42 protein-coding genes and 1 tRNA gene are annotated in these 48,959 nt (G+C 69.4%); 37 read left to right on the forward strand and 6 right to left on the reverse strand.

Translation table 11 applies throughout. The features are described 5' to 3' along the window. The first annotated feature begins 225 nt into the window (after nucleotides 1–225). Nucleotides 226–1,815, forward strand: coding sequence for a MauE/DoxX family redox-associated membrane protein (locus ACFWPQ_RS46925; RefSeq protein WP_384050006.1), 1,590 nt, complete (start codon nucleotides 226–228; stop codon nucleotides 1,813–1,815). Between the two features lie 1,309 nt (nucleotides 1,816–3,124). Here ACFWPQ_RS46925 and ACFWPQ_RS46930 read toward each other — a convergent pair. After that, the gene (locus tag ACFWPQ_RS46930; RefSeq protein WP_384049920.1) at nucleotides 3,125–4,327 is read right to left on the reverse strand and encodes an IS110 family transposase; all 1,203 of its coding nucleotides are present in this window, start codon (nucleotides 4,325–4,327) and stop codon (nucleotides 3,125–3,127) included. Nucleotides 4,328–4,881: 554 nt separating this feature from the next. Next, complete coding sequence (locus tag ACFWPQ_RS46935; RefSeq protein ID WP_384049923.1) at nucleotides 4,882–5,622, reverse strand: GntR family transcriptional regulator; 741 nt, start codon at nucleotides 5,620–5,622, stop codon at nucleotides 4,882–4,884. Nucleotides 5,623–5,825: 203 nt separating this feature from the next. Between ACFWPQ_RS46935 and ACFWPQ_RS46940 the strand changes: the two genes are divergently transcribed. From ACFWPQ_RS46940 to ACFWPQ_RS46970, 7 genes are all read left to right on the forward strand, one after another. Continuing rightward, nucleotides 5,826–6,173: a hypothetical protein gene (locus tag ACFWPQ_RS46940; protein WP_362334287.1), complete on the forward strand. Its 348-nt coding sequence runs from the start codon at nucleotides 5,826–5,828 to the stop codon at nucleotides 6,171–6,173. Beyond that, complete coding sequence (locus tag ACFWPQ_RS46945; protein WP_384049926.1) at nucleotides 6,173–7,495, forward strand: FtsK/SpoIIIE domain-containing protein; 1,323 nt, start codon at nucleotides 6,173–6,175, stop codon at nucleotides 7,493–7,495. Before ACFWPQ_RS46940 ends, ACFWPQ_RS46945 begins: the two co-directional genes overlap by 1 nt. 12 nt (nucleotides 7,496–7,507) lie before the next feature. Continuing rightward, nucleotides 7,508–7,702: a hypothetical protein gene (locus tag ACFWPQ_RS46950; RefSeq protein ID WP_384049928.1), complete on the forward strand. Its 195-nt coding sequence runs from the start codon at nucleotides 7,508–7,510 to the stop codon at nucleotides 7,700–7,702. A 32-nt stretch (nucleotides 7,703–7,734) separates the two neighbouring features. Beyond that, entirely contained in the window at nucleotides 7,735–8,025 is a 291-nt protein-coding gene (locus ACFWPQ_RS46955; RefSeq protein WP_384049930.1) for a hypothetical protein, read from the forward strand. Between the two features lie 361 nt (nucleotides 8,026–8,386). After that, the gene (locus ACFWPQ_RS46960) at nucleotides 8,387–9,760 is read left to right on the forward strand and encodes a replication initiator (RefSeq protein WP_384049933.1); all 1,374 of its coding nucleotides are present in this window, start codon (nucleotides 8,387–8,389) and stop codon (nucleotides 9,758–9,760) included. After that, a complete protein-coding gene (locus ACFWPQ_RS46965) occupies nucleotides 9,750–9,962 on the forward strand; it encodes a helix-turn-helix transcriptional regulator (protein ID WP_382717422.1) in 213 nt (70 codons plus the stop codon). Before ACFWPQ_RS46960 ends, ACFWPQ_RS46965 begins: the two co-directional genes overlap by 11 nt. Continuing rightward, nucleotides 9,959–11,347 carry a tyrosine-type recombinase/integrase gene (locus ACFWPQ_RS46970; protein WP_384049937.1) on the forward strand — a complete coding sequence of 463 codons (1,389 nt, stop codon included), beginning with the start codon at nucleotides 9,959–9,961 and terminating at the stop codon, nucleotides 11,345–11,347. The genes ACFWPQ_RS46965 and ACFWPQ_RS46970 overlap by 4 nt, the downstream gene beginning before the upstream one ends. Nucleotides 11,348–11,429: 82 nt before the next feature. Here the strand turns inward: ACFWPQ_RS46970 and ACFWPQ_RS46975 are convergent, their stop codons facing one another. Beyond that, a complete protein-coding gene (locus ACFWPQ_RS46975; RefSeq protein WP_384049940.1) occupies nucleotides 11,430–12,134 on the reverse strand; it encodes a hypothetical protein in 705 nt (234 codons plus the stop codon). 505 nt (nucleotides 12,135–12,639) lie between these two features. Continuing rightward, nucleotides 12,640–12,711, reverse strand: a tRNA-Arg gene (locus ACFWPQ_RS46980). Nucleotides 12,712–12,771: 60 nt separating this feature from the next. On the opposite strand from ACFWPQ_RS46980, the gene ACFWPQ_RS46985 reads away from it, so the two are divergent. The 26 genes from ACFWPQ_RS46985 (at nucleotide 12,772) to ACFWPQ_RS47110 (ending at nucleotide 41,577) form a co-directional block, all read left to right on the forward strand. Continuing rightward, nucleotides 12,772–13,335, forward strand: coding sequence for a response regulator (locus ACFWPQ_RS46985; RefSeq protein ID WP_384050009.1), 564 nt, complete (start codon nucleotides 12,772–12,774; stop codon nucleotides 13,333–13,335). Between the two features lie 173 nt (nucleotides 13,336–13,508). Beyond that, the gene (nrtL, locus tag ACFWPQ_RS46990; protein ID WP_384049942.1) at nucleotides 13,509–14,495 is read left to right on the forward strand and encodes an ArgS-related anticodon-binding protein NrtL; all 987 of its coding nucleotides are present in this window, start codon (nucleotides 13,509–13,511) and stop codon (nucleotides 14,493–14,495) included. A 19-nt stretch (nucleotides 14,496–14,514) separates the two neighbouring features. Continuing rightward, the gene (gene lysA / locus ACFWPQ_RS46995; protein WP_384049945.1) at nucleotides 14,515–15,906 is read left to right on the forward strand and encodes a diaminopimelate decarboxylase; all 1,392 of its coding nucleotides are present in this window, start codon (nucleotides 14,515–14,517) and stop codon (nucleotides 15,904–15,906) included. 134 nt (nucleotides 15,907–16,040) lie between these two features. Beyond that, entirely contained in the window at nucleotides 16,041–17,333 is a 1,293-nt protein-coding gene (locus ACFWPQ_RS47000) for a homoserine dehydrogenase (protein WP_361290199.1), read from the forward strand. Nucleotides 17,334–17,339: 6 nt separating this feature from the next. Next, a complete protein-coding gene (thrC, locus tag ACFWPQ_RS47005; RefSeq protein ID WP_384049949.1) occupies nucleotides 17,340–18,398 on the forward strand; it encodes a threonine synthase in 1,059 nt (352 codons plus the stop codon). Between the two features lie 312 nt (nucleotides 18,399–18,710). Further along, the gene (gene thrB / locus ACFWPQ_RS47010; RefSeq protein WP_361290205.1) at nucleotides 18,711–19,652 is read left to right on the forward strand and encodes a homoserine kinase; all 942 of its coding nucleotides are present in this window, start codon (nucleotides 18,711–18,713) and stop codon (nucleotides 19,650–19,652) included. Nucleotides 19,653–20,055: 403 nt separating this feature from the next. After that, nucleotides 20,056–22,101: a transcription termination factor Rho gene (rho, locus tag ACFWPQ_RS47015; RefSeq protein ID WP_384049952.1), complete on the forward strand. Its 2,046-nt coding sequence runs from the start codon at nucleotides 20,056–20,058 to the stop codon at nucleotides 22,099–22,101. Between the two features lie 540 nt (nucleotides 22,102–22,641). Beyond that, a complete protein-coding gene (locus ACFWPQ_RS47020; protein WP_384049955.1) occupies nucleotides 22,642–24,477 on the forward strand; it encodes a trypsin-like serine protease in 1,836 nt (611 codons plus the stop codon). Between the two features lie 229 nt (nucleotides 24,478–24,706). Next, complete coding sequence (locus tag ACFWPQ_RS47025) at nucleotides 24,707–25,840, forward strand: LCP family protein (RefSeq protein ID WP_384049958.1); 1,134 nt, start codon at nucleotides 24,707–24,709, stop codon at nucleotides 25,838–25,840. A gap of 306 nt (nucleotides 25,841–26,146) precedes the next feature. After that, the gene (rpmE, locus tag ACFWPQ_RS47030) at nucleotides 26,147–26,371 is read left to right on the forward strand and encodes a 50S ribosomal protein L31 (RefSeq protein ID WP_062155333.1); all 225 of its coding nucleotides are present in this window, start codon (nucleotides 26,147–26,149) and stop codon (nucleotides 26,369–26,371) included. 108 nt (nucleotides 26,372–26,479) lie between these two features. After that, nucleotides 26,480–27,556 carry a peptide chain release factor 1 gene (prfA, locus tag ACFWPQ_RS47035; RefSeq protein ID WP_384049962.1) on the forward strand — a complete coding sequence of 359 codons (1,077 nt, stop codon included), beginning with the start codon at nucleotides 26,480–26,482 and terminating at the stop codon, nucleotides 27,554–27,556. Between the two features lie 39 nt (nucleotides 27,557–27,595). Next, on the forward strand, nucleotides 27,596–28,441 hold the full coding sequence (prmC, locus tag ACFWPQ_RS47040; RefSeq protein WP_384049966.1) for a peptide chain release factor N(5)-glutamine methyltransferase: 846 nt from the start codon (nucleotides 27,596–27,598) through the stop codon (nucleotides 28,439–28,441). A gap of 52 nt (nucleotides 28,442–28,493) precedes the next feature. Further along, nucleotides 28,494–29,141, forward strand: a complete 648-nt coding sequence (locus ACFWPQ_RS47045) for an L-threonylcarbamoyladenylate synthase (RefSeq protein WP_350777730.1) — start codon at nucleotides 28,494–28,496, stop codon at nucleotides 29,139–29,141. Then, nucleotides 29,138–29,821 carry a protein-tyrosine-phosphatase gene (locus ACFWPQ_RS47050; RefSeq protein WP_093499065.1) on the forward strand — a complete coding sequence of 228 codons (684 nt, stop codon included), beginning with the start codon at nucleotides 29,138–29,140 and terminating at the stop codon, nucleotides 29,819–29,821. The genes ACFWPQ_RS47045 and ACFWPQ_RS47050 overlap by 4 nt, the downstream gene beginning before the upstream one ends. A 255-nt stretch (nucleotides 29,822–30,076) precedes the next feature. Next, nucleotides 30,077–31,321: a serine hydroxymethyltransferase gene (gene glyA, locus ACFWPQ_RS47055; protein ID WP_384049970.1), complete on the forward strand. Its 1,245-nt coding sequence runs from the start codon at nucleotides 30,077–30,079 to the stop codon at nucleotides 31,319–31,321. Nucleotides 31,322–31,470: 149 nt separating this feature from the next. Then, the gene (locus ACFWPQ_RS47060; RefSeq protein ID WP_384049973.1) at nucleotides 31,471–32,904 is read left to right on the forward strand and encodes an MraY family glycosyltransferase; all 1,434 of its coding nucleotides are present in this window, start codon (nucleotides 31,471–31,473) and stop codon (nucleotides 32,902–32,904) included. Between the two features lie 301 nt (nucleotides 32,905–33,205). Further along, nucleotides 33,206–33,628 (forward strand): hypothetical protein, encoded by a 423-nt coding sequence (locus ACFWPQ_RS47065; protein WP_384049976.1) that lies wholly within the window; start codon nucleotides 33,206–33,208, stop codon nucleotides 33,626–33,628. 225 nt (nucleotides 33,629–33,853) lie between these two features. Continuing rightward, nucleotides 33,854–34,675, forward strand: a complete 822-nt coding sequence (atpB, locus tag ACFWPQ_RS47070; protein WP_384049979.1) for a F0F1 ATP synthase subunit A — start codon at nucleotides 33,854–33,856, stop codon at nucleotides 34,673–34,675. 72 nt (nucleotides 34,676–34,747) lie between these two features. Then, nucleotides 34,748–34,984 carry an ATP synthase subunit C gene (locus tag ACFWPQ_RS47075; protein ID WP_043683105.1) on the forward strand — a complete coding sequence of 79 codons (237 nt, stop codon included), beginning with the start codon at nucleotides 34,748–34,750 and terminating at the stop codon, nucleotides 34,982–34,984. A gap of 41 nt (nucleotides 34,985–35,025) precedes the next feature. After that, nucleotides 35,026–35,571 carry a F0F1 ATP synthase subunit B gene (locus ACFWPQ_RS47080; protein ID WP_384049983.1) on the forward strand — a complete coding sequence of 182 codons (546 nt, stop codon included), beginning with the start codon at nucleotides 35,026–35,028 and terminating at the stop codon, nucleotides 35,569–35,571. Beyond that, the gene (locus ACFWPQ_RS47085; protein ID WP_384049986.1) at nucleotides 35,568–36,389 is read left to right on the forward strand and encodes a F0F1 ATP synthase subunit delta; all 822 of its coding nucleotides are present in this window, start codon (nucleotides 35,568–35,570) and stop codon (nucleotides 36,387–36,389) included. Before ACFWPQ_RS47080 ends, ACFWPQ_RS47085 begins: the two co-directional genes overlap by 4 nt. A 134-nt stretch (nucleotides 36,390–36,523) precedes the next feature. Beyond that, a complete protein-coding gene (gene atpA, locus ACFWPQ_RS47090) occupies nucleotides 36,524–38,113 on the forward strand; it encodes a F0F1 ATP synthase subunit alpha (RefSeq protein ID WP_361290243.1) in 1,590 nt (529 codons plus the stop codon). Nucleotides 38,114–38,134: 21 nt separating this feature from the next. After that, entirely contained in the window at nucleotides 38,135–39,055 is a 921-nt protein-coding gene (locus ACFWPQ_RS47095; protein WP_384049990.1) for a F0F1 ATP synthase subunit gamma, read from the forward strand. Beyond that, a complete protein-coding gene (gene atpD, locus ACFWPQ_RS47100; RefSeq protein ID WP_189268500.1) occupies nucleotides 39,055–40,491 on the forward strand; it encodes a F0F1 ATP synthase subunit beta in 1,437 nt (478 codons plus the stop codon). Before ACFWPQ_RS47095 ends, atpD begins: the two co-directional genes overlap by 1 nt. 134 nt (nucleotides 40,492–40,625) lie before the next feature. Further along, nucleotides 40,626–41,000: a F0F1 ATP synthase subunit epsilon gene (locus ACFWPQ_RS47105; RefSeq protein ID WP_361290252.1), complete on the forward strand. Its 375-nt coding sequence runs from the start codon at nucleotides 40,626–40,628 to the stop codon at nucleotides 40,998–41,000. A 130-nt stretch (nucleotides 41,001–41,130) separates the two neighbouring features. Beyond that, on the forward strand, nucleotides 41,131–41,577 hold the full coding sequence (locus ACFWPQ_RS47110; RefSeq protein ID WP_089098752.1) for a DUF2550 domain-containing protein: 447 nt from the start codon (nucleotides 41,131–41,133) through the stop codon (nucleotides 41,575–41,577). A gap of 84 nt (nucleotides 41,578–41,661) precedes the next feature. Here ACFWPQ_RS47110 and ACFWPQ_RS47115 read toward each other — a convergent pair whose 3' ends face one another. Both ACFWPQ_RS47115 and ACFWPQ_RS47120 read right to left on the reverse strand, forming a co-directional pair. Continuing rightward, complete coding sequence (locus tag ACFWPQ_RS47115; RefSeq protein WP_384049995.1) at nucleotides 41,662–43,488, reverse strand: glycosyl hydrolase family 18 protein; 1,827 nt, start codon at nucleotides 43,486–43,488, stop codon at nucleotides 41,662–41,664. A gap of 278 nt (nucleotides 43,489–43,766) precedes the next feature. Next, on the reverse strand, nucleotides 43,767–44,339 hold the full coding sequence (locus ACFWPQ_RS47120; protein WP_384049998.1) for a cob(I)yrinic acid a,c-diamide adenosyltransferase: 573 nt from the start codon (nucleotides 44,337–44,339) through the stop codon (nucleotides 43,767–43,769). A gap of 208 nt (nucleotides 44,340–44,547) precedes the next feature. On the opposite strand from ACFWPQ_RS47120, the gene ACFWPQ_RS47125 reads away from it, so the two are divergent. The 3 genes from ACFWPQ_RS47125 (at nucleotide 44,548) to ACFWPQ_RS47135 (ending at nucleotide 48,812) form a co-directional block, all read left to right on the forward strand. Then, complete coding sequence (locus ACFWPQ_RS47125; protein ID WP_384050000.1) at nucleotides 44,548–45,396, forward strand: 3-hydroxyacyl-CoA dehydrogenase family protein; 849 nt, start codon at nucleotides 44,548–44,550, stop codon at nucleotides 45,394–45,396. A gap of 185 nt (nucleotides 45,397–45,581) precedes the next feature. Beyond that, nucleotides 45,582–45,905 carry an STAS domain-containing protein gene (locus ACFWPQ_RS47130; RefSeq protein ID WP_030672301.1) on the forward strand — a complete coding sequence of 108 codons (324 nt, stop codon included), beginning with the start codon at nucleotides 45,582–45,584 and terminating at the stop codon, nucleotides 45,903–45,905. Between the two features lie 387 nt (nucleotides 45,906–46,292). Continuing rightward, nucleotides 46,293–48,812 carry an ATP-binding protein gene (locus tag ACFWPQ_RS47135; protein ID WP_384050003.1) on the forward strand — a complete coding sequence of 840 codons (2,520 nt, stop codon included), beginning with the start codon at nucleotides 46,293–46,295 and terminating at the stop codon, nucleotides 48,810–48,812. Nucleotides 48,813–48,959: the final 147 nt, after the last annotated feature.

Below are 48,959 nucleotides of genomic sequence, written 5' to 3' on the forward strand. Positions count from 1 at the left end.
GCAGCCAACACCGGGGAATGACCAACATCAACTGACGCAGTGGGGGTCACTTTTCATCCGTCGGATATGGGTCACGATTCACGCGCCGCCGACACCGACGAGGGTCTGGAAGAAAAAGGGCCGCCGGGGCTGCGCACCACCGGTATCTGCCATCCGGATCACCGCTTGGCCGGCGGCGACGGCCAAGCCGGGTAAAGGGGGGGAGCCGTGCAGCTAGCGTGGCTCGTGCTCATTGGGCGGCTGGCCCTTGCCAGCGTGTTCCTGCTCGCTGGTCTCACCAAGCTGGTCGATCGGCCCGGGGCACGCGAGGCGACGCGAGCCTTCGGGGTGCCGCCGGTCCTGTCCAAGGTGGTCGGGACGGTGCTGCCACTGGCTGAGTTAGCAGTCGTAGTGATGTTGCTGCCCGCGGCCTCCGCTTACTGGGGGGCGCTTGGCACATTGGGACTACTCCTCGTGTTCAGTGTTGCTATTGCGGCCTCCCTGGTCCGGGGACAACGACCAGAGTGCCATTGCTTCGGTCAGCTCCATTCTGCGCCGGTGGGGTGGAGGGCGTTGACCCGCAACCTGGGGTTGGCCGCACTTGCGGGGTTTGTGGTGTTGGTCGGCGGGCAGGAACGTGGGCTTAGCGCGGTGGCCTGGCTGGGCCATCTGACCGTTGGTGAGACTGCAGGCCTCGGTGTCACGTCCGTGGTAATGGTGGCCGGGGCGGTGGAGGGCTGGTTTTTGGTGCATCTGCTGCGCCAGCACGGGCGAATCCTGTTGCGCTTGGAGGCCCTGGAAGCCGGGCGCCCGCACCCCGCACGGCCGACAGCACCGTCTAACCCATCCGTGCTCGGGCTGCCTATCGGCAGCGCCGCTCCGGAGTTCGCGCTGCCCAGGCTGCACGGAGAGACGCTGACGCTGGGCGCCTTACGTGCCAACGGCAAGCCGGTCCTGTTGCTGTTCACCGATGCGGGATGCGGGCCCTGCACCGCGCTCCTGCCCGAGATCGGCCGCTGGCAAAGCGCGCATGCCCCCACGCTGACGATCGCTGTCGTGGGCAGCGGGAAAACCGATGAACTTGACGCGAAGGCCCGCAAGCACGGAATCGCCAATGTGCTGGTCCAACAGGCGCACGAGGTCGCGGAGGCCTACCAGTATGCGGGCACGCCGGGGGCGGTGGCGGTGAGCCCTGACGGCCTGATCGCCAGTGAGATCGCCGCGGGCGCCGACGCGATCCGCCAGCTCGTTCGCGACCTCACCAGCAGGACGAATCCCCCCACACCGCTTGAACTAGAGCTACGCCCCCCCAACGACAACGGAGCACCTCCCAGGCCCCAGGTCTCCGGCTTGCCGCTAGGAACACCAGCCCCGAGGCTCACCCTGCCCGATCTCGAAGGCAACAGCATCAAGCTGGCCGACCCCCGGGGCCGCGCCACCGTGGTGCTCTTTTGGAATCCGGCCTGCGGCTTCTGTCAGGCCATGCTCCCAGACCTTAGGGCGTGGGAGGCTGCGGCTCCGGAGGAGAGCCCGCGCCTCCTGGTGGTCTCCACCGGCGACCGGGAGACTAACCGGGCGCTGGGCCTGCGCTCGACGATCCTCCTCGATGGCACCAGCGAGGCCAGCAAGGCCTTCGCCGCACCCGGCACGCCCATGGGGGTGCTGATCGACCAGGAGGGACGTATTGCGTCCCCGCTGGCAATCGGCGCCCCCGCCGTGCTCGCCCTGGCCGCCAGCCCACCCTCCGCGCCCGCGACCAGCCGATGGGCCATGGCCGGAGACCCGAGCCCATCCCAACAGTTGCAAGCGGGCCATGATGAGTCACCGCTTCGATGACCTAGCCAAGGCTGCGGCGGGCCAAGGCAGCCTTCCTCGCCGCCGACTTCTCCGCCTGGCGGTGGGCGCTGGTATCGGCGCCGCCGTGACACCGCTTTCCCCGGACGAGGCAATCGCGGCTAAACCACCACCCAAATTGCCAGGCAAGTGTAAAAGAGCGCGCGACTGCCCACGCAACCATATTTGTAAGAAAAAGCGGTGCGTGTGCGCACCAGGACATGAAGCCTGTGAATATGGAGTTATTCCAATATGCTGCAACGCTGGAGATAAGTGCCTGCCTGATGATGGTGGCGCTATCTCTATTTGCTGCGATCCAGGTGATGTTTGCGACGGAACGTGTTGCTTCGATCCAGACAAGAAGTGTTGCAGCGGCGACTGCTGTGGGCCGCCACCTTTCACCTGTTGCGACGGAAGTTGCGTCAACATCGACGTCGACGACAACCATTGCGGTGCCTGCGGTAACGCTTGCACAGGGGGTAAGACGTGCAACGGGTTCGGCACGTGTACCTGCCCCACCGATTTCGATCCGTGCGGCGGTGTGTGCTGCGACACCAGTAAGTGTCAAACTTGTCAGAACGGTATATGCGTCAATAAGTGTCCGGAGGGGGCAACGTGCCTCAATGGAGAGTGCGCCTGTGTCAATAACAACATGCGTTACCCGTTGACATCTGCGGCAGTTTGGGCCTCTTTCACTTCTCCGGTTTGCGGTACGCAATGCTGCGGCGAGTGTGCAAGGTGTGACAATAATCAATGTGTTCCGTGTCACCCAGATGAGGTGTGCGTTGGGGGGCAATGTGTATGCCCGAGCGGGCAAGCGAAGTGCCATAACATCTGTATTCCCAGTACATGGGAGTGCTGCCCGAGCCCGAATTGGGGTGTCGGCTGGTGCAGGCCACCGGCGCACTGCACTTCCTGCCCTGGCAGTGGCCGAGACTACGGAACCTGTATCAATAACGGGTACTACTGTTGCTCGGGTTCGAATGGAAACATCGCTGTGTGCACCGATGGCACCCCCATCAGCCAGTGCTGCGGCACATGACCCCGTGGGCACCACTCCAACGGTTTCTCGATCGAATGGAGCGGGCCTTGGCCAGCAGGTCGCGGCCCACGTAGCGGCGAGCCACGGTCCACTCATATTTCTGAACTGGTCACACTGGCGCGGCAGACGCCAGGTCGTCGCCCGCCACTGCCACTATCGGCGACGACTCCACTCGTTGGAGGGGGGCGGCAAGGTCCATGCCCCACGAAATCGGCCACCTCGTAATGCATAACGAGCAGGATCCAGGTCGGTGGAGTCTCAATGACGCAGTCAAGCCGCTTGCGCGACCGGTGGGGCGGAGGTGAAGACCCGGTTGTCGCGCAGGAGAGCCCACAGGACGCTCGCTCGTCGGCGGGCGAGGGCGATGACGGCCTGAACATGCTTGCAGCCCTCGCCGCGCTTCTTGAGGTAGAAGTCACGATTCGGTCCCTCGCGCATCATGCTGGTCTGCGCGGACAGGTAGAAGACCCGTCGCAGGCGGCGGCTGTACCGCTTGGGCCGGTGGAGGTTGCCGGTGCGGCGGCCGGAGTCGCGTGGCACGGGCACCAGTCCCGCCGCGGAGGCCAGATGGCCGGCGTCCGCGTAGGCCGAGAGATCGCCTGCGGCGACGACGAACTCGGCCCCGAGAATCGGCCCCATGCCGGGCAGCGACTCGATGATCGCAGCCTGCGGGTGAGCCCGGAACGTCTCGCCTATCTGGCGGTCTACACGCTTGAGCCGGTCGTCCAGGGCCAGAATCTGCGCGGCGAGGTCGGCAACGATCTGCGCGGCGACGTCCTCACCGGGCAGGGCGGTGTGCTGGGCCTCGGCGGCCTCCAACGCAGTGGCCGCAACCGCGTCGGCACCGCGCACATTCCGGTTGGCCAGCCAGGCGGTCAGCCTGGCCTGGCCCCGGCGGCGGACAGCCGCCGGCGTTTGGTATCCGGTCAGCAGCACCATGGCGCCCTTGTGGGCGGAGTAGTCGAAGGCCCGCTCCAGCGCCGGGAAGATTCCGGTCAGTACGTCACGGAGCCGGTTGATCATCCGCACCCGGTCGGCCACGAGGTCGGTGCGGTGGGCGGTCAGCAGTGCGAGGTCGGCGGCGAGCTGGGCGGGCACGTCGATCGTGGTGAAGTCCCGGCGGTGGCGGGCGGTTTCGGCGATGACGTAGGCGTCGCGGGCGTCGGTCTTGGCCTCGCCCCGATAGGCCCCGGACATGCGGTTGACAGTGCGGCCGGGCACGTAGACGGTCTGCTGGCCGTGAGCCGCGAGCAGGGCCAGCAGCAGGGCGGAGGACGTCCCGGAGATGTCCACCGCCCAGTGGACCTCTTCTGCCAGGTCGAGAATCTCGCCGAGCGCGGTCAGGATCGCCGACTCGTCGTTGTCGACCTTCTTCGACCACAAGGTCGCTCCGGTCTCGTCGACCACCGCCGCCCAGTGGTGGCCCTTGCCCGCGTCGATGCCGGCCCAGACCTGGGCCTGCCGATTGCTCACTCGCCCCTCCTCGTTCCGCACAGCGTGCCGGCGGCCCGAGGAACACCCCGCTGTCCGCTCCGTAATCAGCGACCGCACATGGCGCGCACATCTCAATCAGCAGCCAGGGCGCCCCGGAGAGTCGGGCGGCCACTCCTTGGAAGCCACTCAAGGCAAGCAGACATCAGCCACACCCGGCCCTCCCGGGCCGCCTAACAACTTACGGAGCGGCTTTGGGGTGGCGCTGCTTTGGCGCGAGTGATCATGGCCCCGTAAGCTTGCGGCGCGTCGGGCAGTCTGTGGACCTGCCCGGTAAAGCACGACGTTGGGGCCATGGTCTTCGAGGCTCGCGCCAAAGTGGCTCCGTAAAGCCGTGGAGCCGACCGCCCCAGCCACGATGTACCCCTCCTTTTCTGGCATCAGGTGGCTGATTGCTCCGTGCGCGGTGCGGGCGCCGGCCGGGCTGGAGCGGGGCGGAGACAGGAGCGCAGGCCCGGACGGGGGCCGGGCCGCGCACGGGGAGCGGAGCGAGCCGCCTTGATCACGTGAAGAAAGTCTGAGCCACCAGGGTCTGGCTACAGCCTGAACGACAGTTCCAATTCATCGCCCGGTAGGTGGAACTCCTCCAGGGCCAAGGGCTTGTCGGCCACCGTGAGCGTCACGCGCAGGACATGGAGAAGCGGCACCCCGTCCGCGAGCCGGAGGGCCTGGGCCTGGTCTGGCAGAGGCATGCGGGTGCGGACGTACTCCGTGAAGTGGAGTTCGTGCCCTAGGTCGGCGAGGGCGGCGTAGAGCTCCGGCGCCGGCGGTGGGGCTTCCTCCTCGTACTTGGTGTCTAGGAGGACGGAGAACGGCACGTAGGTCCGGTGGAGTTGGCGGAGGTGGCCGTTGTCGGCCGTCTGTAGGGCGTCGTACGTGAACATCGGCTCGCCCGGCGGGATGCGGAGTAGGTCCGCCAGGGCCAACGGGGCGTCGGTCCGGGTGGCTACCGGTGGCTCGGCGTCGGTCCAGCGGATGCCGTCGGCCTCGATGTAGCGGCCGTCCGAGGCTCGGCGTACGCCGCGCGGGCGGGTGAGGCCGGGGCGGCTGTGGGGGGAGCGGGCGAAGGTGCCGCGGCCCATGATGGCTTCGACGAGACCGGATGCCCTCAGCTCGGCCAGGCCCTGACGGACTGTGGGGCGCGTCACGCCGAACTGCTTTGCCAACGCCTCCTCGGACGGGAGCGGTTGGCCGGCCGGGAAGGTGCCGTCCAGGATGCCATCGCGCAGGTAGTCGGCGATTTGCCGGTACTTCGGCTGCGTGTTCTTCGGCGGCATGCGGGCCCTCCGTGGCCGTGGCTTCTGCGGCTGTTCGTTGCTGTGGACGGCTTGCCCACGATCGTGGGCAGTTTCTCGTATCGCTAGGTCGGTTGACAACCCGTACTACGGGTCGGCAATCTGGTCTGCGTCACCCGTACTACGGGTGGTCTAGCAACCCGCAGGATCGGCCTGCGGGTGCCAGAGATGAGGAGAGACGATCAGTGGCAAGCCTTCCGATCGACACCGCGAAGTTCACGGGGATCATCTGCGCAGTGCCCCCGGCTCCGCGGGTCGCCAACCGAGAGACCGGTCAGTTGCGGGTCGACCGCGAGACCGGCAAGACCATGTACCAGGTCGGCCTGTGCCTGATGGCCGGGGCGTCGGCCGACGTCGTCAACGTGAGCGTGGCCGGTGAGCCGACCGGTGTGCAGCTCGGCATGCCGGTGGCCGTGCGGGACCTGGTCGCCACGCCGTGGGAGAACGAGGGGCGGCACGGGATCGCGTTCCGTGCGGCGGAGATCCGGCCCCTGAGCGCTCCCGCTCCGGCGGGCAAGGGGGCCGGGCAGTGATGAGACTGGCCTCCTCCACCACATCGGCCGGTGCGACCGGGCCGAGTTGGGTGCTGTTGGTGGCCGCAGTGCTGGTGTCGGGTCTGCTTCTGGCGGGCCCGGCCCTGCGCCGCCGTCATCCCGTCGCCTGGTGGCTGTTACTCGGCTTTCCGGTCGCCGCCTTCCGTGTCATGCGGACCTGGCGGCTGCTGATGGCCGGGTGCGGGCTCGCTGTGAGCCGACGACCGGCGCTTACGGTCGTCTCCGGGCTCGTCGGCAACGGCGCGCCTCCGCCACAGCCGCGTGTGCCGCGTCGCGGTCTCATACGCCCGACCTCCGGCGGCTTCGTGTTGCTGGTCCGGCTGTTACCGGGGCAGGTGCCCGAGGACTTCGTCAAGGCAGCGCCGGCCATGGCGGAGGGCTGGGAGGTGCACGCGGTGCGGGTGACCTCCTGGAAGCCAGGGGTCGTGCGGATCGTCGCGTCGGCGTCCGATCCGCTGGCCGCTCCGCGGGTGCCGAAGCAGCGGGGTCCTGGCCATCTGCTCCGGGTGGCCGTGGGCGTGCTGGAGACCGGGGCCGCGTGGGTGGTCGACCTGCGGCGCGTGCCGCACTGGCTGATTGTGGGGGCAACCCGTTCCGGCAAGTCGACACTGATCAACGCGCTCGTGGCGGGCCTCGCCCCGCAGCATGTCGCCTTGGTCGGGATCGACTGCAAGGGCGGCATGGAACTGTCCCTCTACGAGCCGCGGTTGTCTGCTCTCGCGACCAACCGTGAGCAGGCGGTCAGGCTGTTGGCCGCGCTGGTGGATCTGACCCTCGATCGCATGAGCGTGTGCCGGGCGGCACGGGTCCGAAACGTCTGGGGGCTGCCGGACAAGGATCGCCCGGTCCCCATCGTCGTGATCGTCGACGAGATCGCGGAACTGTTCCTCGTCGCGAGCCGTAGTGAGAAGGACGAAGCGCAGGCGGGCGGTACGGCGCTCATCCGGCTGGCACAGCTCGGCGCGGCACTCGGGGTGTTCCTCGTCGTCGCCGGCCAACGCGTCGGCTCCGACCTGGGCCCCGGGGTTACCGCCTTGCGGGCACAGCTCGGCGGCCGGGTCTGTCACCGCGTGGCCGATCCCGGAACAGCCGAAATGGCGCTCGGTGACCTCAACCCCGATGCCCTGAAGGCGGCGCAGGCCATCACGCCTGAGCAGGCCGGCACTGCCGTCCTCGCTTCTGATGACGGCTGGGAACGCGCCCGTTCGCACCTGATCACCGAGGCGGAAGCGGAAGCCGTCGCCGCCGAGTACGCGCACCTGACTCCCGTCCTGTCCGAGCTGCACGTCGAAGCGCGGTGAAAGGGGACTGCCGTGCTGGTGTCCATGTCCGCCGTTCTCCTGCTGGGCCTGCTGATCTGGTTCCTGCTGCGCATCCGGTACCTGCGGTGGGCCGACGCGCTGCTCTGCGGAGCCTTCGGCTTCCTGCTCTCCAAGACCGTGGCCGCGCCGTTCGCTCAGGCCTTCCTCGACGGCGTGAACGGCTTCCTCGGCCAACTCCCCTTCTGAAAGCACCCGTTGGGAAGAGAAGGGGACTTCCTGTGTCCAAGTACGTCATCCGCTCCGGTGACCGGGCCGCGTTCATCGCCGGCCTTCGGGAGCTGGCGGACTTCCTGACCGCCAACCCCGCTGTCCTCGTCCCGCGCAACGCGTCCTTCGGCGTCTTCGTCGACGCGTCCGACGCCGCAGCTCGCAGGGAGGGCGCAGAGCACGTCGCCGCACCCCTCGGCATGCCCGTCGAGGACATCGGCGAGGGCTACTACGACGCACGCCGTGACTTCGGTCCGATCGCGTACAGCGTCATCGCGATACCGCCCAAGGAACGGCAGTGATCGCCCGTACAACGGGCTCCCGACGGGGCGCGAAGTCGCCAAACCCGACCCCGCCAGGAACCCACTCCATCCGCCACGTGAGCAGTGAAAGGAGCACTCACACTTTGTCCACTGCGCATCATTCGCGCAAATCTCCGCTGCCCGACTGCGACCTGAAGGGAGACGACCCCGGGGTCTCGACCTGCGAGGGATCCGAACGTGTCGTCCTAGTCGGGCTCGACGACACTGAGCAGCACATGTGCCCGGCGCACGCCGCCGCGGTCTGGCTTACCGATCCGACATTCCGGTTCAGCGCCAAGACTCGGCCGGAGGCAATCTCTGCCGTGATGCGGCACGCGTTCGGTGGGGGCGGTGGTCGACGATGACCACGACCCTCGTGCCGGGCAGCGCTGCCGCTCTGGTCGCCAGGGCCTCGGAACCCGAGTTCGCCGCCTGGCGCCGGAACATCGTCCGCCTCGGCGGTTGCACCAACCCGATCCACCTGGTCGGCACGGCGACCGTCTTCGACACGACCACGGGCGCGGCTCTGCACTCGTACGGGTCGGACATCTACGGCGGTCGCCTGCTCACCGCGTGCGGCAATCGGCGGGCGACGGTCTGTCCGGCCTGCTCGGCGCTGTACCGGGCGGACACGTACCAACTTGTGCGTGCCGGACTCGTCGGCGGCAAGAACGTCAACGAGGCGGTGAGCGGGCACCCGCGTGTGTTCGCCACGCTCACCGCTCCTGGCTTCGGCCCGGTGCACACTCGGCGGGAACGCGATGGGCTCGTACGGGCCTGTCGTCCCCGACGGACGGGGGAGTGCTGCCCGCACGGGCGGCCGGTCGGATGCCGTACGCGCCACGCGGCCGACGATCCTCGCCTCGGCGAACCGCTCTGCTCGCGCTGCTACGACTACGCGGGCGCCGTCCTCTGGCACGCGTTCGCCGGTCGGCTCTGGCATCGGTTCGGGCCGGAGCTGCGGCGGGAGGTTGCTCGGCGGGCCGGTCTGTCGCGTACGGAGTTCGGGGAAGTCGCCCGACTCTCGTACGCGAAGGTCGCCGAGTATCAGCGGCGGGGCCTGGTCCACTTCCATGGGGTGATCCGCCTCGACGGAGCGGCCGGGCCCGACTCACCTCCGCCGGACTGGGCGACTACGGCGCTGTTGGCGGAGGCCGTTCCGGTGGTGGCTGGTCGGGTGCGGCTCGCGGCCCCGGGCGCGGGCATCGTCGGTCCGCGGGAGCTGCGTTTCGGCGGGCAGGTCGACGTACGGCCCGTCGCCTCGTACCGAGCGGATGCGGGGGAGCGGCCCACCTCCGCGGGGGCCGTCGCGGGTTACCACGCCAAGTACGCGACGAAGGGAGCGGAGTCCGCCGGCGCGGTGGACGGCCGGATCTACGACGCGCGGGGCATGGTCATGCTGCCCGTCCGGGCGCACGTGCTGCGCATGATCGGCACGTGTTGGTGGCTGGGTGGCCTGGCGGAGTTCGAGTCGCTCGGGCTTCGTCGCTGGGCGCACATGCTCGGGTACGGCGGCCACTTCTCCAGCAAGTCGCGGCGCTACTCGACCACGCTGACCGCTCTCCGGCAGGCCCGTGCCGATCACCGTGCGGAGCAGCAGCGGACCTTCCTGGGTCTGGCTGACGTCGCGACCGTCACGGTTGGCCAGTGGCGTTATGCGGGGCGCGGCTACTCGCCAGCGGGGGAGCTCCTGGCCGCTTCGGTGCGGGAGGGCGGTGGTCGTCGTGGGGCGTGACAGCCGTGCGAAGACGGGCGAACTGCTCACCGTTCGGCAGGTGCTCGACGAACTGGGCGGCATCTCCCGACGCACCTTCTACCGCTGGCGGGAACTGCGCATCGCCCCTGCCTGCATCCGGCTGCCGAACGGGGAGCTCCGGGTTCGGCGGGACGTGCTGAACGACTGGTTGGAGGAGCGTGCGGAGGGGGCCGCGTCGTGAAGTCGTACAAGGTCGTCATCTGGAAGCTGAGCATCAACCGCTCCGCGAAGAAACCGACGTACCTCGTCCGCTGGTCCGTGGACGGCGAGCCGTTCCACGAGTCACACAAGACCAAGGCGCTCGCCGATCGCTTCCGGGCGAAGCTGCTTCAGGCGGCGGACAAGGGCGAGCCTTTCGATACGGTGACCGGTCTGCCCGACTCCCTGCGCGGGGGCAAGGTTGCTCTGTCCCTGCTCGAACTGGCGCTGAAGTACATCAATGCCCGGTGGCCGGAGGCGTCGGCGAAGCAGCGGGACAGCATGACCGATGCCCTGGCAACGGTCATGCCTGCGCTGGTCAAATCGGTCCGTGGGCGTCCTACCCCGGCCGATCTACGGCGGGCACTGCGCTCATACGTCCTGCCTCCGCCTCGGAGGGAGCGGGAGCGGCCCGAGGAGATCGCGGCAGCAGCGAAATGGATCGAGAAAGCGTCGCTGCCGGTGGCTGAGCTCCAGGAGATCACCCGCGTGCGCGACCTGATCGACGTGCTCACGCGGAAGCTCGACGGTAAGCCTGCGGCGACGCAGACGTACCGTCGGCGGCGTGCGGTGGTCTTCAACGTTCTCGAATATGGCGTTGAGCTGGAGGTGCTGCCTTCGAACCCACTGAGCCGAGTGCGGCGTAAGAGGGGGAAGCGAGCGGTGCAGGAGGTTGACCGTCGGGTGGTGGTCAACCCTCGGCAGGCGCGGGAGCTGCTGGCGGCCGTCACATACGTCGGTGGCTACGACCGGGCGAGCGGCCGGCGGTTACGGGCGTTCTTCGGCTGCCTGTACTACGCGGCCATGCGCCCCGGCGAGGCGCTCGGGCTGCGCCTCTCGGACTGCACGCTGCCGGAAAAGGGCTGGGGTCGAATCGACCTGGCCGAGACCCGGCCCACCGCCGGTAAGGCGTGGACCGACTCCGGCGAGGCGCACGACCGGCGCGGCCTGAAGCAGCGGGCTGACGGCGAGGTTCGCATCGTGCCGATACCGCCCCCGCTCGTGCGGATGCTTCAGGACCACATCAAGGAGTTCGGTACCGCGGACGACGGTCGGCTGTTCTCCAGCGAGCGGGGCAACGTGATCGCCGCTTCGTCGTACTCGCGCGCCTGGAAGCAAGCCCGTGCTCTTGCGTTCCCGCCCGAACAGGTCGCCTCCGTCCTGGCGGCTCGCCCGTACGACCTCCGGCACGCGGGTGTCTCTCAGTGGCTCAACTCGGGCGTTCCTGCCCCGGAGGTGGCCGCTCGCGCTGGCCACTCGGTGGACGTTCTTCTGAAGATCTACGCCAAGTGCATCGACGGCCAAGAGCAGGAGATGAACGACCGGATCCTGAAAGGGCTGGGAGAGGAGGACGACAGCGAAGACTGACTGACATGGCCCACACGCCCTCACGCGAGCCCCGGAGATCCGGGGCTTCGTCATGCCGAAGGCGTGTCGGAATCTCGCGAAACTACCGGCCGCGCTCCACAGGAACTGCCGGCACGCCTGCGGCTCCGGTCAAGGTGGCGGGTTCTATGAGTCCTGCCACTACAGCCTCGATGATGACGTCGTTGGCTATCCGCTCACTCCCCACTCCGGCGATGTAGAGCCGCAAGGACACGACCAGCATGAGAGCCCACCAAGGGGAGTACAGCCAGCTGAGCGCGGCTGCCAGACCTATGAGGGAGTAGGCGACGTTCTTGCGGAACTCGGCCTCGCCCACAGCTCGGTCGTACTCGTTGAACAAGTCGTAGTTGGCGATCAGGAGTTTGATACGGAGTTGCCTGGTCTCGCCAAGAACGTCACGCGCTACAAGGTTGACCAGGCCGCGTTGGCCCTGCTCATGCCGAGGATCTCTGGCTTGTTCTGGTGTCGGTACCAGTACCCGCCCTTGCGCCTGTAGAAAGTGGATCAGGTCATCGAACGCGAGTCTGGACACGCGCGGTCTGAAGGCTGTCTGGATGTTCCTGAGCCACGCCGTCTTGCGCGCTTCCTGCACGTTCACAGTGGCAACTCGGATCATCAACATCGCACCGATGAGGTAGGCGGCAAAGGCTGCGGATGCCAATGCTCCGGCAGTGCCCAGTAAGCCGCTCAGGCGGTACAGCGACGCCCACACGCCATGTGCCTGCTCCCGAGTGGGGACGCGACGCTCCATGATCAGCCAGAGCGTCAAGAGCCATATGCAACCCGCTGACAGTGGCGCCCGGACGTCACGAAGGCCGGGCAGTAAGTTCGCCAGCATCTCGTCTCCTTGATCCAGTGCGCTGGCATGGGACAGCGGGGCCTTGGCGAAGTCCTGAGCGGCCGAGGTCGATGCGTCATGCTGGCAGCGTCGATTGCGTCAAGTGGGTGTGCGGTTGGTCGTTCGCACCCAGGCTCTCGTACCCCGGGACCGTAGATGCGGGCAGCGCGAATACGGAAGTTTGGCTTTGTGGTTCCATGCCTGAGGTTTCACTTGAACTGGGTCGGACGAAGAGACTCGGCCGCCTCCGCAGTGGCAGGGCAAGGGAGGCGAGAAACGGGCGGTGACCTGCCAGAAGGCGCATCAAGATCATTACGTCGTCATTACGTGATCACTGTCATGAGGCTGCATCGAGCCGCATTCGCCTGCACAAACAACAAGACCCCGCACTCAGCAAACGCGCTGATCGCGGGGTCTTTAGGCACCTAATCCAAGGTGCCCCCGGCAGGATTCGAACCTGCGCACACGGCTCCGGAGGCCGTTGCTCTATCCCCTGAGCTACGGGGGCGTCTGGCGTTGAGCTGTTGCTCGCGGCGACGGGTAGAACACTACCAGCTCGGTCGGGGTGATCAGGAACGGGTTTCCGGGGGGTGCTCCCCCGCGCGGGGCGGAAGTCGGGAAAACGCGGACGCGGTGGCCGGTCCGGACCTACTCTCGAGTTGTGCCAGGGGCGTCGGGGCGGGTGCTTGTTGTGGACGACAACAAGGTCATCCGGCAGCTGATCAGGGTCAATCTCGAACTGGAGGGTATCGAGGTCGTGACCGCGGCCGACGGTGCCGAGTGTCTGGATGTCGTTCATCGGGTGCGACCCGATGTGATCACCCTTGATGTCGTCATGCCCCGGCTCGACGGGCTGCGGACCGCCGCCCAGCTCCGTGCCGACCCCCGGACTCACGACCTGCCGCTCGCCATCGTCAGTGCCTGTACGCAGTACGAGGTCGAGACCGGTCTTGACGTCGGCGTCGACGCGTTCCTCGCCAAGCCCTTCGAGCCTGCCGAACTGGTCCAACTGGTACGGGAGTTGATCGAGCGGCGGCGTGCCGGCGGGAGCGGGGCGGGGGAGGAGGAGGGCGTGGGCGACGAGGTCCACTTCTCGGGGGAGCGCGCCGGGGGCAACCCCGCCTATCCGTGACGCCGGCGGATCCGCAGATCTTCCCGGGATCCGCTCGGCCGCCTGTCCGTGATCCCAGCGGCCGCGGTGACGGTCCGAGATCCTCGCGGGCGGGATGACCCACCCGTCCACATCCCGGACCCCGACCCCAACCAACTCGCCTACCCACCCCCCTCCTCCCCTACGCTTGTCCCGTGACCCCCGTCGAGCTCTCCCGTACCGTGCTGCGCGCGGTGCGTCGTGCTGTGGACGACGGGGAGCTCACGGTCGCCGTGCCGGAGTTGCCGGAGCGGGTCGTGGTGACGCCGCCGGGGCCCGGCGGATGCGGGGACTACGCCACCAACATCGCGCTGCAGCTCGCCCGGCCCGCCGGACAGCCGCCGCTGCGGGTCGCCGAGATCCTGCTGCCCCGTCTCGCGGAGTGCGCCGGCGTCGAGGACGTCGTCGTCACCGGGCCGGGGTTTCTCAACATCTCCCTCAGTTCCGCGACCTCGCCGACGGCCACCCTCGTGGCGGAGATCCGCGGGCTCGGGGATGCGTACGGCCACGGTGACGTCCTCGCCGGGCAGGTGGTCGCGCTGCGGGTGCCGTACGACGTCCGGGCCGAGGTCGTCGCCGACGCGGTGGTGAGGATCGTCGCGACGCAGGGCGGCCGCGGTGAGGTCGAGCACGGGGAGCCCGTCAGCCTGCGGCCCGTGCCGGCGCCCGAGGACCCCGCCCCGCTCGGGGCCGACGCCGCCCAGTGGGCGCTGCTGCATCCGGCGGCGCACGACCGGCCGAGGATCACCGCCGACCATCTCGTGCAGCGGGAGAGCAATCCGCTGTTCCGGGTGCGCTACGCGCACGCCCGGGTGCGGTCCGTCGGGCGGGGGGCGGGGCGGCTCGGGTTCGGTGCCGTGCCCGGCGATGTCGCCGACGCCCCGAGCGGCCTGGTCACCGCCCTCGCCGACTACCCCCGCATTCTGACCGGCGCGGCCACCCATCGCGCCCCCGACCGGCTCGCCCGGCATCTCGTCACCGTCGCCGACGCCGTCCTGCCGTTCCTGCCGACCGTGCTGCCCCGTGGCGAGGAGAAACCCTCGGTCGCCCACCGTGCCCGGCTCGCCCTCGCCGAAGCCACCGGGACGGTGCTGGCCGGCGGCCTGTCCCTGCTCGGCATCGACGCACCCGATCACCTCTGAAGAGAGCGCCAGAAGAGCAATGAGCCGTTCCGCACATCCCGCCGGGCCCCGGCACGCCGATGTCCTGCCCGAGGGCCACTACGCCGCTCCGCCCACCGACCTCAACGCCCTCGACCCCAAGGTGTGGGCCCAGACCGTCAGCCGTGACGCCGACGGGGTCGTCTCCGTCGGCGGTGTCGACGTGAAGACCCTCGCCGAGGAGTTCGGCACGCCCGCCTACGTCCTCGACGAGGCCGACTTCCGGGCCCGGGCGCGGGCCTGGCGCACCGCCTTCGGGCCGGACGCCGACGTGTTCTACGCCGGGAAGGCGTTCCTGTCGCGGGCCGTCGTGCGCTGGCTGCACGAGGAAGGGCTCAATCTGGATGTGTGTTCAGGGGGCGAGCTGGCCACCGCCCTGTCCGCGGGCATGCCCGCCGACCGCATCGCCTTCCACGGCAACAACAAGTCCGAGGCGGAGATCCGCAGGGCCGTCGAGGCCGGCGTGGGACGGATCGTGCTCGACTCCTTCCAGGAGATCGTGCGGGTCGCGCACATCGCGCAGGAACTCGGTACGCGGCAGCGGGTGCAGATTCGTATCACCGTGGGTGTCGAGGCGCATACACACGAGTTCATCGCCACCGCCCACGAGGACCAGAAGTTCGGGATCCCGCTGGCCGGCGGGCAGGCCGCGGAGGCCGTGCGGCGGGCGCTGCAGCTGGACGGGCTGGAGCTCATCGGCATCCATTCGCACATCGGGTCGCAGATCTTCGACATGTCGGGGTTCGAGGTCGCCGCGCACCGGGTCGTGGGGCTGCTGAAGGACATCCGGGACGAGCACGGCGTCGAGCTGCCCGAGATCGACCTGGGGGGCGGGCTCGGGATCGCGTACACGAGCGACGACGATCCCCGTGAGCCGCACGAGATCGCCAAGGCGCTCACCGAGATCGTGACGCGGGAGTGCGAGTCCGCCAGGCTGCGGACGCCGCGGATCTCCGTGGAGCCCGGCCGGGCCATCGTCGGGCCGACCGCCTTCACGCTCTACGAGGTCGGCACCATCAAGCCCCTCGACGGGCTGCGGACGTATGTCTCGGTCGACGGGGGCATGTCGGACAACATCCGGACCGCCCTGTACGACGCCGAGTACAGCGTCGCTCTCGTGTCCCGGACCAGCGATGCCGAGCCGATGCTGGCCCGGGTCGTCGGCAAGCACTGCGAGAGCGGGGACATCGTGGTGAAGGACGCGTTCCTGCCGGGCGACCTGGCACCCGGTGACCTCATCGCCGTACCGGCCACCGGCGCCTACTGCCGTTCCATGGCCAGCAACTACAACCACGTGCTGCGGCCGCCGGTCGTCGCGGTGCGGGACGGTGCGGCCCGGGTGATCGTCCGGCGGGAGACGGAGGAGGACCTGCTGCGTCTGGACGTCGGGTGACACGGATGGAAGATCTCCTGTCTGCCATCCTCACAGAATGAAATAGATGTCTCACGATCCGGACGAAGGGTAGAAACTCCCGTCCGGTGAGTGAGACTGGTGCAACCGTAACCGGTATGAGGAAACGAGGTCGGATGATGCGTACGCGTCCGCTGAAGGTGGCGCTGCTGGGCTGTGGGGTTGTCGGCTCAGAGGTGGCGCGCATCATGACGACGCACGCCGACGACCTCGCCCAGCGGATCGGCGCTCCGATCGAGCTGGCCGGTGTCGCCGTACGACGGCCCTCCAGGGTCCGTGAGGGCATCGACCCGAGCCTGGTCACCACCGACGCCACCGCCCTCGTCAAACGCGGCGACATCGATGTGGTGGTGGAGGTCATCGGGGGTATCGAGCCCGCCCGTACCCTCATCACCACCGCCTTCGAGCACGGCGCGTCGGTCGTCTCGGCCAACAAGGCGCTGCTCGCGCAGGACGGCGCCGCCCTGCACGCCGTCGCGGAGCAGCACGGCAAGGACCTCTACTACGAGGCCGCCGTCGCCGGCGCCATCCCGCTGATCCGGCCGCTGCGCGAGTCCCTCGCCGGCGACAAGGTCAACCGGGTGCTCGGGATCGTCAACGGGACGACCAACTTCATCCTCGACAAGATGGACTCGACCGGGGCCGGGTACCAGGAGGCCCTCGACGAGGCCACCGCGCTCGGATACGCGGAAGCCGACCCGACCGCCGACGTGGAGGGCTTCGACGCCGCCGCCAAGGCCGCGATCCTCGCCGGGATCGCCTTCCACTCGCGGGTCCGCCTCGACGACGTCTACCGCGAGGGAATGACCGAGGTCACCGCGGCCGACTTCGCCTCCGCCAAGAACATGGGCTGCACCATCAAGCTGCTCGCCATCTGCGAGCGCGCCGAGGACGGCGGCTCGGTGACGGCCCGCGTGCACCCCGCCATGATTCCGCTGACCCACCCGCTCGCCTCCGTGCGCGGCGCGTACAACGCCGTCTTCGTGGAGTCCGACGCGAGCGGACAGCTGATGTTCTACGGTCCCGGCGCCGGTGGCGCCCCGACCGCCTCCGCGGTCCTCGGCGACCTGGTCGCCGTCTGCCGCAACCGGCTCAGCGGGGCAACGGGGCCCGGCGAGTCGGCGTACGCCGCCCTGCCCGTGTCGCCGATGGGCGATGTCGTCACGCGCTACCACATCAGCCTCGACGTCGCTGACAAACCGGGTGTTCTCGCCCAGGTCGCCACCGTGTTCGCCGAGCACGGGGTTTCCATCGATACGGTGCGGCAGACGGGCAAGGACGGCGAGGCCTCCCTCGTCGTCGTCACCCATCGGGCCTCCGACGCCTCCCTGTCCGGGACCGTCGAGGCGCTGCGCAAGCTCGACACCGTGCGGGGTGTCGCCAGCATCATGCGGGTTGAAGGAGAGTAACCAGCAATGACCCACCAGTGGCGCGGAATCATCGAGGAGTACCGGGACCGACTCCCGGTGTCCGACACCACGCCGGTCGTGACGCTCCGCGAGGGCGGCACGCCCCTCGTGCCCGCGCAGGTGCTCTCCGAGCGCACGGGCTGCGAGGTCCACCTCAAGGTGGAGGGCGCGAACCCGACCGGGTCCTTCAAGGACCGCGGTATGACCATGGCCATCAGCAAGGCCAAGGAGGAGGGCGCGCAGGCGGTCATCTGCGCCTCCACCGGCAACACCTCCGCCTCCGCCGCCGCGTACGCCGTGCGCGCCGGGATGGTCTCCGCCGTGCTCGTGCCGCGGGGCAAGATCGCGCTCGGCAAGATGGGCCAGGCCCTCGTGCACGGCGCGAAGATCCTCCAGGTCGACGGCAACTTCGACGACTGCCTCACCCTCGCCCGCAAGCTGAGCGAGAACTACCCGGTGGCGCTGGTCAATTCGGTCAACCCGGTGCGTATCGAGGGCCAGAAGACGGCCTCCTTCGAGATCGTGGACATGCTCGGCGACGCGCCCGACATCCACGTCCTGCCGGTCGGCAACGCGGGCAACATCACCGCGTACTGGAAGGGCTACAAGGAGTACGCCGCCGACGGCATCGCCGCCAGGACGCCCCGGATGTGGGGTTTCCAGGCCTCCGGCAGCGCCCCGATCGTGCGCGGCGAGATCGTCAAGGACCCCTCGACCATCGCCACCGCGATCCGGATCGGCAACCCCGCCTCCTGGCAGTTCGCGCTCGCGGCCCGGGACGAGTCCGGCGGCTTCATCGACGAGGTGACGGACCGTGAGATCCTGCGCGCCTACCGGCTGTTGGCCGCACAGGAGGGCGTCTTCGTGGAGCCCGCCTCGGCCGCGTCGGTGGCCGGTCTGCTGAAGGCGGCCGAGCAGGGCAAGGTCGACCCCGGCCAGCGCATCGTCTGCACGGTCACCGGCAACGGCCTGAAGGATCCCGACTGGGCCGTCGCCGGCGCCCCGCAGCCGGTCACCGTGCCGGTCGACGCGGCCGCCGCGGCGGAGCGCCTCGGCCTCGCCTAGAGGTCCCGCCCGGAGACCTCGCCTGGAGGTCTCGTCCGGAGGTCCCGCCGGGCAACCGGCGGGCAACCTGTGGCGTCTTGCACAGGGAACTCCCTACGGAGGGGGCACAGGGGGCTTACGACACGCATCGTGCGCCTCCTGTGCGCCCTATGTCGCCACAGAACCTTCCTTCGATAGGCTGTACCGAACCCGCCCGCTGCATATGCCTCCGCATATGGCGCGGTGCCGCGCCGTCTCCACGGCCCGAGGGTCCCTCACGTACCTATCGAATGTCATTCGACCATCACGCAGCTCAAGGAGAGTCATCGAGCGATGGCCGGTCCAGCGTTCCGCGCCGCCGCCGTCCGGGTGCGCGTCCCCGCCACCAGCGCCAACCTCGGCCCGGGCTTCGACGCCCTGGGCCTCGCGCTGGGGCTCTACGACGACGTCGTCGTCCGGGTGGCCGACTCAGGGCTGCACATCGACATCGCGGGGGAGGGCAGCGAGACGCTGCCGCGTGACGAGAGCCACCTCCTCGTCCGCTCCCTGCGCACCGCCTTCGACCTGCTGGGCGGACAGCCCCGCGGCCTGGAGATCGTGTGCGCCAACCGCATCCCGCACGGCCGCGGCCTCGGCTCCTCCTCCGCCGCCATCTGCGCCGGCATCGTGGCCGCACGGGCCGTGACCATAGGCGGCGAGGGCAGACTCGACGACGCCGCCCTGCTGGAGCTCGCGACCGAGATCGAGGGCCACCCCGACAACGTGGCGGCCTGCCTCCTCGGCGGCTTCACCCTCTCCTGGATGGAGGCCGGCGCCGCCCGGGCGATCAGGATGGAGCCCAACGATTCCATCGTTCCGGTGGTTTTCGTGCCCGGGAAGCCGGTCCTCACCGAGACCGCGCGCGGGCTGCTCCCGCGCACCGTGCCGCACGTCGACGCCGCCGCCAACGCGGGCCGTGCCGCGCTGCTCGTCGAGGCCCTCACCCGGCGCCCCGAGCTGCTGCTGCCCGCCACCGAGGACCGTCTGCACCAGGAGTACCGCGCCCCCGCCATGCCGGAGAGCGCCGCCCTGGTGGAGCGGCTGCGCGCCGACGGCATCCCCGCCGTGATCTCGGGTGCCGGACCCACCGTGATGGCGCTCGCCGACGTCGGCAGCGCCGACAAGGTGCAGGCCCTGGCGGGTCCGGGCTGGGCCGCCAACCGGCTCAACCTCGACGTCCAGGGTGCGAGTGTGCTTCCGCTCGCACCCGCCAATGACACTTCCAGCGACATGTGACGCGCACGATTGCCGGATTTGGAGAGGGGGAATGTTTGTTGGATCCGGTAGTGTTAACCTCAAGTCTGCACCCGACCCCACCATGGCGAGGTGCATCGTGTCCCGCTCCGGGACAGACATTCTTCCGGGAGTCTCCCAAGCCACTCAGCGTTCTGTATGACGTACCTGGGCAGTACGCCGTACCCGGGCATTGAGAGGGCCGCTGGGCCGCTCCGGAATTGGTGCTACCACGCCTCGTGACACCGGGTGCCACCGGTTGAGGAAGCGCCGTCATCAGAAGTTCTCTCCGCCGCTTAGGCGGACCACCGCCCCGGCACGGTCCACACAGCAAGGACCGAAGCCGGACAGCACAACCGGTCGCCGAGCCAGACAGGCCGACGTCCGCTCCAGGGAAGGACCCTTCGTGAGCGACACCACCGATCTGATGGGCGCACGTGTCGAGGAGACCGCTGCCGCGCCCGCCACGGACGCCTCCGCGCCTGCCACCGGTGCCGGCTCCCGGCGGCGCCGCGGTACCGGCCTCGAGGGCATGGTGCTGGCCGAGCTTCAGCAGGTCGCATCCGGCCTCGGCATCAGGGGCACCGCGCGTATGCGCAAGAGCCAGCTGATCGAGGTCATCAAGGAGGCGCAGGCCGGTGGGGCAGCCCCCGCCAAGGCCGAGACCGCCACCGAGACCAAGCCGAAGCGCCGGGCCACCTCCAAGGCCCGTACGGGCGAGGAGGCCGCCGAGAAGAAGGCGGAGCAGGCCGCCGAGGCCCCCGCCGAGAAGGCCGTGGCCCAGCAGCAGATCGAGATCCCCGGCCAGCCGGCCGGCGGTACCTCCCGCACGGGCGAGGCCGAGCGCGGCGGGGACGACGCCCCGGCCGAACGCCGCCGTCGCCGGGCCACCGCGGAGGCCGGCAGCCCCACCGCCACCGGCGCCGAGACCATCGCCGCCGAGGCGAGGACCGAGCCGAAGGCCGAGACGCCCGCGCAGCCCCAGCAGCAGGGCGAGGCCAGGGCCGACGCCGGTGACGACGGCCGTGGCCGCCGCGACCGCCGTGACCGCGGCCGCGACCGGCGCAGCAAGGGCGACGAGCAGCAGGGCGGCGGCCAGGGCGGCCAGGGCGGTCGTCAGGACCGGCAGGACCGGCAGGACCGCCAGCAGCAGCCGCAGCAGCAGGGCGGCGGCCGTCAGGACCGCAACGCCGGCCCGCAGGACGACGACGAGTTCGGTGACCGCCGTGGCCGTCGCGGCCGGTACCGGGACCGCCGTGGCCGTCGCGGACGTGACGAGATCGGCGGCGCCGAGCCGCAGGTCGCCGACGACGACGTCCTGATCCCCGTCGCGGGCATCCTCGACATCCTCGACAACTACGCGTTCATCCGGACCTCCGGCTACCTGCCCGGCCCGAACGACGTGTACGTCTCCCTCGCCCAGGTCCGCAAGAACGGCCTGCGCAAGGGCGACCACGTCACCGGCGCGGTCCGTCAGCCCAAGGAGGGCGAGCGGCGCGAGAAGTTCAACGCGCTGGTCCGCCTCGACTCCGTCAACGGCATGGCGCCCGAACACGGCCGTGGCCGCCCGGAGTTCAACAAGCTGACCCCGCTCTACCCGCAGGACCGCCTCCGCCTGGAGACGGACCCGGGCATCCTCACCACCCGCATCATCGACCTCGTCGCGCCGATCGGTAAGGGCCAGCGCGGTCTGATCGTGGCCCCGCCGAAGACCGGCAAGACCATGATCATGCAGGCCATCGCCAACGCGATCACGCACAACAACCCCGAGTGCCACCTGATGGTCGTCCTGGTCGACGAGCGTCCGGAAGAGGTCACCGACATGCAGCGGTCGGTCAAGGGCGAGGTCATCTCCTCGACCTTCGACCGCCCGGCCGAGGACCACACCACGGTCGCCGAGCTGGCGATCGAGCGTGCCAAGCGCCTGGTGGAGCTGGGCCACGACGTCGTCGTGCTGCTCGACTCGATCACGCGTCTGGGCCGTGCGTACAACCTGGCGGCGCCGGCCTCCGGCCGCATCCTGTCCGGTGGTGTCGACTCGACCGCCCTGTACCCGCCGAAGCGCTTCTTCGGTGCGGCCCGCAACATCGAGGACGGCGGCTCGCTGACCATCCTCGCCACCGCCCTGGTGGACACCGGGTCCCGCATGGACGAGGTGATCTTCGAGGAGTTCAAGGGCACCGGCAACGCCGAGCTGAAGCTCGACCGGAAGCTCGCCGACAAGCGCATCTTCCCGGCGGTGGACGTGGACGCGTCCGGCACCCGTAAGGAAGAGATCCTGCTCGGCAACGAGGAGCTGGCGGTCGTCTGGAAGCTGCGGCGCGTGCTGCACGCGCTGGACCAGCAGCAGGCGATCGAGCTGCTGCTCGACAAGATGAAGCAGACGAAGTCGAACGTCGAGTTCCTGATGCAGATCCAGAAGACGACGCCGACGCCGGGCAACGGCGACTGAGCGGAGTCGTAGAGCAAAGAAAAAGGCCGCCCCCCCGCAAGCCGCGGGGGGCGGCCTTTTGCGCTATCACGCCCAGAACATTGATTCCGGTCAGAACAATCCGGCCCTTTTTGCCGATACTTTGCCGAGGTAAAGGGGTCGGTCGCGGCAGCGGCGAACGCGGCTGGGCTCATTCTGATCGGTCGCTGCCCCGGCACTCGGCGCGACCGTTCAGCCGGCGACGGCCGGCAGCGACTTCAAGACGGACGCAGGCGCCGACTTCCATCTGCGCGGCAACGTCAACCGGACGCTGATCCAGGGCAGTTGCTGTACACCGGTACGCCCTTCGGACCCGGCGCCCACGGCTCCCGCTACGCGATGCCCTGGGCGAACCTGACCGGAGGCACCGCACGGCCGGTCACCACCTTCCCGGAACCGGGCGAAGCGCCGCTCCCCGCGTCCTGGGGGGGGCGGCGCTTCGCGTTTCCCTCTCCGATGTACGATCGCGCCCTTCGGCCAACTGGCCGATTCAGGAACTCCTGATCCCGAGGGGGGACTTAGGTGGGTACACCCACGTCCGGGAGCGGTCGCCACAGACGCCGGATACGTTTCGCGCTGCCCGTGGCCGCGGCCGGCATCGCCGCCGCCGTCACGGCGGCACTGATCTCGACCTCCGCCAGCGCGGCCACTCTGCCGACGCCGACGGCCAAGCCGGTCGTCAGCTCGCCGTCGCAGGCCACGCTGGAGCAGCGCGCCGCCGACGCCGTCGCCGCCGTCAACGGCGACACCACCACGACGAAGGCGTCGAGCAGCGGCTCCGCCGTCTCGCCGAAGATCATCGGTGGCGGTACGACCACCATCGCCTCGGCGCCCTGGATGGCCCAGCTCTGGTATTTCGACGACAAGAACACCACCAGCACCAGCGATGACGTCGGCTTCTTCTGCGGCGGCTCGGTCGTCTCGCCCACGAAGATCCTCACTGCCGCACACTGCGTCAAGGGCTTCAAGTGGAGCACCACCAAGTCCGTGGTCATCACGGGCACCGCCTCGCTGCCCACCACCAACAGCGACGGCAGTGACAACCTGCACGGCGGCACCGTCTCCGCCGTCCTGCGCCAGTGGAACCACCCGTCGTACACCGTGTCGAGCAGGGGCGTCCCCAACAACGACGTCGCCGTGCTCACCCTGGCGGCCCCGGTCAAGGCCACGCCGATCCGGCTGACGACCAACACCGACACGGCCTCCTACAAGGCGAACACCAGCGCCAAGGTCTACGGCTGGGGCCGCACCAGCTCCACCTCGGACGACATCTCCGAGACCCTGAAGACGGCCACGCTGCCCGTCCAGTCCGACACCACCTGCACGGGCGGCTACGGCAGCGACTACGTCAAGGGCCACATGGTCTGCGCCGGCAAGGCCGCCACCGGTTCCGACACCGGCACCACCTCGGCCTGCAACGGCGACTCCGGCGGCCCGCTGGTCGTCGGCGGCCGGATCGTCGGCGTGGTCTCCTGGGGCGTCGAGAACTGTGTCGCCAAGGGCGCCTACAGCGTCTTCACGAAGGTCAGCACCTACGTCGGTGCCGCCTACGCGCAGATCGCCGACAGCAACCTGAGCCTGTTCAACAACCTCAACGACGGCAAGGCCGACCTGTTCGCGCGCAAGTCGTCGACCAAGGTCGGTTACGAGCTGGACTCCAAGGGCACCTCGCTCGCCTCCCGCGCCTCCTGGGGCAACTTCAGCGGCGTCAACGTCATCCTCCAGGCCGACCTCGACCGCGACGGCTTCCAGGACCTCGTCTACCGGATGGCCTCCTCCGGTGACGTCTACTGGTACCACCTCGTGCTGAACAGCGACCAGAGCGACGGCTCCTGGACCACGACGAAGATCTTCTCCGGCTGGAAGACCCGCAAGGCGATCGTGATCCCCGGTGACCTCACCGGCGACTACCTGCCCGACGTTCTCTCCGAGGACTCCAGCGGTGTGCTGTGGCTGTACCCGGGCAAGGGCAACGGCACGTTCGCCGCCCGGGTCAAGATCGGCACCGGCTGGAGCCAGTACAACCAGCTGCGCGGTGTCGGTGACTTCAACGGCGACGGCAAGGCCGACCTGCTGGCCCGCAAGAGCAGCGGCGGCGACCTGTACCTCTACAAGGGCACCGGCAAGTCCGGCACCGGCCTCTTCTCGGCCCGGGTGAAGGTCCGTTCCGCCTGGACCGGCTTCAACACCCTCGCCGCGGTCGGCGACCTGACCGGCGACGGCAAGGCCGACCTGCTGGCCCGGACGACCGGCGGCACGCTGTACCTCTACCCGGGCACCGGCAAGGCGACCAGTGAGATCTTCGGCACAAGGAAGTCGCTCGGTACCGGTTTCCAGCAGTACGACATCTTCGGCTGACATACCTGGTGAGCGGGGGTTCGCCCCACTTGCCCGATGACGTCCGATCACTCAGTGTGCCCATCGCTCCACGCGGTGGGCACACTGCGTTGTGCAACCCTTTCCCGAGTTTCGCCGTCTGACCAGGCGGAGCGACGATGGTCCGGATAGGTGCCGATGATCCCGGTACGCCGGACCTGACCCTGAAAGCAGGGGGTAACCGAGCGGTCGTACGAGAACAGAGGAGCCCATGTCCGCCGAGAGCACGCCGGAGCCGGGCATACCCGAGGCCGGCACGAAGGGCCCGGGCCGCCGCAGCCGGGGCCGCCGCCGCAAGGCCCCCGGCAAGGGCCGCAGGGCGCTGCTCGTCACGGCCTGGACGGCGGCCGGCATCCTCGTCCTCGGCGGCACCGGTGTCGGCTACCTGTACTTCAAGCTCAACGGCAACCTCAAGACCGTCGACATCAACCAGGCGCTCGGCACCGACCGGCCCACCAAGGTCGACAACGGCTCCGAGAACATCCTGGTCCTCGGCTCCGACTCGCGCTCCGGCTCCAACAAGAAGCTCGGCGGCGGCGTGGACGACGGCAGCGCCCGGTCCGACACGGCGATGATCATCCACGTCTACAAGGGCCACAAGAAGGCCGCCGTGGTCTCCATCCCCCGGGACACCCTGATCGACCGCCCCTCCTGCACCGACGCGCAGGGCACCACCCACTCCGCCGCGACCGGGGTGATGTTCAACTCCGCGTACTCCACGGGCGGCGCGGCCTGTGCGGTCAAGACCGTCGAGTCGGTCACCGGCATCCGCATGGACCACTACCTGGAGGTCGACTTCTCGGGCTTCCAGAAGCTCGTCGACGAGCTCGGCGGGGTCGAGGTCACCACGACCAAGGCGATCGACGACCGGGAGAGCCACCTCGACCTCAAGGCCGGCACGCACACGCTGAACGGCAAGCAGGCCCTCGGGCTGGTCCGCACCCGGCACGGCGTCGGCGACGGCTCCGACCTGGGCCGCATCCAGCTCCAGCAGGCGTTCGTCAAGGCCCTCATCGACCAGGTCAAGCAGGTGGGCGTGTTCACCAGCCCCAAGAAGCTGTACGACCTGGCCGACACCGCGACGAAGACGGTCACCACCGACTCCGACATCGGCTCGGTGAACTCCCTGATCGGCTTCGCGAACGGCCTGAAGTCCATCAGCTCCAAGAACATGCACATGGTGACGATGCCGGTCGAGTACGACCCGGCGAACCCGAACCGGGTGATCGTGGCCGAGGCGAAGGCCAAGCTGGTGTGGAAGGCCCTGAAGAACGACGCGCCGATCCCGGCGTCCGCCACGAAGGGCACGGCGACGGGGCAGGCCAAGGGCGTCGTGACGTCGTAGTGCGGGCGCGGGTGAGTGGGGGCTGATCGCGCAGTTCCCCGCGCCCCTGAAGGGGCGCTCGCGCCGACGCCCCTGAAAGGGGCGCGGGGAACTGCGCGAACAACCCACGACGGCCTGCACTCGCGCACGACGAGACCGCGGAAACCCCTTGGGCGCGACCGTCCCCCGCACCCTTGGGAATACCTGGCCGCTCCCCCCGGTTTTGGGCTATGCGTCCAGCCCTGGCAGACTGGTACGTCGGCCCCGGTTCACGCCCCGCAAGCCCGCGAAGGCGACCCGGTGCCCTCCCGAAATCTAGGAGACACCTTGAAGCGCGACATCCACCCCGAGTACGTCGAGACGCAGGTCAGCTGCACCTGTGGCGCGTCGTTCACCACCCGTAGCACGATCACCAGCGGCACCATCCGTGCCGAGGTCTGCTCCGAGTGCCACCCGTTCTACACGGGCAAGCAGAAGATCCTCGACACCGGTGGCCGTGTGGCCCGCTTCGAGGCCCGCTTCGGCAAGGCTGCCGCCGGCTCCAAGAAGTAGCGAGCCCCATTTCGCCGGTCCACGGCCACGCCCCGACGAGGGCGTGCCCGGGACCGGCGTTTTTGGTCGCCCGCCTTCCCTTCCGTACGCAGTATCAGGAGCCCAAAAATGTTCGAGGCCGTCGAGGAACTCGTCGTCGAGCACGCAGACCTGGAGAAGAAGCTCGCCGACCCGTCGGTCCACGCCGACCAGGCCAACGCGCGCAAGCTGAACAAGCGCTACGCCGAACTCACCCCGATCGTCGCCACGTACCGCTCCTGGAAGCAGACCGGCGAGGACATCGAGACCGCGCGTGAACTGGCCGCCGACGACCCCGACTTCGCCGCCGAGGTCAAGGAGCTGGACAAGCAGCGCGACGAGCTCACCGAGAAGCTGCGCCTGCTGCTCGTCCCCAGGGACCCGTCCGACGACAAGGACGTCATCCTGGAGATCAAGGCGGGGGCGGGCGGCGACGAGTCCGCTCTCTTCGCCGGTGATCTGCTGCGCATGTACCTCCGCTACGCCGAGCGCGTCGGCTGGAAGACCGAGATCATCGACTCCACCGAGTCCGAGCTGGGCGGCTACAAGGACGTCCAGGTCGCCGTGAAGACCAAGGGCGGCAACGGCGCGACCGAACCCGGCCAGGGCGTCTGGGCACGGCTGAAGTACGAGGGCGGTGTGCACCGCGTGCAGCGTGTCCCCGCGACCGAGTCGCAGGGCCGGATCCATACTTCTGCGGCCGGTGTCCTTGTCACGCCGGAGGCGGAGGAGGTCGACGTCGAGATCAACCCGAACGACCTCCGCATCGACGTCTACCGCTCCTCCGGGCCCGGCGGGCAGTCCGTCAACACCACCGACTCCGCCGTGCGCATCACGCACATCCCCACCGGAGTCGTCGCCTCCTGCCAGAACGAGAAGAGCCAGCTGCAGAACAAGGAGCAGGCCTTGCGTATCCTGCGCTCCAGGCTGCTCGCCGCGGCGCAGGAGGAGGCGGAGAAGGAAGCCGCCGACGCCCGCCGCAGCCAGGTCCGCACCGTCGACCGCTCCGAGAAGATCCGCACGTACAACTTCCCGGAGAATCGCCTCTCGGACCACCGCGTGGGCTTCAAGGCGTACAACCTGGACCAGGTCCTGGACGGCGACCTCGACGCGGTGATCCAGGCCTGCGTCGACGCGGACTCGGCCGCCAAGCTCGCGGCCGCGTAAGGCCGTACGCACGCACGAGTTACGACACGGAGGACCAGCGTGAACCTGCTGCTCGCGGAGGTGGCACAGGCCACCCAGCGGCTGGCCGACGCCGGCGTGCCCTCGCCGCGCACCGACGCGGAGGAGCTCGCCGCGTTCGTGCACGGCGTGAAGCGGGGCGCGCTGCACTCCGTCAAGGACTCGGACTTCGACGCCCGCTACTGGGAGGTCATCGCCCGCCGGGAGCAGCGCGAGCCGCTCCAGCACATCACCGGGCGGGCGTATTTCCGGTACCTCGAACTCCAGGTGGGGCCGGGAGTGTTCGTGCCGCGGCCGGAGACCGAGTCGGTGGTCGGCTGGGCCATAGACGCGGTGCGCGCCATGGACGTGGTCGAGCCCCGCATCGTCGACCTGTGCACCGGTTCCGGCGCGATCGCGCTCGCCCTCGCCCAGGAGGTCCCGCGCTCGCGCGTGCACGCCGTGGAGCTGTCCGAGGAGGCGCTCCGGTGGACCCGCAAGAACATGGCGGACTCCAGGGTCGACCTGCGCCAGGGAAACGCCCTGGACGCCTTCCACGACCTCGACGGCCATGTCGACCTGGTCATCTCCAACCCTCCGTACATCCCGCTCACCGAGTGGGAGTACGTCGCCCCCGAGGCCCGCGACTACGACCCGGAGCTGGCCCTGTTCTCCGGCGAGGACGGCCTGGACCTGATCCGGGGCATCGAACGCACCGCGCACCGGCTGCTGCGCCCCGGGGGTGTCGTCGTCATCGAGCACGCCGACACCCAGGGCGGCCAGGTGCCGTGGATCTTCACCGAGGAGCGGGGCTGGGCCGACGCGGCCGACCACCCGGACCTCAACAACCGCCCCCGCTTCGCGACCGCCCGCAAGGCGCTGCCGTGAGCACCCCGCAGACTCCCTTCCAGATGTACGTGTACGAGGAGGCCCGCTAGACATGGCACGGCGATACGACACCAATGACGCGACCGACCGCGTGACGGGTCTGCGCGAGGCCGCGTCCGCCGTCCGCCGGGGCGAACTGGTGGTGCTGCCGACCGACACGGTGTACGGCATCGGCGCCGACGCGTTCACCTCGGAGGCGGTCGCCGACCTCCTCGACGCCAAGGGCCGGGGCCGCAACATGCCCACCCCCGTGCTGATCGGGTCCCCGAACACGCTCCACGGTCTCGTCACCGACTTCTCCGAGCTGGCCTGGGAGCTGGTCGACGCGTTCTGGCCGGGCGCCCTCACCCTGGTCGCCAAGCACCAGCCGTCCCTGCAGTGGGACCTGGGCGACACCCGCGGCACGGTCGCCGTGCGCATGCCCCTGCACCCCGTCGCCATCGAGCTGCTCACCGAGGTCGGCCCGATGGCCGTCTCCTCCGCCAACCTCACCGGCCACCCGTCCCCGGAGACCTGTGACGCCGCGCAGGAGATGCTCGGCGACTCCGTCTCCGTGTACCTCGACGGCGGCCCGACCCCCGGCAACGTCCCCTCGTCGATCGTCGACGTCACCCGCGAAGTTCCGTTGCTGCTGCGCGCGGGCGCGATCTCGGCGGAGGAGCTGCGGAAGGTCGTACCCGACCTCGAGGTGGCGAATTGACAGCCCCTGACGCGGGGCGTGGCATAGGCAACGGGGAAAGCGCGGCGGAGATCACGACGACGTTCGTGGGGCTGCCGCGTGACAGCTTCCGCATCCTCCACGTCAGCACCGGCAACGTGTGCCGCTCGCCGATCACCGAGCGGCTGACCCGCCATCTCGTGACGGACCGGCTCGGCGCCTTCCTCGGCGGCGGGCTGGTCGTGGAGAGCGCGGGCACCTGGGGCCACGAGGGCGCGCCCATGGAGGCCAACGCGGAGGCCGTCCTCGCCGACTTCGGGGCGGACGCCTCCGGCTTCGTGGGCCGCGAACTGCTCGACGAGCACGTGATCCGGGCCGACCTGGTCCTGACCGCCACCCGTGACCACCGCGCCCAGGTCATCTCCATGGGCCACTCGGCGGGCCTGCGCACCTTCACGCTGAAGGAGTTCACCCGGCTGGTCCGCGCGATAGACCCGGCGACCCTGCCGCCGACGTCGGAAGGCGTGGTCGTCCGGGCGCGTGCGCTGGTCCGTGCGGCGGCGGCCCTCCGCGGCTGGCTCCTGGCCCCCACGGCCGAGGCGGACGAGGTCTACGACCCCTACGGCGCCCCGCTGCCGTTCTTCCAGTCCATCGGCGACGAGATACACGAGGCCCTGGACCCGGTGGTCACGGCGCTGACCGGGGTACCGGCGCGGATGTGACCGGGCGTCTCTCACATCGGCCTGCGGAACGCCTGCCCACGGCGGTAGCCATGGCGGGCGCCCGGGGCGAAGCGCCCCGTAAGGGGCGCGGGGAACTGCGCGAGCAACCCCCACGCACCCGCAGCCGCGCGACCGGCCGCAACCACCCCTCCGGTGGCGCAACCCCGGAGCCACGGTCGTACGCGTAAACCGCGCGACCACCCCATACCGGGCCTACATTGGTCATACGTCACCGTCGACCGCCCGGAGCCTGTCATGTCGGTCACCCCTGCCCTCCTCGAGGGCGATCTGCTGCGGCGGCAGGACCCGGAGCTGGCGGAGATCCTGCTCGGAGAGCTGACGCGGCAGTCGACGTCGCTGCAGCTGATCGCCGCCGAGAACTTCACCTCCCCGGCCGTGCTGGCCGCGCTGGGATCGCCGCTCGCCAACAAGTACGCCGAGGGGTATCCGGGCGCCCGGCACCACGGCGGCTGCGAGATCGTGGACGTCGCCGAGCGGCTCGCCGTCGACCGGGCCAAGGCGCTGTTCGGCGCCGCGCACGCCAATGTGCAGTCCCATTCGGGGTCGTCGGCCGTGCTGGCCGCGTATGCCGCGCTGCTGCGGCCCGGGGACACCGTGCTGGCCCTGGGGCTGCCCTACGGCGGCCATCTCACGCACGGCTCGCCGGCCAACTTCTCCGGCCGCTGGTTCGACTTCGTGGGGTACGGGGTGGACGCGGAGAGCGGACTCATCGACTACGACCAGGTGCGGGCGCTGGCGCGCAGCCATCGGCCCAAGGCGATCGTGTGCGGGTCGATCGCCTATCCCCGGCACATCGACTACGCCTTCTTCCGCGAGGTCGCCGACGAGGTGGGCGCCTACCTGATCGCCGACGCCGCCCATCCCATCGGGCTCGTCGCCGGGGGAGCGGCACCCAACCCGGTGCCGTACGCCGACGTGGTGTGCGCGACGACACACAAGGTGCTGCGCGGGCCGCGCGGCGGGATGCTGCTGAGCGGTTCCCCGGAGCTGGCCGAGCGGCTCGACCGGGCGGTGTTCCCGTTCACCCAGGGCGGCGCGCAGATGCACACCATCGCCGCGAAGGCGGTCGCGTTCGGGGAGGCGGCAACACCGGCGTTCACCGCGTACGCCCATCAGGTGGTCGCCAATGCGAGGGTTCTCGCGGCCGGCCTCGAGGAGGCGGGGCTGGCCGTCACCACGGGCGGCACGGACACCCATCTGATCACCGTCGACCCGGCACCCCTCGGGGCCGAGGGGAAGGCGGCCCGGGGACGGCTCGCGGCCGCCGGGATCGTCCTCGACTGCTGCGCGCTGCCGCACGGGGACGCGCGGGGGCTGCGGCTGGGCACCGCCGCCGTGACCACGCAGGGCATGGGGAGGACGGAGATGGCCCGGATCGCGGTACTGCTGGCCGGCGTGGTGAGCGGTGTCACTGACCCGGGGAGGGCGCGTGACGAGGTGCGTGAGCTCACCGGTAGATTTCCGCCGTACCCCGGGTGAGACGGGGCAGGCGCAGCGTCGTACACCCGTTGTAAGCCCGGCTCACAGCCATCCGTGCAACCATCGTCGCTACCCGGAAGTCCCCATACATATGCGTCCCTCGCTAGGGTGTGGGGCTGTGATGGCCAGCGAGACATGTGGGGAAGCCTGTGCGTGAATACCTGCTGACGCTCTGCATCACGGCCGCGGTGACCTACCTGCTGACAGGGCCGGTACGGAAGTTCGCGATCGTGGCGGGGGCCATGCCGGAGATCCGGGCACGTGACGTGCACCGGGAGCCCACTCCGCGGCTCGGCGGGATCGCGATGTTCTTCGGCCTGTGCGCGGGGCTGCTGGTCGCCGACCACATGTCCAACCTGAACGAGGTCTTCGAGAACTCGAACGAGCCGCGGGCGCTGCTCTCCGGCGCGGCCCTGATCTGGCTGATCGGTGTGCTCGACGACAAGTTCGAGATCGACGCGCTGATCAAGCTGGGCGGTCAGATGATCGCCGCGGGCGTCATGGTCATGCAGGGTCTGACGATCCTGTGGCTGCCGGTGCCGCTCGTCGGCACGGTGGCGCTGACCCCGTGGCAGGGCACCCTGCTGACGGTGGCCCTGGTGGTCATCACCATCAACGCGGTGAACTTCGTCGACGGCCTGGACGGCCTGGCCTCCGGCATGGTGTGCATCGCGGCCGCGGCGTTCTTCATGTACGCCTACCGGATCTGGTACTCGTACGGCATCGAGGCCGCCGCCCCGGCGACGCTGTTCTCGGCGATCCTGATGGGCATGTGCCTGGGCTTCCTGCCGCACAACATGCACCCTGCCCGGATCTTCATGGGCGACTCCGGGTCGATGCTGATCGGCCTGGTGCTGGCCGCCGGCGCGATCTCGGTCACGGGCCAGGTCGACCCGGACGCGATGAAGCTGTTCGCCGGGTCCGAGCGCAACACCGTCCACCAGATGGTGCCGGTCTACATCCCGCTGCTGCTGCCGCTGACCATCATCGCGGTGCCGGCCGCCGACCTGGTGCTGGCGATCGTGCGGCGCACCTGGCGCGGCCAGTCGCCGTTCGCGGCGGACCGCGGGCATCTGCACCACCGGCTGCTGGAAGTCGGCCACTCGCACAGCAGGGCCGTGCTGATCATGTACTTCTGGGCGGCCCTGATCGCCTTCGGTGCGCTGGCCTACTCCGTGAACTCCGCGTCCATGTGGATCGTGCTCGGTGTGGTGTTCCTCAGCGCGATCGGCCTGGGGCTGCTCCTGCTGCCGCGGTTCACGCCGCGGGCCCCGATGTGGGCGCAGGCCTTCGTGCCGCCCCGCTACCGGCGCCGCGGGACCGTCCAGCCGGCCGTGGAGCCGACCACGGAGCCGGTGCCGGCGACTGTCCCGGCGGCGGACTCCGTCGAGCCGGAGGAGCCGGAGGAGCCGGAGAAGCCGAGCGACGAGCACCGCTCCCCGGTGACCGCCGGAGCGGCCTCGGTGAACGGCGCGACAGGGCCCTCGATGAACGGTGCGACGGGGCCCTCGGTGAACGGTGCGACCGCCATCGGCGCCCGTTCGCGCTTCCTGGACCGGCGCACCTCCGAGACGTCCCGCTGACGCCGCCAAGGTAAGAATCTGACTAGAGCATTGCCAAGTCGTGGGGGACCAAAGCCCCCCAATACCAGACACAACGGCTCGGTTTTCGCTCAGACGCGCAGGTTCACTCTCATGTGTGACAGCGAGCACACCTACCAGGTAAAGACCTCATCAAATAGTTTGTGATACGGTTCACGAGAACCCCGGACAGAGTCGAAGGACCCGACTGCGACGGTCCGTCAGCGTGAGGTCTTCGACCCTCCGACCGGGACTACGCTCGTCCATGACGACACCTGCCCCCTGTGAAAGCGGAGTTGCCGCCATGCCGTCCAATGACGCCCGGATCCTGGCCCAGGCCGCCGTACCCACGGCTGCCGTCGGCGTGCTCGCCGCCGTCGTCAGCGGCGTGGTCGCGGGCGGCAAGGGGGCGATCGGGGCGATCGTTGCGACGCTGGTGGTGATCCTCTTCATGGGGATCGGCCTCTACGTCCTGCAGCGCACCGCCAAGTCGTTTCCCCACCTGTTCCAGGCCATGGGGCTGATGCTCTACACGGCGCAGTTGCTGTTGCTCTTCGTCTTCGTCGCCGCATTCAAGAACACCACGCTGTTCAACCCCCGGGCCTTCGCCGTCACGCTGGTGGCCTGCACCCTGGCGTGGATCGCCGCCCAGGCGCGTGCCCACATGACTGCCAAGGTCCTCTACGTCGAGCCCGAGAAGTCCGAGAAGTCCGGACAATCGTCGTGAGGGGTAGGGCCGGGATAAAGGCGTACGAGAGATGCTGCTATCGTCCGGTGCCAACTGCGGCATCGCGGGCGCGGGCATCTGAGCTGACGCCTGCTCAATCGCGAGGCGAGATGCCCCCCAGCCGCCCCCACATCCGTAACACCAGTCCCGTGCCGAACCGCGGCCCTGCGCCGCGCCGACACAACGAGGTTGCCGTACCTATGCGCCACGCTGAAGGAGCCCGCGGTGAGTGCTGACCCGACGCAGGTGCTCGCCTTCGAGACCGACTGCCACATTTTCGCCAACTGTGGCTTCCCCGCTCCGGGCCTGCACTCGTTCCTGTTCAAGCCCCTCTGGGGCGACGGCGACAGCAACCTGTATTTCAACAAGACGATGCTGCTGGCGCTGCTCGGCTCGATCGTGGTCGTCGGCTTCTTCTTCGCCGCCTTCCGTAAGCCGAAGGTCGTCCCCGGCAAGCTGCAGATGGTGGCCGAGTCGGGTTACGACTTCATCCGTCGCGGCGTCGTCTACGAGACGATCGGCAAGAAGGAAGGCGAGAAGTACGTACCGCTGGTCGTCTCGCTGTTCTTCTTCATCTGGATGATGAACCTCTGGTCGATCATTCCGCTCGCCCAGTTCCCGGTGACGGCGATCATCTCCTACCCGGCCGTCCTGGCGGCCATCGTCTACTTCCTGTGGGTCTCGCTGACCTTCAAGCGGCATGGATTCGTCGGTGCCTTCAAGAACTTCACCGGCTATGACAAGTCGCTCGGCCCGGTTCTCCCGCTGGCCATGTTCATCGAGTTCCTCTCGAACCTGATCGTCCGGCCCTTCACGCACGCGGTGCGACTGTTCGCGAACATGTTCGCGGGCCACACGCTGCTGCTGCTGTTCACGATCGCCAGCTGGTACCTGCTCAACGGCATCGGGATCGCCTACGCGGGTGTCTCGTTCATCATGGTGATCGTCATGACGGCCTTCGAGCTGTTCATCCAGGCCCTGCAGGCGTATGTGTTCGTACTCCTGACCTGCAGCTTCATCCAGGGCGCGCTCGCCGAGCACCACTGAGCGCCTCGCACCCCACCCCCTAGCCGTCCGGTGGTCAACCCCCGCCGGCATCAGAAAAAAGAAGGAAGAATCATGGCTGCCACTGAGACCCTTGCCGCTGTCTCCGGCTCGCTCGGCTCCATCGGTTACGGCCTCGCTGCCATTGGCCCCGGCGTCGGCGTCGGCATCATCTTCGGCAACGGCACCCAGGCGCTGGCCCGTCAGCCCGAGGCGGCCGGTCTGATCCGTGCCAACCAGATCCTCGGCTTCGCCTTCTGTGAGGCGCTTGCCCTCATCGGCCTGGTCATGCCGTTCGTCTACGGCACCTGATCAGCCGATCAGCGACAGCCCCCTAGACGAAAGGCACTGACATGAGCCAGCTGCTCATTCTGGCGGCCGAGGAGACGGAGAATCCCCTCGTCCCGCCGATCCCAGAGCTCGTCATCGGCCTGATCGCCTTCGTCATCGTCTTCGGCTTCCTCGCCTGGAAGCTCCTTCCGAACATCAACAAGGTTCTGGAGCAGCGCCGCGAGGCGATCGAGGGCGGTATCGAGAAGGCCGAGGCCGCGCAGACCGAGGCCCAGAGCGTCCTTGAGCAGTACAAGGCGCAGCTGGCCGAGGCCCGCCACGAGGCCGCGCGCCTGCGCCAGGAGGCTCAGGAGCAGGGCGCCACGCTCATCGCCGAGATGCGCGCCGAGGGCCAGCGGCAGCGTGAGGAGATCGTCGCCGCCGGTCACGCGCAGATCGAGGCCGACCGCAAGTCCGCCGCGCAGGCACTCCGTCAGGACGTCGGCCACCTGGCCACCGACCTGGCCGGCAAGCTCGTCGGCGAGTCTCTTGAGGACCACGCCCGGCAGAGCCGTGTGATCGACCGCTTCCTCGACGAGCTCGAGGAGAAGGCCGAGGCGGCTCGATGACAGCGCACGGAGCGAGCCGCGGAGCCGCGGCAGCCGCACGTGAGCGTCTCGACGCGCTGACGGACTCCACGTCCGTGGACGCGACGCGGCTCGCCGACGAGCTGGCGGCCGTCACCGCGCTGCTCGACCGCGAGGGAGGCCTGCGCCGGGTCCTCACCGACCCGGCCCAGGCCGGCGAGGCGAAGGCCGAGCTGGTCCGGCGCCTGATCGGCGGCCAGGTCTCCGAGACCACCGCCGACCTGGTGAGCGGCCTGGTCCGCTCCCGCTGGTCGCAGCCCCGCGACCTGGTGGACGCGTTGGAGGAGCTGGCGAACACCGCCGACCTCACGGGCGCGGAGAAGTCCGGCACGCTGGACGACGCCGAGGACGAGCTGTTCCGGTTCGGCCGGATCGTCTCCTCCAGCACCGGGCTGCGCGCCGCGCTGACCGACCGCAAGGCCACCGTCGCCGCGAAGACCGAGCTGCTGCACCGGCTGCTCGGCGGCCGCGCCAAGCCGGTCACCGAGCGTCTGGTCACGCGCCTTGTGACCGTGCCGCGGGGACGTAGCCTGGAAGCGGGCCTGGAGGCCCTGTCCAAGCTGGCCGCGGACCGTCGCAGCCGTGTCGTCGCCGTCGTCACCTCGGCGGTGCCGCTGAGCGAGCCGCAGAAGCAGCGCCTGGGCGCCGCCCTCGCGAAGCTCTACGGCCGCACGATGCACCTCAACCTCGACGTCGACCCCGCGGTCGTCGGCGGGATCCGGGTGCAGGTCGGTGACGAGGTCATCAACGGTTCCATCGCGGACCGGCTGGAGGACGCGGCCCGCCGCATGGCGAGCTAGCACCTCGGTAGTCGAGAACAAGCAGTACGTACTTACGACGGCCCGGGTTGGGCCGTACAAGAAGAATCCCTGGGGGTCGCCCCCAGACCCCCCAAGTGAAACTTCGGGCCCAACAAGGAGAGCAGGGAACCCAGATGGCGGAGCTCACGATCCGGCCGGAGGAGATCCGGGACGCGCTGGAGAACTTCGTCCAGTCGTACAAGCCGGACGCGGCCTCGCGCGAGGAGGTCGGTACGGTCACCCTTGCCGGCGACGGCATCGCGAAGGTCGAGGGCCTCCCCTCGGCCATGGCCAACGAACTGCTGAAGTTCGAGGACGGCACCCTCGGCCTCGCGCTCAACCTGGAAGAGCGCGAGATCGGCGCCATCGTCCTCGGCGAGTTCAGCGGCATCGAGGAGGGGCAGCCGGTGCAGCGCACCGGTGAGGTCCTCTCCGTCGCGGTGGGCGAGGGCTACCTCGGCCGCGTCGTCGACCCGCTCGGCAACCCGATCGACGGCCTCGGCGAGATCGAGACGTCCGGCCGCCGCGCCCTGGAGCTGCAGGCTCCCGGCGTCATGGCCCGTAAGTCGGTGCACGAGCCGATGGAGACCGGCTACAAGGCCGTCGACGCGATGACCCCGGTCGGCCGCGGCCAGCGTCAGCTGATCATCGGTGACCGCCAGACCGGCAAGACCGCCCTGGCCGTCGACACGATCATCAACCAGCGCGACAACTGGCGCTCGGGCGACCCGAAGAAGCAGGTCCGCTGCGTCTACGTCGCCATCGGCCAGAAGGGCTCGACCATCGCCTCCGTGCGTGGTGCGCTCGAAGAGGCCGGCGCCCTTGAGTACACGACCATCGTCGCCGCCCCGGCGTCCGACCCGGCCGGCTTCAAGTACCTGGCGCCGTACACCGGCTCGGCCATCGGCCAGCACTGGATGTACGACGGCAAGCACGTCCTCATCATCTTCGACGACCTCTCGAAGCAGGCCGACGCCTACCGCGCCGTCTCCCTGCTGCTGCGCCGCCCGCCGGGCCGTGAGGCCTACCCGGGTGACGTCTTCTACCTGCACTCCCGTCTGCTGGAGCGCTGCGCCAAGCTCTCCGACGACATGGGCGCCGGCTCGATGACCGGTCTGCCGATCGTCGAGACCAAGGCCAACGACGTCTCGGCGTTCATCCCGACCAACGTCATCTCCATCACCGACGGCCAGTGCTTCCTGGAGTCGGACCTGTTCAACGCCGGTCAGCGCCCCGCGCTGAACGTCGGTATCTCCGTCTCCCGAGTCGGCGGTTCCGCGCAGCACAAGGCGATGAAGCAGGTCTCCGGCCGTCTCCGTCTGGACCTCGCCCAGTACCGCGAGCTGGAGGCGTTCGCCGCCTTCGGTTCCGACCTGGACGCCGCGTCGAAGTCGCAGCTGGAGCGTGGTCAGCGACTGGTCGAGCTGCTCAAGCAGGCTCAGTACCAGCCGATGTCGACCGAGGACCAGGTCGTCTCCGTGTGGGCCGGTACCACCGGCAAGATGGACGACGTCCCGGTCACCGACATCCGCCGCTTCGAGAAGGAGCTCCTGGAGTACCTGCACCGCAAGGAGCAGGGCCTCATGACCTCCATCAAGGAGGGCGGCAAGATGTCGGACGACACCCTCACCGCTGTTGCCGACGCCATCGCCGACTTCAAGAAGCAGTTCGAGACCTCGGACGGCAAGCTTCTCGGCGAGGACGCCCCGGCCGCGGCCAAGTGACGTAAGGAAGGGACCTGACTCATGGGAGCCCAGCTCCGGGTCTACAAGCGTCGCATCCGATCCGTCACCGCGACCAAGAAGATCACCAAGGCGATGGAGATGATCGCCGCCTCGCGTGTCGTCAAGGCGCAGCGCAAGGTGCGGGCCTCCGCGCCGTACGCGACCGAGCTCACCCGCGCGGTCACGGCGGTCGGTACCGGGTCGAACACCAAGCACCCCCTGACCACCGAGGCGGAGACGCCGACCCGTTCCGCGGTGCTGCTCCTCACGAGCGACCGCGGTCTGGCCGGCGCCTTCAACTCCAACGCCATCAAGGCCGCCGAGCTGCTGACGGCGCGCCTTGAGGCGGAGGGCAAGGAGGTCGACACGTACATCGTCGGCCGCCGCGGTCTGGCCCACTACAACTTCCGCGAGCGCAAGGTCGTGGAGTCGTGGGCGGGCTTCACCGACGAGCCCTCGTACGCGGACGCCAAGAAGGTCGCGGCGCCGCTGATCGAGGCCATCGAGACCGAGGCGGCGGACGGCGGGGTGGACGAACTCCACATCGTCTTCACCGAGTTCGTGTCGATGATGACGCAGACGGCGCTCGACGACCGGCTGCTGCCGCTCAGCCTCGACGAGGTAGCGGAGGAGGGCGCCGCCAAGGGCGACGAGATCCTTCCGCTGTACGACTTCGAGCCCTCGGCGGAGGACGTCCTCGACGCCCTGCTGCCGCGCTATGTGGAGAGCCGTATCTACAACGCGCTGCTCCAGTCGGCGGCTTCGAAGCACGCTGCCACGCGGCGTGCGATGAAGTCGGCCACCGACAACGCGGGCGAGCTGATCAACACGCTCTCCCGTCTTGCCAACGCGGCCCGCCAGGCCGAAATCACCCAGGAAATCAGCGAGATCGTCGGTGGCGCCAGCGCCCTGGCCGACGCGACCGCGGGGAGTGACCGCTAATGACCACCACTGTTGAGACCGCGACGGCCACGGGCCGCGTCGCCCGGGTCATCGGCCCGGTCGTCGACGTGGAGTTCCCCGTCGACGCGATGCCGGACATCTACAACGCCCTTCACGTCGAGGTGGCCGACCCGGCCAACGCCGGCGAGAAGAAGACGCTGACCCTGGAGGTCGCCCAGCACCTGGGTGACGGCCTGGTCCGCACCATCTCCATGCAGCCCACCGACGGTCTGGTCCGCCAGGCCCCGGTCACCGACACCGGCGACGGCATCACCGTCCCGGTCGGCGACTTCACCAAGGGCAAGGTGTTCAACACCCTCGGTGAGGTGCTGAACGTCGACGAGCAGTACGAGGGCGAGCGCTGGTCCATCCACCGCAAGGCCCCGAACTTCGACGAGCTCGAGTCGAAGACCGAGATGTTCGAGACCGGCGTCAAGGTCATCGACCTGCTCACCCCGTACGTCAAGGGTGGCAAGATCGGTCTGTTCGGCGGTGCCGGCGTCGGCAAGACGGTGCTCATCCAGGAGATGATCTACCGCGTCGCCAACAACCACGACGGTGTCTCCGTGTTCGCCGGTGTCGGCGAGCGCACCCGTGAGGGCAACGACCTCATCGAGGAGATGGCCGACTCGGGCGTCATCGACAAGACCGCGCTTGTCTTCGGCCAGATGGACGAGCCCCCGGGCACCCGTCTGCGCGTGGCCCTCGCGGGTCTGACCATGGCGGAGTACTTCCGCGATGTGCAGAAGCAGGACGTGCTGTTCTTCATCGACAACATCTTCCGCTTCACGCAGGCCGGTTCCGAGGTCTCCACGCTGCTCGGCCGGATGCCCTCCGCGGTGGGCTACCAGCCGAACCTGGCCGACGAGATGGGTCTCCTCCAGGAGCGCATCACCTCGACCCGCGGTCACTCGATCACCTCGATGCAGGCGATCTACGTCCCCGCGGACGACCTGACCGACCCGGCCCCGGCCACCACCTTCGCCCACCTCGACGCGACGACGGTGCTCTCCCGTCCGATCTCGGAGAAGGGCATCTACCCGGCCGTGGACCCGCTGGACTCCACGTCCCGGATCCTGGACCCGCGCTACATCGCGGCGGACCACTACAACACCGCCATGCGTGTGAAGACGGTCCTCCAGAAGTACAAGGACCTCCAGGACATCATCGCGATCCTCGGTATCGACGAGCTGGGCGAGGAGGACAAGCTCACCGTCCACCGCGCCCGTCGCGTGGAGCGCTTCCTGTCCCAGAACACCCACGTCGCCAAGCAGTTCACCGGCGTCGACGGGTCGGACGTCCCGCTGGACGAGTCGATCGCCGCGTTCAACGCGATCATCGACGGCGAGTACGACCACTTCCCGGAGCAGGCGTTCTTCCTGTGCGGTGGCATCGAGGACCTCAAGGCCAACGCCAAGGAGCTGGGCGTCTCCTGAACTCCCTGAGTTCTTCCGAACTCATTGCGTTCTTCGTGTGAGGGGGCGGGCGCGTCCCGCCCCCTCACGCACGCCTACTAGAATTGACCCCAACACCCGGCACCCCTGCCGGGTGGTGACCCGAGGAGCCACCCTTGGCTGCTGAGCTGCACGTCGAGCTCGTCGCCGCGGACCGCCAGGTCTGGTCCGGCGAGGCCACCCTGGTCGTCGCGCGCACCACGTCCGGCGACATCGGCGTCATGCCCGGTCACCAGCCGCTGCTCGGTGTGCTGGAGTCGGGCCCGGTGACCATCCGTACGAGTGATGGTGGAACGGTCGTCGCCGCGGTGCACGGCGGTTTCATCTCGTTCGCGGACAACAAGCTCTCCCTGCTGGCCGAGACCGCCGAACTGTCGGACGAGATCGATGTCCAGCGCGAGGAGCGTGAGCTGGAGCGCGCGAAGGCGGCGGGCGACGCCACCGCAGAGCGGCGCGCCGACGTCCGTCTGCGGGCGGCGACATCCCGCTGACACACTGCGCGTATGCGTTGACGTAACTCAGCCGCGGCTGGGGCCGGAGCCATTCCGGACCCAGCCGCGGCTGAGGTAGATCTGGGTCTTTTTACGTTCCATTACCTAGGAGACGAGGAGGTCGGTGCCGATGGTCCTCGCTCTGACTGTGGCCGGAATCGTGGTCGCGCTGGTGGTGGTGGGACTCTTCCTGTTCGGCCTGCGCCGCAGACTGATCCAGCGCTCCGGCGGCACCTTCGACTGTTCCCTGCGCTGGGAGGTCCCCGAGAAGACGGACACCAGCGGCAAGGGCTGGAGCTACGGCGTCGCCCGCTACAACGGCGACAGCGTCGAGTGGTACCGCGTCTTCTCCTACGCCTACCGCCCCCGCCGGGTCCTGGAACGCGACCGGATCGAGGTGGCCGGCCGCCGGCTCCCCGAGGGCGAGGAGGAGCTGGCCCTGCTCTCCGACGCCGTCATCCTCGCCTGCACCCACCGCGGCACCCGCCTGGAACTCGCCATGAGCGAGGACGCCCTGACCGGCTTCCTCGCCTGGCTGGAGGCGGCCCCGCCGGGGCAGAGGGTCAACGTCGCCTGACCGCGGGGGTCCGCGGGAAACACCGTCGCGGACGGCCCGGAGGCCGCCCGCGACGGGGTGGGGGGTGGGGGTGGAGCGAAGGGGTCAGCTCAGCCCGGAGTTGATGGCGCTCACCAGCTCACCGTCGCTGGTGTCACCGCTGAACTCCCAGAAGAACGCGCCGCCGAGGCCCTGGGTCTTGGCCCAGCTCATCTTCCCGGCGATCGTCGACGGGGTGTCGTACGACCACCAGTTGGTGCCGCAGTGGGCGTACGCCGTGCCCGCGATGGTGCCGGTCACCGGGCAGGACGTCTTGAGGACCTTGTAGTCCTCGATGCCCGCTTCGTAGGTCCCGGTCGCCGCGCCCGTGGCCGTGCCGCCCGGCGCGTCCTGGGTGACGCCGGTCCAGCCTCTGCCGTAGAACCCGATGCCGATCAGCAGCTTGCTCGCCGGCACGCCCTGCGCCTTGAACTTGGCCATCGCGTCGGCGGTGTCGAAGCCGGCGGTCGGGATGCCCGTGTACGAGGTGAGCGGGGAGTGCGGGGCCGTCGGGCCGGTGGTGGCCCAGGCGCCGAAGAAGTCGTACGACATCACGTTGTACCAGTCGACGTACTGCGAGGCGCCCGCGTAGTCGGTGGCGTCGATCTTGCCGCCGGAGGAGCCGTCGGCCGTGGTGGCCGCGGTGACCAGGTTGTTCGAGCCGAACTTGGCGCGCAGCGCGGACATCAGGTTCTTGAAGGCCGCCGAGCCGCTGGTGTCGCAGCTCAGACCGCAGGCGTTCGGGTACTCCCAGTCGATGTCGATGCCGTCGAAGACATCGGCCCAGCGCGGGTCCTCGACCAGGTTGTAGCAGGAGTCCGCGAACGCGGTCGGGTTGGCCGCCGCCTGCGCGAAGCCGCCGGACCAGGTCCAGCCGCCGAAGGACCAGAGGATCTTGATGTTCGGGTACTTGGCCTTCAGCTCGCGCAGCTGGTTGAAGTTGCCCGCCAGCGGCTGGTCCCAGGTGTCGGCGACACCGCTGACCGACGTGTCGGCGGTGAACGTCTTCTGGTAGTCGGCGTAGGCGTCGCCGATCGCGCACTGACCGTTCGTCACGTTGCCGAAGGCGTAGTTGATGTGCGTGATCTTCGCCGCGGACCCGGACGTCACCAGGTTCTTCACCTGGTAGTTACGGCCGTAGATGCCCCACTCGGTGAAGTAGCCGAGCTTGACCTTGGAGCCGGTGGTCGGGGGAGTGGTCGTACCGCCCGTGGTGTGGACGGCGACCGCGCCGCTGACCGGTCCGGTCTGGCTCGCGGTGTCGCGGGCCTGCACCGTGTACGAGTAGTCGGTGCCGGCCGTCAGACCCGAGTCGGTGTACGAGGTGGTGGTCACCGTGGAGACCACCTTGCCGTCGCGCAGGACGTCGTAGTTCTTGATGCCCTTGTCGTCGGTGGCGGCGGACCAGGTCAGCGTCACCCCGGTGTTGGTGATGCCGGACGCGGTCGGGGTGCCGGGCGCGGAGGGCGCCGAGTCGCCCGGGGTGGTGGTGCCGCCGTCACAACTCGCCCCGTTGAGCAGACAGTTGCTCGGCGATCCCGAACCGGCGCCGTTGAAGCCGAAGGAGACGGAGGCGCCGGGGGCGATGGAGCCGTTGTAGGACTTGTTCTTGGCGGTCCAGTGGGTTCCGGAGGAGGTGACGTCCGCGTCCCACGCGGAGGTGACCGAGGTTCCGGAGGGGTAGTCCCACTCGACGGTCCACGAACTGATGGTGGTGGTACCGGTGTTCTTGACGGTCCACTGGCCGCCGAAGCCGGTACCCCAGTCCGAGGTCTTGGCGTAGGTCGCGGTGGCGGACGTGGCGGCCTGGGCGGGGCTCGCGATGCCGACCAGACCGGCCAGGGGGAGCACCAGTGTCGCAAGCCCTGCCGCGACTCTGTGTCTGAAGCGCATGCTGCGCCTCCCTCTCGATCGGGGATGACGTGGGCATGACTGAGCCTTCATGCCCATGGTGCCGCGAGAATAGAAAGGTCTGGACCACCGGTCAATAGGTCTGGACCACTTTCGTATACGGCCGCCGGATCCCCAACTCCCGTCCCGGCGGCGGATTTACCGCTCCCCGCCCGGGACCCAGAGCACGTCCCCGACGTCCTTGTTGGCCGTCCTGGCCAGAATGCTGTGTCCTCCCGGGGGCAACCCCCGGACCCCCGGCCGGGGCCGGTTCCCTTCACTCACCGTTCGCCGCCAGGGACCCAGAGCACGTCCCCGACATTCTTGTTGGCCGTCCTGGCCAGAATGAACAGCAGGTCCGACAGGCGGTTGAGGTAGGTCGCGGTCAGGGGGTTCATCGCCTCGCCGTGTGCCTCCAGGGCGGCCCACGTCGAGCGCTCGGCCCGCCGTACGACCGTGCAGGCCTGGTGGAGCAGGGCCGCGCCCGGGGTGCCGCCGGGGAGGATGAAGGAGCGGAGCTTCTCCAGCCGCTCGTTGAAGCGGTCGCAGTCCGCCTCGAGCTTGTCGACGTAGAACTGCTCGACCCGCAGGGGCGGGAACCCGGGGTTCTCCACCACGGGGGTCGACAGGTCCGCGCCGACGTCGAAGAGGTCGTTCTGCACCCGGGTGAGCACCTTGACGACCTCCTCCGCCAGCCCGCCCAGCGCGATCGCCGTCCCGATCACCGCGTTCGCCTCGTTGGCGTCCGCGTACGCCGAGATCCGCAGATCCGTCTTGGCGACCCGGCTCATGTCCCCGAGGGCGGTGGTGCCCCGGTCGCCGGTCCTGGTGTAGATGCGCGTCAGATTGACCATGCGGCCAGCGTAAAGCTGCCGCGGGGGCGGCGGACCGCACCGTGCGTGGCGTGAAACGGACCATGCCGCCCGGGGTGCCTGACGGGACGTGACGGTTGTCTCACGTCCTGAGACCGTGACACGCGTTACTTACCGGGTTTCCGGGCCCCCGACGAGCGCTAGGGTCCCGCCCAAGAGGCATACCTCAACAGCGTGTAAGGGGAGCGGAGTGGCACGGAAGCTTGCCGTCATCGGTGCCGGCCTGATGGGTTCCGGCATCGCCCAGGTCGCCGCACAGGCCGGCTGGGACGTGGTCCTGCGGGACGTCACCGACGAGGCACTGGAACGTGCTGTCGGCGGCATCCAGGCCTCTTACGACAAGTTCGTGAGCAAGGGCCGGCTGGAGGCGCACGACGCCGACGCCGCCCTGGCCCGCATCGCCACGACCACCGACCTGGACGCGGTCGCCGAGGCGGACATCGTGGTCGAGGCCGTCTTCGAGAAGCTGGAAGTCAAGCACGAGATCTTCCGCGCCCTCGACAAGATCGTGCGCCCGGACGCCGTACTCGCCTCCAACACCTCCGCCATCCCGATCACCAAGATCGCGGCGGCCACCGAGCACCCCGAGCGGGTCGTCGGTGTCCACTTCTTCTCGCCGGTGCCGATGATGCAGCTCGTCGAGCTGGTCCGCGGCTACAAGACCAGCGACGAAACCCTCGCCACCGCACGGGAGTTCGCCGAGTCCACCGGCAAGACCTGCATCGTCGTCAACCGGGACGTCGCCGGCTTCGTGACGACCCGGCTGATCTCGGCGCTCGTCGTCGAGGCCACCAAGCTGTACGAGTCGGGCGTCGCCACCGCCGAGGACATCGACCTCGCCTGCAAGTTGGGTTTCGGTCACGCCATGGGCCCGCTGGCCACGGCCGACCTCACCGGCGTCGACATCCTGCTGCACGCCACCAGCAACATCTACACCGAGTCGCAGGACGAGAAGTTCGCCCCGCCGGAGCTGATGCGCCGGATGGTTGACGCCGGTGACATCGGGCGCAAGAGCGGGCAGGGCTTCTACACGTACTGAAACACCAGTACGTAGACCCTCTGACCGCATGTCAAAACGCACAAACCCCGGGGTTTTCACCCTCGGGGGTGAATTCGGTATCGGTTCGCTTACAGATGGCAACCTCTGACCGGCGAACGCAGTCAGACGTTGCAATACCGGACAACACTTTCACGGAGTAGGACACGCACTCTCGGGGAGCGCATATGTACATCAGGGGCGACCACGCCGAGCTGGTCGTCGGGGGCCGCCTCGACGTACGCAGCGCGGCGGACGCCCGTACGGTCCTGCACTCGGCCGTCGACGACGGAGTCGGCGACCTGGTGCTGGACCTGTCCGAGCTGGACTCCTGGGACGCCACCGGACTCGGGGTGATCATGGGGGCCCACCGGCGGGCCGGCCGCTGCGGCCGCCGCCTGGTGCTGCGCGGCGTACCGCCGCAGATGCAGCGCCTGCTGGTGGCCACCCGGCTGCACCGGATCCTGGCGATCGAGGGGGGCATCGGGGTGGAGTCGCTGCCGCGCGTGTGACACCGGGACCGTGGGACACCGGGACCGGCGACGGGCTGTGACACCGGGACCGGCGACGGGCTGTGGCGACGGGCTGTGCGGCGGCGAACCGCCGAGACACGGCAAACCATGGAGACGCCGCGATCCGGTGTGAACCGGGCGACGGGGGTGACCCGGTCGGACGGCGCGCAAGCGCACGTCAGACGCAATCCTCACGAGACTGTGATGTCTCGGACGGCGCGGTACCCCGGACTGTCGTAGATACTGTGCGAAGGTTTAGGGTTCGGTCGCCCGCCGCCTAGTCACCCTTCGAGCGCGGGCCCGGACCAGAAGCGACAGCGCGGTGTGCAACAGGCCGGGGAGGGCCGGTATTCACGGCACACGACGCTTTTGGGGGGCTAGGAACCTATGGACCCGATCAACCCGGGACCCGAGGGGTACGGCCAGGACGGCGACGGCAGCTCGCCGCGCCAGCGCCCGCCCAGGGAATCCCTCACCAACGACTTCGGTCAGAGCACGCCGGCGACGGCCCGCACCACGCGGCTGGTCACCGGCGACTTCCTGCTGACCGTCAACCCGGTCGACGGCAGTGAGATAGAGCCCTGCCCGCCGACCGAGCGCCCGGCCAGACCCGAGAAGCGCACCGCCGCCGAGCGGGCCGAGCACGAGCGCGCCGTCCGGCCGCCGGTCCCGGCCGGTCCCGCCCAGCCCGAGCTGCCGCTCCTGGAGCGCCAGGACGACCGTGAGCGGCTCGTCCGGCTTCTCGCCCGCGGCCGCTCCGTGCGCCTCACCGGCCCCTCGGGCTCCGGCCGCACCGCGCTCCTCGACCTGGTCGCCGACGACTGCTCCGACCTCGCCCCCGACGGCGTGGTCCGCCTCAACGGCTTCCACCGCACGCCCGAGGACCTGCTCCACGACCTCTTCCACGCCGTCTACAAGGCGCCCGCGCACCGCCCCGGACCCGACGAGCTCCTCGAACTGGTCCGGGACATCGGCGCGGTCGTCGTCCTCGACGACATCGAGTTCGGCGGCACCGGCCTCGACGAGCTGATCGACGCCACCCCGGAGTGCGCCTTCCTGCTCGGCGCCACCCCCGACGTGCCGGCGCCCGCCGCCGACTCCGCCGTCGAGGAGGTCTTCCTCAGCGGCCTGGAGCGGGCCGGGGGCGTCGACATCCTGGAGCGCGCGGTCGGCAGGGTGCTCACCGAGGAGGAGGCCAACTGGGCCGGCGACCTCTGGTTCGAGTCCGAGGGCCTGCCGCTGCGGTTCGTCCAGGCGGGCGCGCTGCTGCGTCAGCGCGACCAGGTGCGTGCCAGCGCGGGCGCCGTCGACGAGCTCGGCGTCTTCGCGTCCAACCTGTCGGACCTCTCCGACCTGTCCGATCTGCCGGTCGACGCGCCGTTCGACGCCGAGACGACCGACGAGGTCCCGCTCCCGTCCCTCGGCGAGGCCGCCGCGCCCGCCCCGCTGCTCGCCGCCCGCCTCAGCGCCTCCGCCCGGGCCACCCTGCGCTTCGCGGTCGCCCTCGACGGTGAGGTGCCGCACCAGGCGCATCTGCCGGCCCTCGTCGGCGACACCCACGCCGACGCCGCCCTCGGCGAGCTGGCGGGCTGCGGACTGGTCTCCCCGGTGGGCTCCCGCTACCGGCTCGCCGCGGGCGTCCTGCAGCAGCTGGAGGCCGCCGGCTACGCCGACGACGCGACGGCCCAGGCCCTCACGGCCGCCCAGCACTACAGCTGGTGGTGCGGGCACCCCTCGGTCTCCCCGGAGCGGGTCTGCGCGGAGGCCGACGCGGTCCTCGCCGCCCTGACGCTGCTGGTGCCCGAGACGGTGCCGCCGGCGGAGGACGAGGACAGCACGCCGGTACGGCTGGCCCGTACGGCGGCGCCCGCGTTCGCGGCGGGGCTGCACTGGAGCGCCTGGGAACGGGTGCTGCGGGCCGGTGCGGAGGCCTCCCGGCTCGCCGGTGAGGTCGGCGAACAGGCCTACTTCCACCACGAGCTCGGCATCCTCGCGCTCTGCGGCGACCAGCTGGACCGGGCGCGGGCCGAACTGGAGGCCTCGATCGGCCTGCGCGGGGCTCTCGCCGACAAGCGGGGCACGACGGCCGGCCGACGGGCCCTCGCCCTGGTGGCCGACCGCTCGGGCGAGGTCATCCCGGCCGCCGCCGCGATGGCGGGCGACGAGATTCCCGACGCCCGGCACGAGGAGTCCATATCCCCGGCGGGCGGCGTCACGACGCCCTTCCCGGCGGTCCACTCGCCGGTTTCGGACACCTTGGTGACCCACAGGGTCCCGGGGCAGCCGACACCGGCCCAGGGCGGCGGAGGCGGCCTCGTCCGCATGGCCCGCCGCAACCTGGTGGCGGTGGGCGCGGGAGTCCTCCTCACGGCCGTCCTGGGCACCGTGGTCACCCTCGGCATGACCTCCCACGACAACGCCGACAACCCGTCCAACAACGTGAGCGTCAACCCGTCGGCGAGCGAGGACACGGGCGACGGCAGCCTCGGCGCCGACCCCGGGCAGACGACGGGCACGGGCGACACCGGCACGGCGACGGCCACACCGACGGACCCGGGCCCCGACGGCACCATGGGCACGTCGGACGACCCGACCCCCTCGGACACGAAGACGCCTTCGGCCTCGGCTTCGGGGACGAAGGGGTCTTCGGGCGGCACGACGAGCTCCCCGTCGAAGTCGCCGTCGTCGTCGCCCTCGCCGTCGAAGTCGGCGTCGCCGAGCCCGTCGAAGTCCGAGTCCCAGTCGGCGAGCCCGTCGCCGTCGGCCTCGTCCTCGGCCCCATCCGAGACCCCGTCCACCAGCAACTCGGCGAGCGGTCCCGCGTCCAGCGCTCCGGCGGCGTCGGACAGCTCGGCGGCGGCCTCGGAGAGCAGCAGCACGGGAACGTCGACCGGCACGCTGATCTGAGCCCTTGGGCGTCCCCCGCTCCACGCGCGGGACGCCCACCTTGGTTTCCACGCCGCACCCCCCATGCCGCCGCACCCCCCATACCGCCGCGACGGCGCTCAGCCCCTACGGCGGTGACCGGCGGTGCCGGACCGGCCTGAGCCGAGT

The organism is Streptomyces sp. NPDC058464 (assembly GCF_042721035.1).
Lineage (GTDB): Bacteria > Actinomycetota > Actinomycetes > Streptomycetales > Streptomycetaceae > Streptomyces.

Excerpts from the sequence above, each read along its gene's own strand:
- ACFWPQ_RS46935 (WP_384049923.1), bottom strand. The coding sequence starts at position 5,622 with ATGCCGCCGAAGAACACGCAGCCGAAGTACCGGCAAATCGCCGACTAC.
- ACFWPQ_RS46945 (WP_384049926.1), top strand. The coding sequence starts at position 6,173 with ATGAGACTGGCCTCCTCCACCACATCGGCCGGTGCGACCGGGCCGAGT.
- ACFWPQ_RS46960 (WP_384049933.1), top strand. The coding sequence starts at position 8,387 with ATGACCACGACCCTCGTGCCGGGCAGCGCTGCCGCTCTGGTCGCCAGG.
- lysA (WP_384049945.1), top strand. The coding sequence starts at position 14,515 with ATGAGCCGTTCCGCACATCCCGCCGGGCCCCGGCACGCCGATGTCCTG.
- ACFWPQ_RS47000 (WP_361290199.1), top strand. The coding sequence starts at position 16,041 with ATGATGCGTACGCGTCCGCTGAAGGTGGCGCTGCTGGGCTGTGGGGTT.
- thrC (WP_384049949.1), top strand. The coding sequence starts at position 17,340 with ATGACCCACCAGTGGCGCGGAATCATCGAGGAGTACCGGGACCGACTC.
- thrB (WP_361290205.1), top strand. The coding sequence starts at position 18,711 with ATGGCCGGTCCAGCGTTCCGCGCCGCCGCCGTCCGGGTGCGCGTCCCC.
- ACFWPQ_RS47025 (WP_384049958.1), top strand. The coding sequence starts at position 24,707 with ATGTCCGCCGAGAGCACGCCGGAGCCGGGCATACCCGAGGCCGGCACG.
- prfA (WP_384049962.1), top strand. The coding sequence starts at position 26,480 with ATGTTCGAGGCCGTCGAGGAACTCGTCGTCGAGCACGCAGACCTGGAG.
- ACFWPQ_RS47045 (WP_350777730.1), top strand. The coding sequence starts at position 28,494 with ATGGCACGGCGATACGACACCAATGACGCGACCGACCGCGTGACGGGT.
- glyA (WP_384049970.1), top strand. The coding sequence starts at position 30,077 with ATGTCGGTCACCCCTGCCCTCCTCGAGGGCGATCTGCTGCGGCGGCAG.
- ACFWPQ_RS47065 (WP_384049976.1), top strand. The coding sequence starts at position 33,206 with ATGCCGTCCAATGACGCCCGGATCCTGGCCCAGGCCGCCGTACCCACG.
- ACFWPQ_RS47075 (WP_043683105.1), top strand. The coding sequence starts at position 34,748 with ATGGCTGCCACTGAGACCCTTGCCGCTGTCTCCGGCTCGCTCGGCTCC.
- ACFWPQ_RS47080 (WP_384049983.1), top strand. The coding sequence starts at position 35,026 with ATGAGCCAGCTGCTCATTCTGGCGGCCGAGGAGACGGAGAATCCCCTC.
- ACFWPQ_RS47085 (WP_384049986.1), top strand. The coding sequence starts at position 35,568 with ATGACAGCGCACGGAGCGAGCCGCGGAGCCGCGGCAGCCGCACGTGAG.
- atpA (WP_361290243.1), top strand. The coding sequence starts at position 36,524 with ATGGCGGAGCTCACGATCCGGCCGGAGGAGATCCGGGACGCGCTGGAG.
- ACFWPQ_RS47095 (WP_384049990.1), top strand. The coding sequence starts at position 38,135 with ATGGGAGCCCAGCTCCGGGTCTACAAGCGTCGCATCCGATCCGTCACC.
- atpD (WP_189268500.1), top strand. The coding sequence starts at position 39,055 with ATGACCACCACTGTTGAGACCGCGACGGCCACGGGCCGCGTCGCCCGG.
- ACFWPQ_RS47110 (WP_089098752.1), top strand. The coding sequence starts at position 41,131 with ATGGTCCTCGCTCTGACTGTGGCCGGAATCGTGGTCGCGCTGGTGGTG.
- ACFWPQ_RS47115 (WP_384049995.1), bottom strand. The coding sequence starts at position 43,488 with ATGCGCTTCAGACACAGAGTCGCGGCAGGGCTTGCGACACTGGTGCTC.
- ACFWPQ_RS47120 (WP_384049998.1), bottom strand. The coding sequence starts at position 44,339 with ATGGTCAATCTGACGCGCATCTACACCAGGACCGGCGACCGGGGCACC.
- ACFWPQ_RS47130 (WP_030672301.1), top strand. The coding sequence starts at position 45,582 with ATGTACATCAGGGGCGACCACGCCGAGCTGGTCGTCGGGGGCCGCCTC.
- ACFWPQ_RS47135 (WP_384050003.1), top strand. The coding sequence starts at position 46,293 with ATGGACCCGATCAACCCGGGACCCGAGGGGTACGGCCAGGACGGCGAC.